Here is a 56,085-nt window from a genome sequence, read left to right as displayed (position 1 = left end):
CCGGTCAACGACTTCTCGGTGGCGCTGAGCCCGAGCACGGGCTCGGTGACCGCCGGCTCCTCGGCCACCGCCACGGTGAGCACCGCCACCACCTCCGGCAGCGCGCAGACCGTGGCGCTGACCAGCTCCGGCGCGCCCTCCGGCGTCACGGTGAGCTTCAGCCCGGCGTCGGTCACCTCCGGCGGATCGTCGACGGTGACGATCGCGACCACCGCGGCCGCGGCGGCCGGTTCGTACACCATCACGGTGACCGGAACCGGCTCGGCGACCCACACCGCGTCGTACACGCTGACGGTCAACGGGACCGGCGGCGGCTGCACCGGCGCCGGCCAGAAGCTCGCCGACCCCGGCTTCGAGAACGCCACCACCTCGTGGACCGGTTCGTCCGGGGTCGTCGGCGCGAACACCGGTGACGGCGCGCCGCGGACCGGCACCCGCAACGCGTGGCTCGACGGCTACGGCTCGACCCACACCGACACCCTGTCCCAGTCGGTGACCCTGCCGTCCGGGTGCACCTCGTACGCGCTGTCCTTCTACCTGAAGATCAGCACGTCGGAGACGACCACCACGAGCCAGTACGACAAGCTGACCGTGCAGGTCGGCACCACCACGCTGCAGGTGTTCTCCAACCTCAACGCGAGCGCGTACACCCTGCGCTCCTACAGCCTGGCCGCCTTCGCCGGGCAGACCGTCACCCTGAAGTTCACCGGGGTCGAGGACTCCTCGCTGAAGACGTCCTTCGTCATCGACGACACCGCGCTCACCGTCAGCTGACCGCAACCGGCCGATGCCGCAGGGTGAACCCCTGCGGCATTGCGCCGTTTCTGTCGCGTTACGGTTTGGCCTTTCCGCTGGTGAGGCCGCCCGAAGCGCCGATCCTGTGAGCCCGCTTCGGCGCACAGGATCGTCGGCATGAAGCACGCGTACGACCCTGCCCGTAAGCCGGCCCCGGCTGAGAGCGAGCGCCAGCCGGTCGTGAAGCTCGCGCTGGTCACCGTCTTCGGGCTCGTCGCCGCGATCCTCGGGCTCGGCTCCATCGTCTATTACTTCACCGCCGGCGGGGATGCCGCGGAGCAGGCGCCCGTCGCTGCGGCCGCCGAGGACGACCCGGCGGCGGCCGAGGAGGCCCAGGCCGAGGACGAGTCCGTGCCCGGGCTGCCGGCCGACACGACGACCGAGGCCGTGGCCGTGCCAGGCGCCACCACGAGCCCGGCCGCTGCCGCCACCACGAAGGCGAGCGTCACCGCCGGCGCCTTCTGCGCTCCGGCCGGCGCCAAGGGCACGACCTCGACCGGCCTGGCCATGGTGTGCACCCGCAAGAACGGCGAGAGCGTCCCGCGGTGGCGGGCCGTCGCGACGCCGACGACCGCCCCGGCCACCAAGGCGCCGACGACCAAGCCGACCACGAAGCCGACGACCAAACCCACCACCGCGCCGACCACCAAGCCCACGACCGCGCCGACGACGGCACCGACCACCGCGCCGACGACCGACCCCACGACGGCGCCGCCGGCCGCCTGAGGTCGCTGTGCGGGCTTCCTTCCTCCGCGTACTTAATCTTCGCCTTTGAGAAATTCGCGGGTCTTGTCATCATATCGACAAACGTGAATGATTCTCTGAGGTGCCGGTGACCCCAGCCCCGGCCCCTCACCCCCCCCGGAGGAAGCAATGCTCAACCGGAAACTGCGCCGGCCGATCGCCGGCCTGGCCGCCTGCGTGCTCGCGGGCACCGCGTTCGCCGTGTCGTCACCCGCCTCGGCGGCCGTGCCCACCGGCGCGGACCCCTCGTTCGCCACGTCCGCGCTGGCCACCCGGCTCGACACCCAGTTCGGCGCCAAGGACGCCGGGTCCTACATCGACGCCGCCGGCAAGGTCGTCGTCAACGTGACCGACGCCGCCACCGCCGCCTCGGTCACCGCCGCCGGCGCCACCCCGCGCTACGTGGCCCACAGCGGTGCCGAGCTCGCCGCCGCCGACAGTGCCCTGAAGGCCGGCCTCAAGACGCCGGGCACCGCGTTCGCCGTCGACCCGGTCAGCAACAAGGTCGTGGTCAGCGTCGACAGCACGGTCACCGGCGCCACGCTCGCCGCGGTCAAGGCCACCGTCGCCCAGCTCGGCGACAGGGCCAGTCTCGAGACCGTGCCCGGCACGCTGTCGCCCCGGATCTCCGGCGGCGACGCCATCTACGGCGGGGCCTACCGCTGCTCGCTCGGCTTCAACGTGAAGAACAGCGCCGGTGCGTACTACTTCCTGACCGCCGGGCACTGCACCCAGGTGGCCTCGACCTGGTACAGCAACTCCGCCAAGACCACCCTGCTGGGCAGCAACTACGTCTCCAGCTTCCCCGGCAACGACTACGGCATCGTCAAGTATTCGACCAGCACCACGGTCACCATCAGCGGCGCGGTCGGCTCCCAGGACATCACCTCGGCCGCCACCCCGGCCGTCGGTGCGTCCGTCTCCCGCCGCGGCTCCACCACCGGCATCCACACCGGGTCGGTCACCCAGCTGAACGCCACGGTCAACTACTCCGAGGGCACCGTCTCCGGCCTGATCCGGACCACCGTCTGTGCCGAGTCGGGCGACAGTGGCGGCTCGCTCTACTCCGGCACGACGGCCCTCGGCCTGACCTCCGGCGGAAGTGGCAACTGCACCTCCGGCGGCGTCACGTACTTCCAGCCGGTCACCGAGCCGCTGAACGCGTACGGCCTGTCGGTCTTCTGATCCTCTTCAACCCGGCGCGCCGACCCCTTGAAGGGGCCGGCGCGCCTTTTCTTATCCTTGATCGCCGAGCACCCGAACTACGAAAGGTCTTCACCATGCGTTCCCTGCGCACCACGGTGGCATTCGTGGTGCTCATGGCGTGTGTCGCGGTCATCTCGAGCGCTGCCACCCCGTCGTCGGACGCCGCGGCCGGGCCGGCCCTCACGCTGAGCCGGTCACCGGGCGCCCACGCGCTGTATCCCCGCGACCCCGCCACCAACAGGGCAACGGTGGCCGTCGCCGGAACCGCCGCCGGTGCGGCCGACTCGTTCCGGGCCGACCTCACCAGGGACTCCGACGGTGCACTCATCTCGTCGGTTGCCGCGGGCGGCCCGTCGTTCTCGCTCAGCCTGCAGTTGCCAGCCGGTCTGGAGAGCTACACCGTCTCCCTCTACGTGATCGCGGGCCGCACCGCCACGCTCCACGCGAGCTGGCCCGACCTCGTCGCCGGGGACGCCTTCGTCGTCAGCGGGCAGTCCAACGCCGCGGCGGCCAAGCGGTTCGACCGCGATCCCCGAAACCCGGCGGACACCTCGAACTCGAGTGCGCCGGACCGGTCCCGCTGGATCCGCACGTTCGGCTCCAGCACCGACGACCCGGCCGGGTCGGCCGCGGACGGCGGTTGGCGGCAGGCCGACGGGGACGCCTATCAGGCCCCCGGCGCGGTCGGGCAGTACGCCCTGCGGCTGGGCCGGCGGATCGTCGATACCTACGGCATCCCGGTCGCCCTGCTGAACGGCGCCCACGACGCCCAGCCGATCGGGTTCTTCCAGCGCGACGACGCCGACCCGCGCGATCCGGACACCAACTACGGCCGGCTGCTCGACCGTGCCGCCCGGGCCGGCTTGCAGGACCGGATCCGCGGAATCCTTTGGTATCAGGGGGAATCCGACAACGAGGACGCCGTTGCGCAGAGCACGGGTTTCGCCCGGCTCCTGGCGGGCTGGCGGACGGACTACACCGGCGCCGAGCACATCTATGTCCACCAGATCCGCAACGGATGCCTGTCCTGGTTCCGCAAATTGCTGCCCGCCTACGCGGAACGAGAGGCGCAGCGACGGTATGCGGACACCCTGGGCGTGACCGTGCTGTCCACCAACGGCATCGACGGGCAGGGGCCGGACCGCTGCCATTACTACTACGCCGGTGGCTACGCGACGCTGGCCGATCACGACTTCCTCGCGATCGCCCGGGACTACTACGGCGGCAGCCCGGTCGCCACCGAGGCCCCGAACCCGCGCGCGGCGTGGTTCGCCAACCCGGCCCGCACCGAGATCACCATCGCGTTGCGCAACGCCACCGACGCGATCCGCGCCGACCCCGGTGTGGCGAAGAACTTCCTGGTCAACGACCGCCGGGTCGGGATGACGGTGACCGCCCGGCCCGGATTCCTCACCCTGCACCTGAAGAAACCGGTCGCCGCGCTGGTGGTGAACGTCAGCTACGTCGGCCACCCCGGCGCCGGCCCGTGGGTCGCCAACGCCAACCGGATCGGCCTGCTCAGCTTCTACCGGCTGCCGGTCGGCGTCGTCTGACGCCGGGACCGGTCCGGGCCGAGGCGCTCGTCGAGATAACGCTGGAAGCGCCGGCCGAGCGCCTGCCCCGGCTGCTCGACGAACCGGTAGGTCAGCCAGGCCGCGCCGAAGGTGAGCACGGCGAACACGATCCCGACCTTGGCCTGGACCAGGGGAGTCGGGTGGGGTTCGCCGACCAGGCGGCCGGCGACCATCAGCGCGGCATAGTGCATGAGGTACACCGAGTAGCTGATCGCGCCGAGCCAGGTGAGCAGGGCCGGGACCCTCCGGTGCCGCAGCGCGAAACCGAGCGCGAAGGTGCCGGCGACCAGCCCGGTGATCAGCGTCCACCGGACCAGGTCGAATCGGTCGCCGGAGTCGACCCAGGGGCTGACGGCCGAGGCGACGAACACGGCGCCGAGCGCGGCGAAGCCACCGGCGCGGTTGATCTGCCCGTGCTGGAGCCGGTAGATGACCGTGCCGGCGAACATGATGCTGAGCATCACCACCGCCTGCCAGGAGGCGACCGAGGTGCTCCATCGGGTGGTGTGCGCGTTGAACAGCGGCAGCATGACGAAGCCGAGACCGAGGACGCCCGCGACCGCGACCAGCGCCCGCCGGCCGTTGAGGTAGGCGATCAGGCTGAAACCCATCACCAGGACCAGGACGGCGGCGGTCAGGCGGCGGTCGGCGGCGGTGGCGCCGAAGAGCGCGTCGGGCAGCGCCGGGCCGCCGAGCAGGGCGATCAGCGCGAGCCCGGCCGCCCACCAGGCGCTGAGCCGGTGCAGCCCCCAGACGAACAGACCGGCCACGACCAGGTAGAACACCATCTCGAAGGACAGGGTCCAGAACGGCCAGAGCAGTCCGCGTACGCCCACGAACTCCTGCAGCATCGTGACGTGGCCGAGCGTCCCGGCGACGGTCTGCTCCCGCAGGGCCGGCGGCAGGTCCATCAGGCCGGCCTGGACGAGCACCAGGGCCACCACGACGGTGGCCAGGAAGGCCGGGTAGATCCGGAACAGCCGGCCCACCCAGAATTTGCGCGGCGAGCCGTGCCGCTCCAGCGACATCGGAATGACGTAGCCGCTGACCAGGAAGAACAGCATCACGCCGTACCGGCCGAGGTCGACGTAGTGGTGGATGCTGAAGTGCAGGTGGCCGATCACCGACGGGGATATGTGGTACCACGCCACCACCAGTGCGGCGAACCCGCGCAGGGCATCCAGCCAGGCCATCCGTGGTGCCGGGGCGGTGCCGGGGGCGGCCGGTGCAACGGCTTCGGCGCTACGCAGCGGGGGATTCGTAATGGTCATCGCGGCGCCGACCATACCGTTGCTATGAAACGGCTGTCCATCCGCTGTCGATCTCCCATGAGAGATCTTTGTAGAAGTCGAGCAGCGCCGGGTTGTCGACGGCGTCGCGGGCCAGGGCCTGCTCGATCGTCGCGCCCTGGAGCAGCCGTTTGATCGGCACCTCCAGCTTCTTGCCGGTGCGGGTGTGCGGGATGGCGGGCACCGCGATGATCGTGTCCGGCACGTGCCGGGGCGAGGCCTGGGTGCGGATGGCCGTGTTGATCCGGTCCTTGAGCGCCTCGTCGAGGACCGCGCCCTCCGCGAGCACCACGAACAGCGGCATCCAATAGCCGCCGCCGCTCAACTCCGCCCCGATCACCAGGGCCTCGGCGACCTCGGGCAGTCTCTCCACGACCGCGTACAGGTCGGCGCTGCCGAGCCGTACGCCGTTGCGGTTGAGCGTGGAGTCGGAGCGCCCCGACACCACGACGCTGCCGCGTTCGGTCATCGTCATCCAGTCGCCGTGCCGCCATACCCCGGGATAACGATCGAAGTAGGCCGCCCGGTACCGGCTGCCGTCCGGGTCGTTCCACAGCCCGACTGGCATCGACGGCATCGGCCGGGTGACGACCAGCTCGCCGACCTCACCCACGACCGGTTTCCCGTCCTCGTCCCAGGCGGCCAGGGCCACGCCGAGCAGCGGGGCGGAGATCTCGCCGGGCCAGATCGGCGTGGTCGGTGCGCTGCCGGCGAAGCCGCTGACCACATCGGTGCCGCCGGTGGTGGAGACCAGTCGCACGTCCGGCCCGACGTGCGCCGCCGACCAGGCGTAGCAGGCGGCCGGCAGCGGGGCGCCGGTGCTGCCGATCAGCCGCAGCGCGTCCAGCCCGAGGGCGGCCGGTTCGACGCCGGCCTTGGCGCAGGCGAGCAGGTGGCCGGGGCTGGTGCCGAGCACCGCGACGCCGAGGCCGGCGGCCAGCCGCCACAGCCGGGTGGCGTCGGGGACCATCGGGCTGCCGTCGTAGAGCACCACGGTCGCGCCGACGAGCAGGCCGGAGACGGCGAGGTTCCACATCATCCAGTTCGTCGTGGTGTACCAGAGGAACCGGTCGCCGGCCCGCAGGTCGGTGTGCAGGCCGAGCAGCTTGAGATGCTCCAGCAGGACGCCGCCGTGGCCGTGCACGATGCCCTTCGGCACGCCGGTGGTGCCCGAGGAGAACAGCACCCACAGCGGGGTGGAGAACTCGACCCGGGTGAAGCTCAGCGGCGCGGGCGTCGCGATCGCCTCGGCCCACGGCACCGTGCCCGGGTCGCCGGTCGTGCCGATGTGGTCGGCCAGCACCACCGCCCGCAGGGTCGGCAGCAGGTCGCGCAGGCCGGCGACCTCGGCCCGGCGGTCGTGCACCCGGCCGTTGAAGTGGTAGCCGTCCGCCGTGACCAGAACAACCGGTTCCAGCTGGGCGAACTTCGCCGCCGCACCCTCGGCGCCGTAGTCCTGCCCGCAGGCCGACCAGATCGCGCCCAGGCTCGCCGTGGCGAGGAAGGCGACCACCGCCGGTGCGGCGTTCGGCAGGTATCCGACGACGCGGTCGCCCTCGCCGACGCCCTGCCGGCGCAGCCAGCCGGCGAACGCGGCCACCTGGGACCGCAACTCGTCCCAGGTCATCGGGGTGACGTGGCCGTCCTCGGTGACCGCGAGCAGCGCGATCCCGTCCCGGTCGCGCAGCGCGTGCTCGGCGTAGTTGAGGCGCGCGCCGGGGAACCAGCGGGCGCCCGGCATCGGCTGGTCGTCGAGCACCCGCTCGTACCCGGCGTCGGATCTGATCTTAAAAAACTCCCAGACCGTGGCCCAGAAGCCGGCGAGGTCATCGACCGACCATTCGTGCAGCTCGCGGTAGCCGGGCATCGATTTCCCGGTCCGCGCCTCGGCGAGCTGGGCGAACGACGTGATCATGCGGTGCGTCCGAACGTGGCGAGGGCCGGGGCGAGCGCGGCGGTCGAGCGGCCGACGGCGTGCACGGTGCGGTCGGGGCGGATCAGCGCCCAGGACGCATCAAGATCTTCAAGCCAAACCCCCAGCTGGTGTACGGGGTCAACGAGCACCCGGTGCACGCGATCCGGAAGGTCGGTGCCGGTGATGGCCACGACGGCGAATCCGGGCCCCAGAAGGCGGTCGACGAGGTCGGGGCCGACGCGCACCAAGGGCAGCAGCGTGCCGCGGGCCTTTCCGGCCAGTCGCTTGTCGACCAGCGGGCCTTCGAGCCGGGGTGAGGTGGCGTCGAGGACCTTGGCGGCGACGCCCGGTACGTGCCGGACCACGGCCAGGATCGCGCGCCGGGCCACGGCAGCCGCCGCCCCGCCGCCGGTCATCGCCCGCCCGAGAATGACGGCGAGCCGGATGAGCGTCTCGGCGTGCGGCCGGCGTTCGGCCTGGTAGCTGTCCAGCAGGGTGGCGGAGGCGTGGCCGTCGATGACGGCGGCGAGCTTCCACGCCAGGTTCATGGCGTCGCGCAGGCCCGCACACATGCCCTGGCCGATGAACGGCGGTGTCAGGTGCGCGGCGTCGCCGGCGATGAGGATGCGCCGGTCCCGCCAGGTGTCGGCGATGCCGGCGCGGAAGGTGTACTCGGTGGCGCGCAGGATCTCCAGCTGGTCGTCGGGGACGGCGCCGGCCCAGGGGTCGATGAGCACGCGCAGCTCCGCCAGGCCGGCGAAGTCGTCGGGGCTCTCGTCGTCGTGGAGGCGGATCTCGAAGCGGTACCGGTCGGGTCCGATCCGCATGTAGGTCGACGCGCGTCGCGGGTCGCAGACCTGGTGGACGCCGTCCCAGGCGCCGAACTCGGCCGGCGAGCGCACGTCGACGACGAGCCACCGCTGTTCGAAGCCGAGCGGCCGCTGGGTGGCGCCGATGACCCGGCGGACCAGGCTGTTGGCGCCGTCGCAGCCCACCGCGTACTTCGCGGTGACCTGGTCGGTGGACGATCCGCGGATGGTGGCCGTGACCTGGCCGGCGTCCTGGGTCAACTCGGTGACCTCGGCGCCGCTGAGCAGGGTTACCGCGGGCCACTCGGCCAGGTTCTTCCGGAGCAGCTTCTCCAGCTCGGGCTGGTCGAAGAGGTTGGCCTCGGGCAGTCCGGCCGGGGTCTCCGCGTCCCGTTCGAAGCGGGCCAGCACCCGGTGGCGGGCGTCGACCAGCTGAAGCCCGCGGGTCGCGCGGCTGACCTCGGCGAACGCGTCGCCGACCCCGACCTCGTGCAGGATCCGGAACACCTCGCCGTCCAGGTGCACCGCCCGGGGCAGCGGATAGAGGTCGGCGTGGCGTTCGACGACGCAGACGCTGCGGCCCTGCCGGGCGAGCAGGGTCGCCAGCGTCAGGCCGGTCGGGCCGGCGCCGACGACGAGGACGTCGAACGGGTCCATCACTTCGCCCGGACGACGGTGGTCTGCGTACCGAGGTCCAGCCCGCGCCGCGGCAGGGTGATCGACGCCGAGACGACGTCGCCGTCCTGCAGGTAGCGGAGGTTGGTGGCCTGCCGCTTGAAGAAGATCTCCAGGCGCCGGGCCGGGGAGAGCAGGCCGGCGAGCCGGTTCACCAGCGGCGGCGGGGCCTTGAGCGCGGTGCCGCCGGGCGTGCCGGTCAGCAGCAGGTCGCCGGCGTCCATGGTCTGGAACCGGGCCAGCGCGGTGAGCGCCGCGGCCGGCTTGACGATCATGTCGGCCACGGTGCTGTCCTGGCGTTTCTCCCCGTTGACCGACAGCGTCAGGCGAACCTCGTCGAGCGCGGCGAGGTCGTCGGCGTCGACCAGCGTCAGGTAGGGACCGACCGGGGTGAACGTCGGATACGACTTCGCCTCGTAGAACTGCGTCTTGGTCAGCTGCACGTCGCGGGCGCTGACGTCGTTGGTGACGACCAGCCCGGCGACGTAGCGGGCGAGGTCGCCGGGGTTGACGACGGTGCCGATGGTGAGTGGCCCCGCGAACACGAGGCCGAGTTCGACCTCGTAGTCGAGGAACTTCACGTGCGAAGGCCGGACGATGTCGTCGCCCGGCCCGCTGACCGATCCCGACGCCTTGCGGAAGAACGCGGCCGGCACCCGATCCGGGTCGAACCCGGAGTCCACGGCGTGCGTGCGGTAGTTGACCATCTGCGCCACCACTCGCGCCGGGGTGGTGACCGGCGAGAGCAGCACCTCGGCATCCGCGAACGGGCCGTCCGGGTCGGGGGAGGCGGCGGCCGCCTCGACGGCGGCGCGGTCGGCCAGCAACTCGCGGGTCGTGGCGGCCGATGTAGCGATCCGGGTCAGGCGGCCCTTCGCCTCGACCCACCACCCACTGGCCGTACGAGCAATGTTGACGCTCATGCACTCATCGCTTTCATCAAGGCGCGGGCGACGTCGAGGTCGAACTCGTTGCCGCCGTCGGCCAGTGCCGTTATCAGGGCCCTGGCCAGGGCGGGGCTCGGTTTGCTGCCGAGGAAGTCGCGGCTCACCGGCGGTCCCCACTGGGACAGGCCGCTGGCGTTCATGGTGGCCCAGCCCGGCTCGACGGTGCAGTCGAAGACGTCGCCGTCGGCGTAGTGCTCGAACATCATCCGGTCCGGATCGTGCCAGTAGTCGAAGATCTGGCTGCCCTGGATGTGCCGGCCGATACCCCAGACGCGCCGGTAGCCCCGATCGCGCAGGAACTCCCCGCCGATCGCCACCTCGTCCAGGTCGGTGAGCTGGTAGGCGGAGTGGACGTAGCCGTTGCGCATGCCCAGATGCATGGCGAGGGTGTGGTGGTCGGACGGCACCGAGCCCAGATCGCAGCGGATGAAGGCCATCGTCGGCCCGCGGTCGCGCAGGCCGTCCAGGTAGAGGAAGTCCGAGACGATCATGCCGAGGTTCTCCAGGTACCAGTCGAGCGTGGCGCGGAACCGGGTGGTTTCCAGGACGACGTGGCCGAGCTTCTGCACCTGCGCCGGCCCCGCCGGCGTCCGCTGGGTCGCGTTGACCCGCACCGGCTCGGCGCCGAAGTTGAACTCATGGTGGGCCCGTTCCGGCACCGCCGCCAGCGGGGCGAGCCCGGCCACCACCTGGACCGGGAGCCCGCTGGGATCACGCAGCCGCACGGCGGTGCCGCCGGCCGTCGCCGTGGCGGTGCCGCCGGTCCTGCGGGCGAGCCGCTCGACGTCGGCAACCGACTCGGCGAGGAAGACGGGGCCGACGAACCCCGGCCGGGGGCCGCGGCGGATCACCAGGCACGGCGCGGCCGACCAGGTGCCACGAAGCTTGAGTACGTCGGGGGAGCGCTCGGCCACCTGAAAGCCGAAGTCGGTCGCGAACTTCTCCGCCCGGTCGAGGTCGGGTTTGACGAACTCCAGCCAGGCGAGCGCCACCACCTTGATCACTGGTTCCTTGGCGCGCCCCGGGTGTTCGTGGCGCCGGCCGCCGAGCTCGCTGTGCAGGCCGCGATGGGTGTCTACCGTCCGGTCCGCGGTCATCGGAAGAAACCCTCCAGGGCCGTGACGAACTGCTGCGGCTGGGCCAGGTTGACCACGCCGACGTTCGCCTCGATGAAGTCCTTGTTGACCTGGATCCAGAAGGGCAGGAAGTCGCGCACGTTCTGGTCCACCGCGGTGGCGCAGCTCGCGAAGTCGCGGTAGGCGATCGTCTTCTTGATCCGCGGGTATTCCGAGGCGAACAGCGGCGGGTCCTCCAGCAGCACCGACCGGACCTGCTGGGGCCGGTTGGCGGCGAGCCACGCGGTCAGCAGTCCGCCCGAGGAGTTGCCGGTCACGAAGGCCGGCTGCCCGATCTTCGCCTGCAGGAAGGCGGCGAGGTCGGTGCCGATCCGGTTCGCGGTCATCGCGTACCCGGCCGGGGTGATGGTGTTGCCGTGGCCCTGGTAGTCGACGACGAAGACATGGAACTTCTTCGCCAGCTCCGGCAGCACCCGGCTGTAGCCGAACCAGTCGAGCTGCTGGGCGTGCAGAAGAACCAGCGGCGGCCCGTTGTCGGGACCCTCGACATAGCTGACGTTGACCTGGTTGACGGTCGCCGACCTGGTGACGTAGCCGGCCGCGCGGACCCTGGCCTGCCAGGGATCGGCGATGATCCCCATCGTCGCGATCAGCTGGCTGCCACCGGCGGTGGGACGGGGGATCAGCCCCAGGTCCGGGGCCGTTGCGAATCCGCCGACGGTCCCGATGGCGGCCAGGCCCGCGCCGAGGGTCAGCAGCTGTCGCCGACTCAGTGGAGTTGGTGTGTTCACGTCGCAACCTCCTCGGGGGGTGAACCGAACCCGAGGCTGACACAGGGCTCGCCGGCGAAGCAACAGATTTTCGAAATTATTTAGAAACATCGAGAAGAGCAAGAATTTCGAGTTTCGGGTACGGTGCACCGGTGACCATCGACGCCAGCACCCGCAGCAACGCGGTGTTCGACCAGCTCCGGGCCGACCTGCTCGCCGGCCTGTTCGAGCCCGGTTCCAAGCTCAAGCTCGCCGTGCTCGGCACGCGCTACACGGCCAGCCTGTCGGTCGTGCGCGAGGCGCTGAGCCGGCTCGCCGAGCAGGGCCTGGTCGTCGCGCACCCGCAGCGCGGCTTCAGCGTGGTCGCGCTCAGCGTCGCGGACCTGACCGATCTGACCAGCACCCGCATCGATGTCGAGACGCTCGCCGCCCGGCGCTCGGTCGAGCGCGGCGACCTCGCGTGGGAGGCCGCGCTGGTGGCCGCCCACCACACCCTGGCCCGCACCCCGCTGGGCGAGGACTGGATCCGCGCCCACCAGGCCTTCCACCAGGCGCTCGTGGCGGGCTGCGGCAGTCCCCGGCTCGAGGCCATCGCCAACGGGCTGCGCGACGCCGGCGAGCTCTACCGGATCTGGTCCCGCTCGATCGCCCACGACGACGACCGCGACATCGCCGGCGAGCACGCCCGCTTGCTGGCGCTGGCCGTGGCCCGCGACGCCGACGGGGTGGCCGTCGCGCTGGCCGCGCACATCCAGCACACCACCGACGCGCTGCTCCGCTACGCCGCCCTGGCGGCGATCGACAACTGACTTCCGGAGGACAGATGGACCGCAGAAGCATGCTGCGCGCCACGGCGGCCGGGCTCCCGGCCGCCGCGGCCGCGCCGGGTGGCCGGCGATGAGCCGCATCGACATGCACGCGCACGTCATCCCGGACTTCTACCGGGCCGCCGCCGCGGCCGCCGGGCACGGCCACCCCGACGGCATGCCGGCGATCCCGCCCTGGAGCGCCGGCGCGGCACTGGCGACGATGGACGGACTGGACATCACGACCGCGCTGCTCTCGATCTCCTCGCCGGGCGTGCACTTCGGCGACGATGCGGCCGCGCGCGAGCTCGCCCGCGCGGTCAACCGGTTCGGGGCCGGCCTGGTCGCCGACCACCCGGGCCGGTTCGCGGTGCTTGCCGCGCTCCCGCTGCCCGACGTCGCCGGCACGATCGACGAGATCACCTTCGCGTACGACGAGCTCGGCCTCGACGGCGTGGTCCTGGAGACGAATTCCGGCGGCGTGTACCCGGGCGATCCGGCGTTCGAGCCGGTCTGGGACGCCCTCGACGAACGCTCCGCGCTGGTGGTCCTGCACCCGACGTCGCCACCCGGCTGGGAGCTGGTGGCCCGCGGCCGCCCCCGCCCGATGCTGGAGTTCCCGGTCGACACCGCCCGTGCCGTCACCGACCTGCTCCTGACCGGAACCCTGCAACGGCACCCCCGGGTCACGATCGTCGTCCCGCACGGCGGCGGCGTCCTGGCGTCGGCCGCCGATCGGATCGCCACGTTCGCGGCGGCCCTGCCCGAGGCCCAGGGCATCGACGTCCGGTCCCAGCTGCGGCGGCTCTACTTCGACCTGGCCGGAATGCCGCTGCCGCACCAGCTCCCGTCGCTGCTGGCCCTGGCCGGCCCCGACCGCCTGCTCTACGGCAGCGACTGGCCGTTCACCCCCGAGCCGCTGGCGAAGCACCTGGCCGCCGCCCTCGACCGCACCCCGCTGCTCAACACCGAGGCCCAGCACGCGATGCGCTCCGGCAACGCCGCCGGCCTGCTGCCCCGGCCGGCTCAGGACGCTTGACCCAGATCTGCCAGCGTCTCCTCCAGCCAGGCCCGTTCCGCCAGTTGGGTCGCCCGTGCCATGACCAGCATTCCCCGGCGGTAACGGTCCTGTTCGTCCCTGATCCGTACCGGCGCGCCGGACCGCTGGAAGAAGCTCGCCGGGCGGGTGAGGAAGTCCAGCCGGCGCTGCAGCACGGCGGCCTGCTGTCCCGGGTCGGGGACGAGGCTGAGGAAGGCGAGCAGCGTGAAGAACGAGCCGCCGTCGGTTATCTCGGCCTCCTTCGGAGTGGTGAGCCGGCGCAGCAATTCGGCGTTGCCCTCGTCGGTGATCGTGAGGATCTGCCGGGGTGGGGCGCTGTCGCCCGGTTCGGAGCGGCGTTCGACCAGGCCGGACCGGTGCATCCGCTGCAGTGCGGGGTAGAGCGCACCGTCGCTCACCGGGCGGTTGTGTCCGATCAGGTCGGAGACATGGCGGCGCAACTCGTAGGCGTGCAGCGGCCGCTCCGCGAGGAAGCCGAGGATCGCGAGGGTCAGCACGGTGCGCCTCCGAACGATGGCAATGGTGTTGTCGAAGTCTGACTACCTCGAATAGAGTCACTCTAATCGAGGTAGCCGGAGGAGTCGTGTCCAGCATCGTGGAAAGCCGCCGGGCGTTGCTCGGCCTCACCGTCCCGGTCTACTGCGAACTGCTCTCCGGTGTCGTGGCCGGCATCATCGACACCGCCTGGGTGGCGCGACTCGGCGAGGCCGCGGTCGGCGCCGTTGCGGTGGCGAGCACGCTGGAGAACGTTCTGCTCGGCGTCATCCTGATGGTCAACATCGGGACGACGGTGCTCATCGCGGACGCGCTGGGCGGCGGCCGGCGGGGCGAACTCGCGGTCGCGGTCCGCGCCGCCGCGAGTCTCTGGCTGGTCATCACCCCGATCGTCGCGGCCGGTGGATTCCTGCTCCGTGACGAGGTGGCCGGGCTGTTGGTGGGCGGCGACGGCGAAGTGCACCGGCTCGCGGTCGCGTTCTTCGCGATCTCGCTCCCGGGGGTGGCGGTCTTCTACGCGCAGAACGTCATCGACGGCATCTTCAAAGGTACGGGCGACACGCGTACGCCGATGCGGATGGCCATCCTGGCGAACGGCTGCATCCTGGTGCTCGACCCACTCCTGATCTACGGGATCGGGCCGCTGCCCGAGTTGGGCGTGCGCGGCGCGGCCCTCGGGATGCTTCTCGGCCGTGCGGTCGCCCTCGGTGTGGCCCTGACGCTGCTGCGGCGCCGGCTGATGACCGGAGCTCCGGCCGGCCCGGGCCTCGCCGCGGCCATGGCCCGAATCCTGGGCGTCGGCCTGCCCGCTTCCGGCGAATTCGTCCTGCGGATGGGAATCGGTGCCACCCTGATCGGCATCGTCGCCCGATTCGGTGCGGAGCCACTTGCCGCGTACGGCATCGGCACCAAGGTCATCCTCTTCGTCACGATGGCCTTCTATGCGTTTCGCCAGGCCGGCGGCATCATGGTGGCCCGTGCCCGCGGCTCCGGTGGGAACGAGGACCGGCTCATCGGGCAGCAGAGTCGGCTGCTGGCCACCGTCACCGGGGCCGTCGCCGGGCTGCTGCTCGCGGTCAGCGGCCGGGCCGTCCTGGGCGTCTTCTCCAGCGACCCGGCAGTCCTGGATTCGGGTGCGACGCTGTTCTGGTATTTGTGGCCGTACCTGATCCTGCTCGCGGGTGTCATCGCGCTGGGCGGCGTCTTCATGGGTGGCGGGCAGACGCGCTCGCTGCTCGCCGTCACCGTGTTCGGTGCATGTGTGCAGATCCCGTCCGCGTACGCCCTGAGCTCGGTGCCCGTCCTCGGCGTGCAGGGTGTGTGGCTGTCGATGGTGATCGGCACGGGTGCGCAGTACGCCGTCACACACATCCTGTTCCGCCGGACGCACGACGAATCACGACAGGCGGGCCGATGACCACATCTGCCACCCGACCCGCCGGCGTTGAACGCGATCGTCGCGGCGTCCAGCACCGCCTCGATCACCGCGACCTGGGCGGCCGAGGTGTCCTGGTAGGCCAGGGTGAAGTCGGCCTCGGCGCCGCTGTCCTGGGCGACCTCGAGCCGGACGGCCGCGTGCCGCAGCAGGGCGTCCGCGGTCAGCCGGCGTGCGTGCAGGAGGCCGACGACCGCCAGCACCTCCGGGTCCTGGGCGGCGACCGGCGTCCGCGCGTGCAGGCTGGTCCGGGTGCGGCTCCGGACGATCGCCACGGTCTCCGCCTCGATGCTGCGGGCGATCCCGGCCAGGTTGGCCAGATGCACGATCTGACGAACGAGTCGAGCCCGCGCAGCGACTCCCGCTGCCGGCCGACGTGGTCGAGCCGGCCCTGCCTGCACCCTTCGGCGATGTCAGCTTGCGGAGGACTGCTCAAGGACGCCGGTGAGGACCTGGCCCACGTCGTGCGGCATCGGCCAGTTCGAGCGCGGACGGCTCGGGTGGCAGCTCGGCGAGGCCCGTCAGGGCGTCGAGGAAAGCGTCCCAAAGTCGTCGCACGGCCGCGCCCAGCATCCGGTCACCGCTCATGCCGCGATCGTAAACCTCCAGATCCCATAGGGGAAGTATGAATAGCGCCGAGCGTCCCCCTTCTTGGCATTTGTGCTGGCCAACCGGCTGTTCAGCGCTGCAAAACGGCTGACGCGCGGAATCGGCGGGCACCTTACGTTGGGTTGATCTTGTTGACCAGCGCATGGAGGTGTCATGCCGGAGGACCTGCCTCCCGCCGAACTCAGGTCCGCGACCGAGGGCGTGCGCCGTGTCGTCGCGCCCAAGGAGGTACTGCGGGCCGCGGCCATGCACTTCCTTCAGCACGCCGGGCTGGACATGGATCTGCTCGCCGCCGAGCTGAGCATCAGCCGGGCCACCCTCTACCGGGTGGCCGGCAGTCGCGATGAGCTGCTCGCCGAGGCGTTCTGGGCGATCGACCGGAAATTGTTCGCCGACGCCGCCGCGGAAAATCCGCCGAACGACGTGGAAAGCGTCCTCGAGTTGACCCGCACCTTCGCGGAATGGCTGGCCGGGCCCAGCCCTCTGCGGCTGTTCTTCCAGACCGAACCGGAGACCGCCACCCGGCTTTTCATCTCACCGGTGCACGGCGTGTACCGGCGGTCGGTGTATGCGCAGCGGGACATCTTCGTGGCCGCCGGGGTGCTGCCCGGCCTGTCGCCGGACGAGCTGCTGGCCAGGTCGGCGGTGTACGTGCGGATCGTCGAGTCGGTTCTTTTCGGTGACCTGATCGGGCCGATCGCGGTCAGCTTCGCGGTGGTCGAACCGGCATTGCGGAGCCTGCTGAACGACTGAGTCAATGGGCCGAAAGGACGCTGAGACCGCAATCTCACGATCGCGCCTATTCGTTGTTCCTGTGCAATTCCTGGGTGAGTATCGAAATCTCGATTTCACACCTGAGGGGCGAAACAATGAAACTCTTCCGTGCCCGAAATATGGTCGCCGCGCTCGCCGCGGTCGCGCTGACCGCGGCCGGCGTGACCCTGGTGCCGGACGCGAACGCGGCCACGACGTCCTACCAGCGTGGCCCGGCGCCGACCACCGCGAGCATCCAGGCCACCAGCGGCCCGTTCGCCACCTCGCAGACCAATGTCTCCCGGCTCGCGGTCTCCGGCTTCGGCGGCGGCGACATCTACTACCCGACCAGCACCGCCAGTGGTACCTTCGGGGCGGTCGCGATCGCCCCCGGCTACACCGCGATGCGCAGCAGCATGGCCTGGCTGGCCCCGCGGATCGCCTCGCAGGGCTTCGTGGTGTTCAACATCGACACGCTGACCACCTCGGACCAGCCGGCCACCCGCGGCACCGAGCTGCTCGCCGCGCTCGACTACCTGACCACCCGGAGCACCGTCCGGACCCGGATCGACATCACCCGGCTGGCCGTGATGGGGCACTCGATGGGCGGTGGCGGCACCCTCGAGGCGGCCAAGTCCCGGCCGTCGCTGCAGGCCGCGATCCCGCTGACGCCGTGGGACACGACCAAGAGCTTCGCCGGGCTGGCCGTCCCGACGCTGATCATCGGGGCGCAGGCGGACACCATCGCGCCGGTCGCCCAGCACGCCAAGCCGTTCTTCACCAGCCTGCCGGCCGGGCTCGACAAGGCGTACCTGGAGCTGGCCGGGGCCAGCCACTTCGCGCCGAACTCGTCGAACACCACGATCGCCGCGAACAGCATCGCCTGGCTGAAGCGCTTCGTCGACGACGACACCCGTTACGAGCAGTTCCTCTGCCCGGGCCCGGCGGTCAGCACCACGGTTTCGCAGTTCACCACCAACTGCCCGCACATCTCCTGACCGTCATGAAGGGGCGGCCGGGTCGTTGATCCGCTCGTGGATCTTCATCTCGGAATAGGGCGGCGCGCCGCGCCACCGGCATCGACGGCTCGGCTGTGGGGGTGCGCCCTCACGGTGCTGGCCGGCACGGCGGCTGCTCTGCTCGCCCTGCCGGCCAGCTGGACCGACTACGCCGCCGGCCATGACGGATCCGGGCCGGGGCCGGGCGAGCTGACGCCGTACCCGCCGATGTTGCCGGTCCTGATCGCCGTTCTTGCCGTTGCCGGGGTGGTCTGCGCTGTGCACGCGGCGGCGGCGCGCGTCGCGGCCGTGGTGGCCGGGCTCGCCGCGCTGCAGGTCGGCGGGATCGCCCTGGTCGCCCACCGCGACTGGTGGAACTTCGCCGGGGCGGACGGCGCCAGCTTCGAACGCGCCGCCGCCGGATCCCTGGTGGCGGCGGTGATGGGCGCGGTGGCGGCCACCGCGGTGGTGGTCAGTGTGCTGCTCTACCGCACCGGCCGTGGCGTGCAGTTGCCGCGGAAGGCCCAGGTCGCCGGCGGCATCATCGCCGGCGCGGCGATCGCCGTCGTGGTGCCGGTCCTGCTGTGCGCCCACTGGAACTACACGAGCGGCACGGCCGCCGGCCAGTTCGCGCTCTGGTGGTCGCTGCCGTGGGGAGCCGGCATGCTCGCGGCCGGAACGCTGCGGGACGGCGCCGCCCGGCACGCGGCGTTCATGACCGTGCTGGTCTCCGCGTTCCTGGCGCTGCTGAGCGTCATCGCTCCGGCCGTGCACGGCTTCGGCATCCGCCTGCCCGGCTGAGAGCACCGTTCCAGCAGGCGGAGTCCGCGCCTCACGACGGTTGTTCGGTGCCCGGGGAACCGGCCAGGATCGCCGCGGCGCCGACGACGGCGGCGATCGCGAGCGCCGCCGGCATCCGCCAGCCGGGCCGGATCTCGTCGCCGAGCAGGGGGATCGCCACCACCGCCGGGACGATCACCTCGACCCCCCACAGCAGCGCGGTGGTCGGGGCGACCGCCCCGCGCTTCAGGGCCACCGCGTAGGCCGCGGTGCCGGCCACCCCGGCGCTGATCACCACCCACAGCAGCGGTTCGGCCAGGGTGGCGATCAGCGGTGTGCGCTGCTGGACCATCCGCCCGGCCAGCGCGGTGGCCGAGTAGGCGAGTCCGGCCAGCCCCGCGAGCAGCAGGCCGCGCCGGTCGGTCCGCCCCGGCATCAGCACGGCCAGGCCGGCGAGCGCGGCGACGGCGAATCCGGCGACCGACAGCAGCGTCACCGCACCTCCGCCCGCGGGTGGGGCGGGCTGTTCCCGGCTGGACATGCCGACCACGGCCAGCGCGCTCACCATGACCACGATCGCCAGGTAGTCGCGCGGCCGGATCACGGCGTGCAGGACCAAGGGGGCCAGCAGCACGGTCAGCGCCAGGGAGCCGGCCAGCACCGCCTGCACGACGTACACCGCAAGCCCCTGCAGCGCCCACAGCGACAGCACCCAGGCGCCGGCGTCGGCGGCGAGACCGGCCAGATAGAGCGGGGACACCGCCAGCGCCAGCACCGTGCCCGGCCGGGTCGCGGCCATGGCTTGCAGGATCGATCCGCCGGCGTACGCGATGGCGGCCAGCACCGCGATCGCCAGGCTCATCCGGCGTCGGCCGGGTCGAACAGCCGGGACAGCATCATGGCGTAGCCCCGCTCCGGCTCTCCCGGGAGATCGGCGGCAGGACGGCGACCGCGCCGGACGCCGTCCGGCGCGTGCGATCCGGGCGCATCCGGCCGGTAAGTTCGCGTGACACCACCGCTCACCCTATCGGCGCAGCCGGTCGGGGCCGCCGCGGTATGCCGAGCTCAGCCCGTGGTCAGGACGAGCTTTCCGTGCAGGCCGCCGGTCAGCGCTCGCCGGTGTGCGTCGGCTGCCTCGGTCAGCGGCATCGTTGCCGCCACTCGGGTGCGCAGCCGGCCCGCGGCCACCTGGGCCACCAGGTCGGCCAGCAGGTCGCGGTCGAGGTGGATGAGTTGCAGCTCCTGGCGTATGCCGCGTGCCGGGTCGATCGGGGGCGTGGGCCGGGTGGTGACCACGACTCCGCCGTCCTCGACGGCGGCGGCCGGGCCGAGGGGGACCGCGTCGAACACCGCGGCCACCGGGCCGGCCGTCGCCGGATCGGTGGAGCGGGGGATGAACTCGTGGGCGCCGAGGTTGCGCACCCACTGTTCGTCCTCGGCGCCGGCCTGGGCCAGCACGTGGAGGCCGCGCTGGGCGGCCAGCTGGGTGACGAAGCCGCCGACGCCACCGCCGGCGCCGGTGACCAGGAGGCGGCCGGTCGTCGGCAGCAGGGCCAGGCCCTGGTGGGCGGTCTGGGCGTTGAGCGGCACGGTGGCCGCGGACGCGAAGTCGAGCTCGGCCGGCAGCGGCACCAGCCAGCCGGCGTCGGCCGCCACGAACTCGGCGTAGCCGCCGGGGGCGCCGCGCGTCCGGTACCACGGGATCATCCCGGCGACGCGGTCGCCGACCTGGAATTCCGCCGTGCCGGGGCCGGTCGCGGCCACCTCGCCGGCGATGTCCCAACCCGGCAGGAACGGCGGCGGCACCGGGCCGCCGGGGATCTGGCCGGTGGTGGCGGCCAGGTCGGCCGGGTGCACACACACCGCGCGGATCCGGACCAGCACCTGCCCGGGGCCCGCCTCGGGCTCGGGCAACTCCGTCACCCGCAGCACCTCAGGCCCACCGAGCGCGTTCGCGACGACAGCCAGCATCCGTCCACTATAGAGCGGGGCAGAAGTTGATCGATGGTTGTGGCTACCCTCGGGCCTCCGGAGACCCCTTCACCATCCACGCGCCGGGAGCTTAGTGACGTGAGCCTGGACATGGGCGTCGTCCCGTCCGGGGCCGAGCTGGGCAGGGCGGCCACGGTCGCCCTGCTCGGCCGGCTGTTCGGGGACGACGACGAGGACCTGACCGAGGGTGTCGCCAAGGGCGAGTTCGCCGAGCTCGTCTGGGAGGGCGAGCGGGCCAGCACGCAGTGGTCGGTCGCGGCTGGCCGGACCGGGGTGAGCGAGATCGTCGTCTCGGTCGCCGACGTGTACCCGAAACGACCGCCGGGCGTCTACCGGGCCGAGCTGGCCCGGGTGGTGGATCTGCTGCAGGAGCTGGCCAAGCGGCACGGCGCCGCGTTCGTGGTCGAGGAGCGGGACCTGACCGGGGCCTCGCTCAACGCGGTGCTCGACCTGATCGCGCCGGGCTCGATCGGGCCGCACGGCCCGGAGATCTACGAGGGGCCGCCGGGGGAGTCCGACGAGGACTATCTGCGGCGCTACCTGGCCGCCGGCGATCAGCGGACGGCCCGGCTGGCCGGCGCCCCGGTCGCGCTGGACTTCTCCCGGGCGAGCCTCGGCCCGCTCTGGGAGTGGGCGGTCGGCTTCCTTCAGCTGCGGGCCGGCGACGCGCCCGAGGACCGGATCGGCCTGGCGGACGGCTCGACGTTCCGGCGGCCGCGCGACGCTGACCTTCCGATGTGGTTCGGCCGCACCGCCATGCTGTCGCCGCATACCTGGTCGGACGAGTCGCTGCGGGTGCTCGACGCGGTCACGTGGTATCTGGCCGAGACCGTGCGGCGAGCGGCGCCGGGGGTCGACTGGCAGGTCGGCCGGAGCCGGCCGCGGAACGAGAACGAGGGCCAGCCGGTGCTGGTCGGGAGCACCGGGCGGCAGTACGAGCCGATCGGCGACGTGCTCTCCTGGCCTCTCGGGAGGGTCTACTACCTGCGCAAGCCGAATCCGGATCGGCCGAGCCCGCCGCCGGCCGGCACCGACCTGGCCGAGCGGTTCGACTTCGCGGTGCTGCGGACGACCGGGGCCGCGCCCTAGGCGCGGACCCCGGCCGTGGTGGTCAGCCGCCGACTTTTCCGGCGGCGAACTGGGCGCCCTGCCCGACCGTGCCGTTGCGCGGGTAGGCGAGGTGCGCCGCGAAGTTGTTGCCGTTGCCGCAGACCGGGTCGCCGGTGTTGCAGAACTCCTTCGCCCGTGCCCCGAACGTCGCGCTGGCCTGGGCGATGGTCTTGCGCTGCAGGCCGAGCGGGTTGCCGTAGACCACGACGGCGGCGACCCGCCCGGTGAGATCGGCCGGGATGGCCTGGCCGGCGGTGCCGACGCCCTTGATGCCCATGGCGATGTCGGTCACCGTGGCGCCCTGGGAGTAGCCGCCGATCACGAACTGCGTGTTGGGGCAGGCCTGCGCGACCTGCGTGATGTGCTGACTCATGTTGGTCGCGCCCGGTCCGGCGCTGGCCTGGTTGGACGCCGCCGCGTAGACGACGGCGAACGAGCCGACGGTCCGGCCCGGCAGTTCGGTGGCGAGCGCTCGTGCCAGCGGCTGTCCCACGATTCCCAGCCCCTGCGGCTCGCCGGTTCCCCGGGCGAACACAAGCTCCACGTCCGAACAGCCCGCGGCGTTCTGCCCGGCCCCGTTCCCGCCGGCCCCGTTCCCGCTCGCTCCGGCCGCCGCGCGCGCGTTCCGCAGCCGGTCGAGGAAAGATCCGCGGGTGTTTGTCGCCGCGAAGGCCTGAGGCGTCACGATCGCCCCGGCCACCACGACGGCGGCGCTGATTCCGATCATGGCGAGCCGCCGTGATCGACTTACCTTTGTCCTGCTCCTCGCGCGTCTTTTCGACATCCGAGTCGCCCCCTTCTCCGGCCGGATGGGTCCCGGCCTTCAGGGAGAGGTACGGCTGGGCGACTGAGACAGCCGTCTCACGATTGCCGGGAGGGCTGGAAGATGACGACACGAGGCTCACGATGGGGTTCGGCGTCGATGACCTCGCTCGGCGCCGAGCGGCCGACAAGAGCGGTATCTCCGGTCCTCAGACCTCGGTGGTGGCTTGGACGGCGAACGGGTTGAAGGCCCAGATCGGTGCGCCGGAACGTGGGACGGCGAAGGCATACCAGTTGTCGCCGAGCGGCTCGAAGGTGGCGTCGCGGGCGGTGTCTCCCATGCGGGGCGACGGCTTGACGCCGGGCGAGCATCGGCGGCCACCGCCCACAGCACCATGGCCACCCGCAACCAGGTCAGGTAACCGCCCGGCAGGACCACGGCGTACAGCAGGGCGGCCGCCGCCAGGAGGGACAGGGCGATCGGCCACCAGGTGCGTGATCGGCTCACCGCTCAGTAGCCGAGCGACTGGCGGGTCTGCTTGGCCACCTTCTGGACCAGGGTGATGCCTGCCTGCATGGACTTGTTGTCGTGGGACAGGACGGCGATCGAGACGTTGACGTCGTCGTCGGTGAGGCGGCCGATCGTGTTGACCGCCCACAGGCCGCCGTCGGCCGACCGGGTGTCCCAGCCGTTCTTGACGGTTGCCGTCTCGCCGGACTTCGCCACCGACGGGACACCCCAGTCCTGTGCACTGGAGACCGTGCTCATCAGCTCGAAGATCGTCTTGCGGGAGGCGGAGTTCAGCGGGCCGGCCGTGTCCACGAACTCGCTCAGCAGGCGGGTCTGGTCGTTGGCGGTGGTCTTGGTCAGGCCCCACGCGCTGTTGACCGTGGTGTGCGTCAGGCCGAGCTTACGGTTGCAGGCCCCGACGCCGGACCGCCCGCCGACGTGCTGGAACAGGCTGGACGCCGCGTTGTTGTCGCTGAGCCGGATCATCGGCTTGGCCAGCGCCATCTCGCTCGCGGTCGGCGCGTGCCCGGCGGTCTGGTCGTGCAGCAGCATGCAGGCGAGGATCTGGGCCTTCACGATGCTCGCGGTGTCGAAGCTGACGGTGCCGCGGTAGGCGTACTTCTTGCCGGTCTTCTTGTCGAGCACGGCCACCGAGAACGAGCCCGGCACCTTGGCCAGCGCCGCGTTCAGCTTCTTGGACTGCGCGGCCCAGTCGGTCGTCGCGGCGGCGCTCGGCGACGAGGAGGCGGGCGGGCTGGGAGATGGCGAGGCCGAGACCGAGGCCGAGGGTGCGGCGGACTGGGCGCTCACCCACGAGGGGTTCGCGGTCGACGACGCCTGGTCGTCTCCGGAGCCGCAGCCGCCGAGAAGGGTGGCCAGGACAGTGGCGAGGATGACGTAGCGGGATCGCTGCACCCGTGCATAGTGCCCGGCGAAGACCGATCGATCAAACCGGCGCCCGGCTCGCGGTCATCGCGAATTAACGCCGCGGAACCGGCCCGTAACGCCGCGGAACTTCATCCGGAACACCCGGACCCCAACCTCAGGACCATTACCTGTCGGACGACAGATAACACCCGCCGGAGGTGGAGTCGTGACTGCAACGGACGTCGACCCTGGTCATATCGGCTACAAACAAGAACTGCATCGGGGCGTCGGGACGTTCGCGTCCTTCGCCGCGGGTTTCTCCTTCGTCTCGATCCTGACCACGGTCTTCCAGCTGTTCGGGCTGGGCTTCCTGCTGGGCGGGGCATCGTTCTTCTGGTCCTGGCCGGTGGTGTTCGCCGGGCAGCTGTGCGTCGCGCTGTGCTTCTCCGAGCTGGCCGGGCGCTGGCCGGTGTCCGGGGCGATCTTCCAGTGGTCGAGCCGGCTGGCCGGGGTCAGCTGGGGTTTCTTCACCGGCTGGATCATGGTGATCGGGCAGATCCTCACCGTCGCCGTCGCGGCGATCGCCATGCAGGCCGTGCTCCCGGCGATCTGGTCGGGCTTCCAGCTGGTCGGCGGCTCGGCCGCCGACTCGTCGATCCTCTCCGCGACCGGGGCGCAGAACGCGATCATCCTCGGTGTCATCCTCCTCGCGATCACGACGCTGGTGAACGTGCTCGGCATCCGGCAGATGGCCGCGGCCACCAGCGCGGGGGTCGCGATCGAGATCGTCGGCGTGGTCGTCCTCGTCGGCGTGCTGTTCGCGCTGTCCGAGCGGGGCCCCGGGGTGGTGCTGCACCACACCGGCTGGACCGGCGAGGGCCACTACTTCTTCGCCTGGCTGGCATCGGGGCTGATGGCCGCGTACGTCATGGTGGGTTTCGATTCGGCGGGCGAACTCGCGGAAGAGACGCACGCGCCGCGCAAGACCACGCCGAAGACGATCATCCGGGCGCTGACCACCTCGGGCCTCGGCGGCGGCCTGCTGATCCTGGCCGCGCTGATGTCCGCGCCCAGCCTCACCGACGGCAACCTCTCCTCGGCCGGGCTGTCCTGGGTGCTCACCGAGCGGCTCGGCAACGTCCCCGGCCGGCTGCTGCTCTGCTGCGTCGCCGTCGCGGTCTTCGCCTGCACGCTGGCCTGCCAGACCTCCGGCGCGCGGATGATGTACTCGATGTCGCGCGAGGGCGCGTTCCCGTTCGGGAAGGCCCTCGGTAAGGTCTCGCCGCGCACCGGCACGCCGATCCTCACCTCGATCGTGGTGGGCGTGGGCGCGGCGATCGCGCTGCTCGTGAACATCAACTCCACGACGATCTTCACGGCGCTGTCCAGCATCTGCATCGCGATGCTCTACATCGGCTACCTCGGGGTCACCCTCCCGCTGCTGGTGGTGCGGATCCGGCACCGCAACACCGACCACTTCCCGGCCGGGGTGGACGAGGACGGCAAGCCGCTGTTCTCGATGGGCCGGTTCGGGCTCGCCGTCAACATCGTGGCGGTGATCTACCAGGTGATCATGGTGGTCAACCTGATGTGGCCGCGGACCGAGATCTACGACCTGTCGCCGGACGGGAACTGGGCCCTGCAGTACAGCGCCCTGCTGCTGGTCGCGGCCGTCGTGGCGATCGGCGCCGGCTACTTCGGCTACAAGCGGCTGCACCGCACCATCGACCTGGTGCATGTGCCGCACACCCACGTGCCGGCCGAAGCATGAGCGTACGCGCCGAGCACCGCACCGACAGTGTCCTCAACGCGCGCGACGACGCCCGCGCGCAGACCGGGCTGAGCAGCGAGTGGATGCCGTACCTGCCCGCGTCGACCAGCCCGTTCGTGCCCGACGGGGTCGATCCGGCCGGGCTCACCTGGGCCGAGACGGTCGCGCCGGGCGGGTACACGCACAAGGTGCTCGCCCGGGGCTCCCGGCTGCGCCTGGACGACCCGACCGGCGAGGCGTGCGCGCACCTGCTCGTCTACAACGCGCTCGAACCGGTGGAACGGCTGAACGTGGCCGACACCCTGAAGATCCCCTGGCAGGCCTATCTGAAGGCGGGCACGCCGCTGCTCTCCGGCGACGGGCGGGTGCTGGCCGGTGTGGCCGAGGACTCCTCGGGGCGGCACGACGCGTTCTGCGGCACCACCACCGAGGCCTGGAACGCGCAGAAGTACGGCGACGCCCGGCCGGAGGGGCCGTCGCCGGCCGGGCGCAGCCTGTTCGTCAAGGCCGCCGCCAAGCACGGCCTCACCCGGCGCGACCTGCCGCCGAGCGTCAGCTTCTTCCAGGGCGTCCGGGTCGCGGCCGACGGCGCCCTGGACTGGCTCGGCTCGGCCGGGCCGGGTACGCACGTGACGCTGGTGGCCGAGCTGCCGCTGCTGGTCCTGCTGGCCAACGTCGCCCACCCCCGCGACCCCCGGCCGGATTACACGGTCGGGCCGCTGCGGGTGCACGCCTGGCGCGGCGAGCCCACCGATCCGCGGGCCGGTGCGACCCCGGAGATGCATCGCGCCTACCTGAACACCATCGACTATGCGGAGGCGCGCGGGTTATGACGGAGTCTCTTGTCGCCGGTGACGTTGTCCGCGACGAACGGGTGGTGCCGAACGCGTCCTGGTCGGGTGTCGTCGCGGCCGGGGAGGTGCTCACCATCGTCGACGTCGGCGGCAACCAGTCGGCGGACTGCCTGATCTACAACGCGCACGATCCGGACGAGCGGTACAGCGTGCCCGACACCCTCGCGTGGCAGGGCAACGCGTACGTGCGTACCGGAACCGTGCTTCGCAGTAATGAGGGTCGTGCGCTGATGACGGTCGTCGCCAACGAGATCGACCGGCAGGACACCATCGGCGGGGCGTGCGGCAAGGAATCGAACACCCTGCGCTACGGCCACCACGTGATGTTCCATCACGGCTGCCGGGAGAACTTCCTCTCCGAGGGGGCCAAGCACGGTTTAGGCGTACGCGACCTGGTGTCGAACTTGAATTGGTTCATGAATGTCCCTGTCGAGCCCGATGGAGCGCTCGGCATCGTGGACGGGATGTCCGGGCCGGGCAAACGGGTGGCGGTGCGGGCCGAGATGGACGTGCTGGTGGTCGTCTCGAACTGCCCGCAGATGAACAACCCGTGCAACGACTTCAACCCGACGCCGCTGCAGATGATCGTGGTACGCCGTGAGCGCGAGGAGTGAGCCGGTTTTGCGAGCCCCGCAGTCGCGAACGAAAGGCGGCTCAGCCTTGAGTGCCGTGCTGATCGCCAATCGGGGCGAGATCGCCCGGCGGATCATCCGGACCGCGCGCTTGTTGTCCCTGCGCACGGTTGCGGTGTTCTCCGACGCGGACCGGGCCGCGCCGCACGTGCGCGAGGCCGACGTCGCGGTCCGGCTCGGTCCGGCTCCGGCCCGGGACTCCTACCTGCGCCGCGACCTGATCCTGGCGGCCGCCCTGGACAGCGGCGCCGAGATCATCCATCCCGGCTACGGGTTTCTCTCGGAGAGCGCCGAGTTCGCCCGCGAGGTTGAAGCGGCCGGGCTGAGGTTCGCCGGGCCGACACCCGAGCAGATCGTCGCGTTCGGCGCCAAGCACACTGCCCGAGCCCTGGCCGAGCAGGCGGGGGTTCCGCTGCTGGCCGGCACCGGGCTGCTCGGCTCGGCCGACGAAGCCGTTGCCGCGGCGGTGGCGATCGGCCTGCCGGTGATGCTGAAGGCGACCGGCGGCGGGGGCGGCATCGGCATGCAGGCCTGCGCCACGGCCGACGAGGTGCGCGCCGCCTTCGACCGGGTCGAGGCCCTGGCCCGGGCCAACTTCGACTCGGCCGGGGTCTTCCTCGAACGTCTCGTCCGGCCGGCCCGGCACGTCGAGGTGCAGGTCTTCGGCGACGGCGCCGGCCGGATCGCGGTGCTCGGCGACCGGGACTGCTCGCTGCAGCGCCGCAACCAGAAGGTGATCGAGGAGGCGCCCGCCCCGGGCCTGCCTTCCCACATCCGGGAGCGGCTGCATGACAGCGCCCGGGCGCTGCTGGCCACGGTCGACTACCGGGGCGCCGGCACGGTCGAGTTCGTCTACGACCCGGTCCGGCAGGAGGCCGCGTTCCTGGAGGTCAACACCCGGCTGCAGGTCGAGCACCCGGTCACCGAGGAGGTGTTCGGGGTCGACCTGGTCGCGCTGCAACTGCAACTGGCCGGCACCGGATCGGTGGACCCGGCGGTGTTCGAGCGGGACTGGCAGCCGACCGGGTTCGCGGTCGAGGCGCGGGTCTACGCCGAGGACCCGGCGAAGGACTCGCTGCCGTCGTCCGGACTGGTCACCCGGGCGGAGTTCCCGGCGGGCGTACGGGTGGACAGCTACGTCGAGACCGGCCTGGACGTGTCGCCCTACTACGACCCGATGCTCGCCAAGATCATCGCGACCGGCGGCACTCGCGACGAGGCCCTCGACCGGCTCGGCGCGGCGCTGGACGCGACCCGGATCGACGGCATCGTCACCAACGTGGGCCTGCTGCGCTCGCTCACCGACGAGGCCGCCCTGCGCGCCGCCACCCACTCCACCACGACGCTCGGATCGGGCAAAGACCCCCGGCCACGGATCGACGTGCTCACCCCCGGGCCGATGACCACCGTCCAGGAGCTGCCCGGCCGGCTCGGCTACTGGCACGTCGGGGTGCCGCCGAGCGGGCCGTTCGACGCCGTCTCGTTCGCCGAGGCGAACCTCGCCGTCGGCAACCCGGCCACCGTACCGGCCCTCGAAGTCACCGCCGGTGGCCTGTCGGTCCGGTTCTCCACGCCGACGACCGTGGCGGTTACCGGCGCGCCGGTGCCCCTGACCGTCGACGGCGAGCCGGTGGAGCTGTGGACCGCTCTGTCCGTGCCGGCGGGTGGGGTCCTGACCCTCGGCGAGTGCAAAGGTCCCGGACTACGCTCCTACGTCGCGGTCGGCGGTGGCCTGGACGTGCCGTCCTATTTGGGCAGCGCGGCCACGTTCACGCTCGGCGGGTTCGGCGGCCACGGCGGCCGGGCGCTGCTCGCCGGCGACGTGCTGCGCCCCGGTGTTGGTGAGAAGAGCGCGTCGCTACCCGGGCCCCGCCCGCACCTCACCGACACCTGGCAGATCGGGGTCACCGAAGGACCGCACGCCGCGCCGGAGTTCTTCACCCGCGCCGACATCGACGCCCTCTACGCCACCGACTACCAGGTGCACCACAACTCGGCGCGGACCGGCATCCGCCTGATCGGCCCGAAACCCACCTGGGCCCGCCCCGACGGCGGTGAGGCCGGCCTGCACCCGTCCAACATCCACGACACCCCGTACGCGGTCGGCGCCCTCGACTTCACCGGCGACACCCCGATCATTCTCGGCCCCGACGGCCCGTCCCTGGGCGGCTTCGTCTGCCCGGCCGTGGTCGCCAGCGGCGAGCTGTGGAAACTCGGCCAGCTCCGGCCGGGCGACACCGTCCGGTTCGTGCCGGTCCGCGAGGCCGACGCGGCCGCTCTCGCCGACCGGCGCAGCGCCCCGGCGGTCATCACCCGGGGCGGCGACGGCGACGACGGCATCCTCGGCCGGGTTTCCGGTGAGGTGGAGGTCACCTACCGGCGCGACGGCGACGACAACGTGCTGGTCGAGTACGGCCCGATGGAGCTCGACCTGGCCCTGCGCATGCGGGTGCACGCGTTGCAGGAGACCCTCGAACGGCACCGGCCGGCCGGGATCCTCGACATCACCCCCGGCATCCGATCGTTGCAGGTGCACACCGACGCGAGCGTGCTCAAGGCGCGCGACGTCGCCGCCCTGCTGCGCGAGCTGGAGGCCGAGGTGCCGCCCACGCACGAGCTGGTCGTCCCGTCGCGTACCGTGCGGCTGCCGCTGAGCTGGGACGACCCGGCGACCCGGCTGGCCATCGAGCGGTACATGGCCGGCGTCCGCGACGACGCGCCCTGGTGCCCGTGGAACATCGAGTTCATCCGCCGGATCAACGGCCTGGACACCCCCGACGACGTCTACCGCACCGTGTTCGACGCCAGCTATCTCGTGCTCGGGCTCGGCGACGTCTACCTGGGCGCGCCGGTCGCCACCCCGCTCGACCCGCGGCACCGCCTGGTCACCACGAAGTACAACCCGGCCCGCACGTGGACGGCGGAGAACTCGGTCGGCATCGGCGGGGCGTACCTGTGCATCTACGGCATGGAGGGCCCTGGCGGCTACCAGTTCGTCGGCCGTACGGTGCAGATCTGGAACCGTTTCCGCTACCGCGACCAGCCCTGGGCGCTGCGGTTCTTCGACCGCATCGAGTGGTATCCGGTGACCGCCGACGAGTTGCTCGAGCTGCGCGCCGAGAGCGACGCCGGCCGGCTCGCTCTCGACACCACCGAGGGGTCGTTCTCGCTGGCTTCCTACAACGCTTTTCTGGCCGAGAACGCCTCGTCGATCGACGCGTTCCGGGCGCGGCAGTCGGCGGCGTTCGAGGCGGAGAAGCAGCGCTGGCGGGCGTCCGGCGAGTTCGACCGGCGCGACCCGGAACCGGCCGCCGCGGCCGAAGAGGTGGCCCTGCCGGCCGGGTCCACCGCGGTGACCGCCCCGTTCACCGCCACGGTCTGGCAGTTGAACGCGGTGCCCGGCGACGTGCTGGCCGCCGATGATCCCGTGCTGTCCCTGGAGGCGATGAAGATGGAGGCGAAGGTGACCACACCGGTACGCGGCACCCTGGTGGAGCTGTACGTGAAGGCCGGCGAGCAGGTGGCGCCCGGCCAGATCCTCGCGGCGGTCCGGCCGTGAACCGCGTCGCCGCCGCCCTTGACCGCATCGAGGCGGCCGACCGCCCCGAGATCTGGACCTCGCTCCGCGACCGGGCCTCGGTTCTCGCCGAGGCGGCCGCGGTGGATCCGGCGTTGCCGCTGGCCGGCCTGGTTTTCGCGGTCAAGGACAACATCGATGTGTACGGGCTGCCGACCACCGCCGGTGCCGCCTCCTACGCCTACCAGCCTGATGCGGACGCCACCGCGGTGGCCCGGCTGCGCGCGGCGGGCGCGATCGTGCTCGGCAAGACCAACCTCGACCAGTTCGCCACCGGCCTGGTCGGCACCCGCAGCCCCTATGGCGCCGTCCGCAACGCCTGGGACCCGGCGCGCATCTCCGGCGGCTCGTCGTCCGGGTCGGCGGTGGCGGTCGCGCTCGGCCTCGTCGACTTCGCACTCGGCACCGACACGGCCGGCTCCGGCCGGGTGCCGGCCGCCCTGAACGGGATCGTCGGCGTGAAACCGACAAAGGGCCTGGTCCCGGTCACCGGCGTGGTGCCCGCCTGCTACTCGCTCGACTGCGTGACCGTCTTCGCCCGCGACCTGACCCTGGGCCGGACCGTCGCCGAGCTGATGGAGGGCGTCGACCCGGCCGATCCGCTCTCGCGTTCTGGTGAAACGGCGCCGGCCGCGCCGGCCCGCCCCCGGATTGCCGTTCCGGCCGCTTCTTATTTGGCGGATCTTGCGCCCGGGTGGCGGGAGGCGTTCGCGGCCGCCGTGAGCCGGTTCGCCGCAACCGGCGCCGAGATCGTCGAGGTCGACGTGGCACCCCTGCTGGAGGCGGCGTCGCTGCTCTACGACGGTGCGTTCGTGGCCGAGCGGTACGCCGCCGTCGGCGCCCACCTGGAGAAGCACGCCGACCTGATCGGCACCGACCTGGACCCGGTTGTCGCCGGCATCGTCCTCGGCGGCAAGGAGAAGACCGCCGCCGACTGGGCCACCGACACGGCCCGCCTCGCCGCGCTGAGCGCCGCCGGCCGGGCCGCGCTGGCCGGCTGCGACGCCCTGCTCACCCCCACCACGACATGGCACCCGACCCTGGCCGAGGTGGCCGCCGACCCGGTCGGCGCCAACGCCCGGATGGGCCGCTTCACCAACTTCGCGAACCTGCTCGACTACGCCGCCCTCGCGGTGCCGGCCGGGTTCGCCGGCGGGCTGCCGTTCGGGGTGATGCTGACCGGGGCCGCCTTCACCGATCGCGCGCTGGCCGACCTGGCCCGCCGCTTCGCCAACCCGGGCATCGACCTGTTCGTGGTCGGCGCCCACCTGACCGGCCAGCCGCTGAACGTCCAGCTCACCGCAGCCGGCGGCACCCTGGTCGCGGCCACCGCCACCGCGCCGAACTACGCCCTGCACGTGCTCGACACCGTCCCGCCCAAACCGGGCCTGGTCCGGGTCGGCGACGGCGGGTGCAGCATCAAGGGCGAGCTGTGGCGGCTCCCGGCCGACGGCTTCGGGGCCTTCGTCGGCGCCCTGCCGTCACCGATGGCGATCGGCCGGGTGACGCTGATCGACGCCACCTCGGTCAGCGGCTTCCTGGTCGAACCGGCGGCGCTGGAGAACGCGCCCGATATCAGCCACCTCGGCGGGTGGCGCGCCTACCTGGCCGCACCCGCGGGGAGCGCCGTGACAGGCTGAGGTCATGAAGGCTCGACCGGGGCGCCCGCGCCATGCCCCCGAAGCGGCGCCCGCGGGCACCACCGCGCGCGAGCAGATCCTGGACGCGGCGGCCGCGCTGTTCGCCGAGCGCGGCTTCGCGGCCACCACCACCCGGCTGATCGCCGAGCGGGTGGGCATCCGGCAGGCGTCGCTCTACTACCACTTCGCCGGCAAGGACGACCTGCTCATCGAGCTGCTGACCACCTCGGTCCGGCCCAGCCTGGACGCCGTCCGCCGGGTCGAAGCACTCGCGCCGGCCGCCACCGCGCTCTATCTGCTCGCGCTGATCGACGTGGAGACCCTCAGCCGGACGCCGCACAACATCGGCACGCTCTACCTGCTCCCCGAGGTGCAGCACGAGCGGTACGACTCGTTCCGGGCCGAGCGCCAGGAGCTGCAGGACGCGTACGGCCGGTTGGGCGCCCGCGCGGCCAGTCCGGAGGTGCTGGCCGGCCTGAGCGCGCCGCGCCTCGGCGAGCTGCTCATCCAGGTCACCGAGGTGGTGATCCAGCTCCGCCGCACCCGCGAGCCGGACAGCGCCGACGCGCAGGCGATCGCCGCGTCGTGCCTGCGGTTGTGCGGCTGCCCACCGGCCACGATCGAGAAGGCCCGCACCGAGGCCGCCGAACTCCTGGTGCACGCCTGAGCTATGGCCTGGCCAGCACCAGGAACACCGAGGCGGTCCAGGTCATGCTCGGGTCGCGCAGGGCGGCGCCGGTGCGGGCGTCGAAGTTCTCGGCCATGCCGGCGGCGGCGCAGGTGGCCAGGAAGCGCCGGGTGATGTCGTCGGCCAGGTCGGGGCGGCCGCCGCGGCGCAGGCCGTCGACGAGCAGCATGGTGGTGGGCGCCCAGATCGGGCCGCGCCAATAGCCGTCGGCGACGTAAGAAGGGCTGTCCGGGGGTTCGGTCGCCGGGCCGTGCTCGGTCAGGTAGCCGCCGTCGAGCAGCCGCTGCACGGTGGCGTCGAACTGCGTCTTCGGCAGCAGGTCGCCGAGGACCAGCGGCATCAGGGTGAGCAGGCTGTCCGACTCGATGACCCGCTGCGAGACGGTGTGCCGGGCGACGAAGCGGCCGCCGGCCCAGAAGTGGTCCGACATCGTGCGCCGCGCCGTCGCGGCCCGTGCGGACCAGCGCCGGGCGTCGTCCGGCCGGTCGAGGCGGCGGGCGATGCGGGCGAGGGCGGTCATCTGCAGGCTCAGTAGGGCGAGCAGGTCGGGACTCTGCACCGGCACACCCTCGGCGAACACGGTGGAGTTGTCCCAGCCGGAGTCGTTGCCGTGGTAATACGACGGAACGGCGCCCCGGTGCTCGAACCACCAGTCGGTCCAGCGGCCGAGCGGTTCGTAGAGGGCTTCGATCGCGTCGTCCGGCAGGCCGTTCCGGTCCATCAGCCACGCGATGGCCCAGCCGTGCACGGGCGGCTTCACGAAGTTGCGTTCCACCCCGGCGTCGTTGACGTAGTCGGGCAGACAACCGTGCTCGTCCTGATGGTCGAACAGGGTGCGGATCTGGTCGGCGGCTGCGGCCGGGTCGCGCCACAGGGCCATCGCGTTGAAGCAGTGGTCCCAGCTCCAGATGTTGGTCATCCGGTTCTTCGACATCAGCATCGACTCGCGGCGCAGCATCCCGCCGGCCGGCACCATCGCCGCCCAGGTGACGAAGGCCGCGAGCCGATGGGGACCGCCGTGCCGCGCCTGCCAGGCCGCGAAGTCGGCGTCGGCGTCCGCGGCCACGGCGTCGAGATCCTCCACCGGGCCGGCCGGGGCGGCGCTGCCGTACTCGTCGACAACCAGCAAAGCCGGCCCGGTGACCAGCAGCCGGGCCCCGGTGGTGCGTTCCCCGTCCCAGGTCGCGTCGAGCCGGGCGGCGCCGTGGACGACCCGGATCCGGTAGTTGCGGTTGGCGCCGGCGTCGACGAACCGCCACGCGACCGGGCTCTCCTCGAGCACCACGTCGTACTGGTCGCGGACCTGGATGCCGAGGGTCTGCGGGCCGGCGGTCCGGATCAGGGCGCGCCCGCTGCCGGCCAGGACCACCTCGGCGCCGTTGGTCAGCGTGAGCCGGCCCGGGTTGACCTCGGCGACGCCGGTGCCGAGGTGCAGGAGTTCCCGATTCCGGGCGTCGCCGCGGACGGTGCGCAGGTAGACGCCGTCCGGGAGCGCCGACACCGCGTAATAGGAGCCGCGCCGGGAGAAGGGCATCATGTGCGGAGCCGGACGTGTGCACCGGCGGCGACCCGGACCACCTGGGGCGCGCCACCGAGGTCGAGCCGGAAGGTGCGCGAAGTGGCCGCCAAGTTGTGCAGGGCGAACAGGAAGACCGGCCCGGCCGGGAAGTGCAGGGTCATCTCGGGGTGACCCCGATCTCGGCGAGGTGACCTTCCAGGGCGAACGTCGCCGCGCCGAGGCTGACCGGATTGCCGTTGATCCGGCACAGGCTGATCTCGGTGTGATTCAGCGGCCGCTTCAGGGCATGCCGCCCCAGCAGGGCCCGCGCCCGGGTCAGCAGCGGCTCGCCGAGCTTGGCCGCCACCCAGCTGGAGAGCACGACGACCTCGGGGTTCACGATGTTGATCAGATCGGCGATCGCGACCGCCAGGTAGCGGGCCGTCTCGTCGACCACCGCCACCGCCACCGGGTCGCCGGCGCGATGCGCCTCGGCCAGGGCGTCGATGGTGGCGGTCTGATCGTCGGGGTGCAGCAGCGGGCTGTCCGGCGCGATCTCCCGCAGCTGCGCCATGATGCCGGGCGCACCGACGTACGCCTCCACGCAGCCCCGGCTGCCGCAGCGACACTGACGCCCGTCCATCACGAGGTTGGTGTGCCCCCACTCGCCGGCGCTGTTGGTGGCCCCCCGGTGCAGCTGCCCGTGGAAGGCCAGCCCCGCGCCGACCCCGGTGCCGAGGGTGAGGACGGCGACGTCGTCGTGGCCGCGGCCGGCCCCGAACCAGAGCTCGGCCAGCACCCCGGCGCGCAGCGGATTGTCCAGGTAGAGCGGCACGTTGAGAGTCGCCGCGAGTTGGTCGCGCAGGGGGACGTCGTGCCAGTCCCAGTTCGGCGCGAAGATCGACACGCCGCCGTCCCGGTCGACCTGCCCGGGAACGCTCACCCCGACCCCGAGGAGCTGGTCGAGGCCGACCTCGGCCCGCTCGGCCACCGACCGCAGGCTGGACACGATGTGCGCGACCACCTGCGCCGGGCTGCTCTCCTGCCGCGGGTCGAGCGGCTCCTCCACGCTGGCCAGCACCTGCAGGCCGGTGTCGAAGAGCTCGACGTGCACGTACGTCTCGGCGACGTCGACGCCGGCCAGGAAGCCCCCGGACCGGCGCGCGGCGACCAGCGCGCGCGGCCGGCCGCCGCCGGAGTCCTGGAAGCCGACCTCTTCGAGCAGCCCGGCCTGGAGGAGCTCGCCGACGAGGTTCGACACGGTGGCCAGGCTCAGGCCGGTGTCGGCGGCCACCTCCTGCCGCGACACCGGGCCGTCGGCGAGGATGCGCCGGAGCACCTCGAAACGGTTGGCGACCCGGATATCGCGAGAGGTGCGTTTCATGATCCTGATCCTAGGGAGTCTGACCGCGGGCCCAGGTCTGCGTGGCCGCACCGGAGCAGGGTGCCAGCACGACGGTGCCGCCGTCCGGAGCGTCCAGGCATCCCGCCGTGTTGGCGACGGTCTGCTGAGCGGTGAACGTCCACTGCTGGTCGGCGGCGCCGGTGCAGGCGCCGATGGTCACCCGGTCGCCGGCCGTCAGGCATTTGCTGCCGTAGACGGTCACCGTCCCATCCGCTTCCCAGTTGTACGACTGGTTGCCGCCGCCGTTGCAGTCCCACAGGTCGAGCCCGGTGCCGTCGGTGGTGCTGAAGCCGGGCACGTCCAGGCAGCGGCCGGACGCGGTGTTGACCAGGGCCTCGCCCGGGGGCGCGGCCGGGTCGTCGTTGGTCGGCTCGGTGGTGCCGAACCCCCAGCCCCAGCGCAGCTGGGCGACGCCGGATGCGCTGTTGTTGACCAGGTGGCCGTCGGCGCCGACCGAGGTGATCGAGTACGAGTCGCCGAAGCGCAGGCCGGGCCAGTAGACGATGCCCATGTGCTGAGCGCGCGCGGTCTCGGTGAGCGCGGCGAAGTACGCCGTCGAGGTGTTCCCGTCGTGGGCGCCGTAATTCAAACCGATCGTCATCGGTGCGCCGGCCTCGTCGATGATCGTGCGATACCCGTACGAGCCGATCCGCGGTGTCAGGTTGGCCAGCCACGCCGACTTCGCGGTGTCGCTCGCCCAGAACCCGTAGAAGTGCAGGGAGAGCAGGGTGCCGCGGAGTTCCGGTGCCGCGCCGACCCCGGTCACGTTGTCGTTGTAGCCGGTGCCGCTGACCACGATCCGGCCGCGGGGCACCGGCCGGTGCCGGGCGATGAAGCCGGTGTTGACCGCCACCCACGCCTCGAGGGTGTAACCGTGCGGCTCGTTCATCGCCTCGAAGTAGACCCGCGAATTGCGGCCGTACTCCCGCACCACCGTGTCCCACATCCGGTTCCAGGCGCCGACGTCGTCGATCAGCCCGTCCTTGCTGGTGTCGGCCTCCCAGTAGCTGAGGATGACCTTGTCGCCGGCCGCGGTGGCGGCGTCGATCGCCGCCCGGTAGGAGCGCCACCAGGCGGTGCCCACGCTGGCCGGATTGATCGGCAGGCGCAGCGTGTTGGCGCCGAGGTTCCTGCGGAAGTCGCCGACCATGCGGGTGGCGGTGCGGTAGACGGTGCGGTAGTCGTCGGCGGTGGACAGGCCGCTCGGCACCACCGCGTCGCTCGCGTAGTTGTCGCGCGGGTCGGCCCAGTTGACGCCGCGGAAGTCGCTGGTCCCCACGGGCGACGGGGGTTTCGCTTGGGCCGCACCGGCCAGCATGACGGAGGCGAGCGCGCCGAGCGCCACCGCGCGGATCAGAGAACGCATGGTCATCTCCATTCGGAATGGTCGAGTCGGACGTCGGCGACGCCGGGTGCACTCAGCGTCACGACCGTCGACGGGCCGCCGCGCACGTAGACGATCACCCGGCCGTCGTGCGTGCACCGCGACGGCTGCGGGTAGGGCGTCGGATCGCCGAGGTCACCGTTGTCCAGGCCGAGCAGGTCCCCGCCGGACACCTCGGCGGTGACGAGCCGGTCGTCGGCGGCGACGTTCCCGTCGGCGTCGCGCAGGGTGACCTCGATCTGGATCACGTCGCCGGCCACCACGACCCCGGCCGGGACGTTCCACACCCGGGCGTCGATCGACGCGGCTTTGCCGCGAGACCCCAGAGCATCAAGAACCGACACTTCTTGCGTACGCCCCACCAGGGTCAACGGCTCTTCCCGGTACGGCACGGTCGCGCGCCACCATCCCGCGGTGTCGTCGAAGGCCAGCGGGAACGTCTCGTCGCCGCAGGTCAGCACGACCTCGTCGGTGTTGGCGAAGCAGAACACCTCGACGTCCTGCCCGGGCTCGTGGTCCCACCTCCGGGCGAGGTCCGGGCCGGTGACCAGGTAGACCATCGGCTCGTCGGACCACCACGACCGGCGCAGGTGATAGGCCGGTTTGTCGAAGCCGGCGGTGGTGAGCAGGCCGGCCGGCGAGCCGTGCACGGGCCAGCCGTGCGCCTCGCCGAGGTAGTCGATCCCGGTCCAGAGGAACTGCCCGGCGACGTAGTCCTTGTCGGCGACGTGCCGCCACGCCTCGTAGGAGTGCCCGTTCTCGGAGCCGACCAGCGGCTGCGCCGGGAAACGGGCGTGGTCCGCGTCGTACAGCTGCTCCTTGTAGTTGTAACCGATCAGGTCGAGACCCTCGAGGAGCCCGGTCCGGCTGGACAGCTCGGGGAACGCCGCGGCGAGCGTGACCGCCCGGGTCGGATCGGCCGCCCGGACCAGCTCGATCAGCCGGGCCGCGATCGTGGTCAGGCGGCGCATGTCCGGCCGGGCCGGGTCGTACACCCGCTCGGCGGCCGGTTTGGACGCGTCGTTGTTGCCGGTCATCTCGGCGAACAGCGGGCTCGCGTAGGGGTCGTTCGGGTAGTCGACCTCGTTGCCGATGCTCCACGCGATCACCGACGGGTGGTGCCGGTGCGCCTCGACCATCGCGGTGAGGTCGGCAGCGTGCCAGGCCGGGAAGCTCGTCGCCGGTCCCTCGTGCCGGGGCGGGTAGACGTTGTGCCCCTGCCACCACTTGTTCTTCGCGTTCTCCCACTCGTCGAACGCCTCGTCGATCACGTAGAAGCCGAGGGCGTCGCAGAGCGTGTAGAGCTCGGGGGAGTGCGGGTTGTGCGCCATCCGGACCGCGTTGGCGCCCATCGCCTTCAGCGCGAGCAGCCGCCGCGCCCAGACCGCCGCGGGCACCGCCGTGCCGAGCACGCCGGCGTCCTCGTGCAGGCACACACCCTTGAGCGTCTGCGGCTCGTCGTTGACGAAGAAGCCGTGATCCGGGTCGAAGCGGACGGTCCGAAGACCGACGATCAGCTCGTACGCGTCCCCGCCCGGCCCGAGCGTGGAGGTCAGCCGATACCGGTGCGGGTGGTCGGCCGACCAGAGTTCCGGGTCGGCGATGCGTTCGACCGTCTCGACCGTGCGGGTGGCGCCGGCCGGCACCGCCACCTCGGCCGCGAACCGGTGGACCGCATCGGTGGTCAGCGACCGCAGCTCGTGGTCGATCGTGACGGTCGTGTCCCGGTCGCCGTCGTTGACCACGGTCTGACGCAGGCGTACGCAAGCATCGGTGTTGATCGTTTCGATGGTGGTGCCGTGCTCGGCCAGGTGCACGGCTTCGCGGATCTCCAGGTCGACCTGGCGGGTGAGGCCGGCGCCGTTGTACCAGCGCGAGTCGGACACCTCCGTGCGGTCGACGCGGACCGCGACCACCAGGTCGTCGCCCGGCGCGTAGCCGAGGATCTCGGTGAGGTCGAACGAGAAGCGCGCCCAGCCGGAGGGCCGCGCGCCGAGGTGGTAGCCGTTGACCCAGACGTCGGCGTTCTTGTAGACGCCGTGGAAGACCAGCCGGAGCCGCTGCCCCGGCGTCAGGTCGAGGGCCGCGAGGGAGACGTGGCCGCGGTACCAGCCCACGCCGCCCGGGAGGTAGCCGGTGCCGCTCGACATCGATGGGTCGAAGGGGTGCTCGACGCTCCAGTCGTGCGGCACGACGACGGTGCGCCACCTTTCGTCGTCAAAACCTTTTGCCCAGGCTTCGGGCTCGTCGGCCAGCAGGAACTTCCACCGGCGAATGGGGGAGGTGCGCACAGGCAGGAGACCTTCGGGTCGAGAGGTCAGGACAGGGCTAGCTTGGGCGCGTAGGTGGCGAAGACCCCGGTCAGGACGATCCCGGCCAGGTAGGCGACGCCGGCGAAACCGAAGAGGAACCAGAGCAGTCCGAACACCACGACCTTCGGGTAGAAGACCGTGACGATGACCGGCAGGCCGATCACCATCAGCAGCGCCAGCGTCCCGAACGCGTGCCGCACCGACATCAGCCGTGCGTTGCGGAGCACGGTGCGCACGCCGTCGTCGAACGTGGCGAGGTAGGGGAACGCCCAGAGCGCGACGACGGTCAGGCGGAAGGCGATCAAGCCGCAGACGGCGTACAGGAGAAACTGCACGATGCCCGGAACGGCGAGGCCGCCGATGACCACCCACCAGGCGGTGAGCACCAGGCCGAGCCCGGCGACCACCAGCCCGAGGAGCGTGCCCGGCCGCAGGTCGCGGCGCAGGGCGCGGAGGTAGTCGCCGGTCACCGATTCGCTCTCGCCCCGCGCGATCCGCATCGCCGTCCCGCTCAGCGCCGTGAGGGTGGCGCCGAGCGTGACGAGCGGCAGCGAGGTGACGATGAACAACAGGTTCAGGATCATCAGATCGGCGAACCGGTTGAGGAAGCGGACGAGCGGGGAATCGAGAGCGAACATCACTTGGCCTTGTGGGTCTTGCTCCACTCGTCGACGTCGGCCTGAATGGACTTCAGGGCGTCCTCGAAGCCGGCGTCCTTGAGCTTCTTGCGCATCTCGGCGATGGTGGCGGCCGGGTCCTTGACCTTGCCGTACTGAAGCTGCGGGATGTATTCGGAGAAGACCCCGCCGATCGCCGTGAGGGTCGGGTCGATCTGGTCCTTCTTCACCCGCAGCGTCGAGAACGGATAGACCTTCGCGACCGCGTCGAGGCCCTTGTAGATGTCGGCCTTGTTCGGCGCGTCGGTCACCTTGGTCGGTTCGAACTCGTCCATCCGGCCGCCCCAGAAGTTGGAGTCGAGGGCGTCCTTGGAGATGTCCCAGCCCTTCGGGTGGTCGAGCTTGCCGTCCGCGGTCAGCACGTAGTCGGTGCCCTCGATACCGAAGTTCAGCAGGTCGTAGTCCGTCTTGTCGTTACGGATCAGGTCGTACACCTGGAGTGCTTTTTCGGGGTGTTTCGAGTTGGCCGAGACCGCCATCGCGCCGTGCGTCTTGATGTCGCGGTAGACGTTGCCGTTCTCCTGGCCCCAATAGAACATCTTCGGGTCGGAGCCGGGCTGCTTCTTCGTCATGGTGTCGACGACCTGCGTCACGAACGTCTGGGTGTGGTGCTGCTCGGTGCCGGACAGACCCGCGTACATCTCCTCGCGGGTGTTGCCGTCGTAGTTCAGCGCGTCCTCGCGCCAGACGCCGAGGTCGTTCCACTGCTTCGTCTGGGTGACCGCGGGCAGCAGTTGGTCGCTGCTGTAATACCAGGAGGTGACCTTCGGGGTGGCGCCGGAATTGTCGATCTGGAACGGGTAGTAGCTGCTCGTCGAGACCTCCTGCAGGGTGACCCAGTCGGTGTGCCCCTGCAGGTAGCCGGTGAGGGCGCCCTCGTTCTGCTTCGCGACGTCCCACGGGTACGCCTTGGGCTTGTTCTTCTTGACCCACTGGAAGTACTGGGTGAACTGCTCGAACTTGGTGATCGTCCCGTCCGGGATGCCGGCCGATTTCGCCCAGTCACCGCGGTAGAAGAAACCGTGGTTCGTCCACTGGGTGTAGTTGTCCTCGGGGATGAAGTAGATCTGCCCGTCGTCCAGCTTCGTGAGGTCCCAGTCGCCCTTCGCGTCGACCTGCGCCCACGTCTTCGGCGCTTCCTTCTTCAGCATGTCGGCGGAGAGCGGCAGGAACGCGCCCTTCTGGGCGTTCTCCCAGGCGAACAGCCAGTCGGTGGCGGTCGTGATGAGGTCCAAGCTGGTGTCGCCGGACAGCAGCGCGACGTTGTACTGCGTCTGCCAGTCGGCCCACTCGATGTAATGCGGTTCGAGCGTGGCGTTGGCCTGCTCGGTCAGGCGCGCGTTGAGCACCTTGAGCATCGCCTCGAGCCGGCCGTTGCTGGGCTTGTCGCCGAGCACCATCATACTGATCTTGGTGGGCTTGCCCGAGTCCTCCGAATCGGAACAGGCCGCGCTTCCCAAGCTCAGGGTCAATGCGGCGAACGCCGCGCCTATCCTGACTATCTTTTTATTCATCGGGCTCTCCTTAGCCTTTTACCGCGCCGACCGTGATGCCGCTGACGAAATAGCGCTGGACGAACGGGTAGAGCAGGACGATCGGGCCGGTCGCGACCACGGCGCTGGCCATCTTCAGCGTGTTGGTGGGGAGCTGGGTGACCGTGACGTTGTTGCCCGCCATCGAGCTCTTCAGCGCGTTCGCCGTGTTGATGACGTTGTAGAGGTAGTACTGGAGCGGTTTGAACTCGACGGTGCTGCCCAGATAGAGCGAGGACAGATACCACTCGTTCCAGTAGCCGAGCGCCAGGAACAGCCCGGTGGTGGCGAGCGCCGGCTTCATCATCGGGAGGATGAGCCGCAGGAAGATCCGGAAATCCCCGGCGCCGTCCACCTTTCCCGACTCGGTGATCTCGTTCGGCACCGACCGGACGAAGTTCTTCATGAGGATGATCAGCCACGGCGTCATGAGCAGTTGCAGGAACACCGCGAGGTAGTTGCCGCGCAGGCCGAGCTCGCGGGCGACCCACAGATAGGTGGGGGCCAGACCGGCCGAGAACAGCGTCGTGAAGTAGATGAAGAAGGAGATGCCGTTGCGGAGCGGGAAGTCCTTGCGCTGCAACGCGTAGCCGGTCATCGCGATGATGAGCAGGCCGATCGCGGTGCCGAAAACCGTCATCGTGATGGTGACGACGTAGGAGCCGATGAGCTGCCGCGGCGACTTGAAGATGAATTCGTAGGCGGTCAGCGAGAAACCTCGCGGCAGCAGGCCGAAGCCGTGCTCCATGATCTGCGATTCCTCGGAGACCGAGGCCGACACGATCAGCACGAAGGGCAGCAGGCAGAAGATCGTGAAGACGGTGACCACGAGGTAGGAGACGCCGCGCAGCGCGTAGTCGCTTTTGTCAGAAGAGCGCATAGTCCTCGTTCACCCTTCGAACGAGCCAGTTGCACAGCATGACCAGGGCGAAGCCGAACAGGGACTGGTAGAGCCCGACCGCCGTCGACGTCGTGAAGTTGTTCTGACTGATGATCATTCGATAGACGGAGGTCTCGATGATGTCGGTGGTGTCGTAGAGCGTGGCGTTGTTGCCGACCAGGTTCCAGAACAGCCCGAAGTTGCCCCGCATGATCCCGCCGAGCGAGAACAGCAGCAGGATGATGAAGGTGGGCTTGAGGCTCGGCAGGATGACGTACCGGGTCCGCTGCCAGGCCGAGGCCCCGTCGATCGCGGCCGCCTCGAACAGGGTGCTGTCGATGCTCAGGATGGCGGCGAAGTAGACGATCGAGCCGTAGCCGGTGCTCTGCCACAGGTGGAACAGGACGATGATGAACGGCCACAACCCGGCCTGCGAATAGATCTTGATCGGGTCGCCGCCGGTCCGCTCGATCAGCGCGTTGAGCGCCCCGGTGTCGTAGTTGAGCAGGTTGAACGCGATGACGCCGACCAGCACCACGGAGATGAAGTACGGCAGGAACATCACCGCCTGGCTGACCTTCTTGAAGTACTTCGAGCGGATCTCGTTGAGCATGATGGCCACCGCGATCTGGACGATGTTGCCCAGCACGATGAAGGCCACGTTGTAGAGGAGCGTGTTGCGGGTCAGCTTCCAGAGCTGCCCCGACTTGGCCAGGAACTCGAAGTTCCGCAGCCCGACGAACGGACTGCCGAAGATGCCGTCGTGGTAGTTGAAGTTGGTGAATGCGATCCACGAGCCCGGCAGCGGAGCGTAGGCGAATACCAAGAAGAACAAGATCGCCGGCAGGCACATGATGATCAACGTCTTGCTGTGCCCGATCCGCCGTAACCGGTCCCGCCCATCACCGGCCGGCCGGCTTTCGCCCGAGCGCACCCGCCTTGCATCCAGCTGTATTGCCAAGGCAGTCACCCTCCCGCCGCGTGTTTCATCGACCGTCGCGATTGTTAACGCGAGGTAAATTTCGCACAGCGTAGGGTTCGCCTACCCCTTCGTCAAGGGGTCTTAGGAAGTCTTCGCGGCTTCCGGAAACGCTATTCACAAGGTCAAGAAGAGGTCGTACCGTATTGCCGCTCCTCGATCACGACCGCCTTGTTGATCTTCAACCGCGCTGCTCTCGTGGGGCGAAATTCAGATCTTCGGCCGACCCTGCCGACTGGAGTGGTGTGAGACGACTGGCGGCGAAGCTGCGCGCCCGGCAAGCGCTGCTGCTCGCCGGGATGGTCGCGGTCATCGCGGTGACCGCTGCGTTCGGGGCCGCCGCGGCCCTGGCGGACGGTCAGCGTGACAACGCCGAGCTGCAACTGGCCCGGCGTAACGCGCTGGTGGTCGCGGCCGCGTCGGCCGAGATCGGCCGGTACGTCGACGCGGTCGGAGCCCTCGCGTCCGCGACCGGGGCGTTCGAAAATCTGACGGCGGCGAAGTTCGCCCAGGTCACGGCGCCGCTGGCGAGCCGGAGCCTGGCCGGCGCGACCTCGGTGGTCTTCCTGGTCCCGGCCGACGACGGCCAGGTCGCGGCAACCCAGGCTCATTGGCGCACCCGCGGCCTGCCCGGCCTGCGGCTTCAGCCCGCCGCCGCGGTCCCCGAGCACCTGTTCACCGTGTTCGGCCGCGCGCTGGACAACTCGACCGACGGGCGGCTGCTCGGGATCGACGTCGCGCAGGCCCCGGTACCCGTTCATGCGCTGCGGGAGGCTCGCCGCACCGGGCAGGTGACCATCTCCGACGCCTACCAGCTGCTCATCGACCGGAATCTGCCGGAAGCGCAGCGGCAGATGTCGTTCGTCCTCGCCGCTCCGGTCTACGCGACGTCCGCCGTCACCGGGGCGCGGACCCACAGCGGCTGGATCCTGATGGGGTTGCGGGGGCAGAAGTTCCTCGACGCCGCCCTGGCGCAGGTCTCCCAGGGGTTGCTCGACGTCACGCTGACCGCCGAGGACGCGGCGGGCCGCCCGGTCACCGTCGCCGCCGTGCGCTCCACCGACACCCGCCGCCGCGATCTGACCAGCGACGGCTCCATCACGGTCGCCGACCACCGGTGGCAACTGCACGTCGCGGCGCACGGCGCGGCGCTGCCCGGCGGCATCACCGGGCTGCCCGCGGTCGTCGCGGTCAGCGGCAGCCTGCTCGGGCTGCTGCTGGCGGGCCTGGTCTGGGTGCTGGCGACCGGCCGGGCCCGGGCCGAGGCGAAGGTGCGGACGGCGACCAGCGACCTGCGCGAGCGGGAGGCCGACCTGCGGGCCTTCGCCGCGGTCGCCGCGCACGACCTGCGCGCTCCGCTGTCGGTCGTCGCCGGGTACGCCGACCTGCTGGACGAGGGTCTCGCCGAGGGCGACGACGCGGCCACGCTGCGGCCCACCGCGGCCCGGATCATCAGCGGGGTCGACCGGATGTGCCGGCTGATCGACGACCTGCTCGCCTACGCCACCGCCCGCGACGGCAGCCTCAACCTCGAACCGGTGCCGTTGCGCAGGCTGGTCGACGAGGTCGTCACCGACCGCATCGCACACCTGCCGCCACCGCTGCCGGACATCACCACCGCGAGCTTGCCGACGGTACTGGTCGACCGGGCCATGGTGCGGCAACTGCTGGACAACCTGATCGGCAACGCCCTCAAATACACCCACCCGGGCCGGCCGGCCTGCATCATCATCTCCGGCCATCCGCAACCGGACGGCCGGGTCCGGATCGACGTCGCCGACCGCGGCATCGGCATCCCCCCGGACGACCGGCCCCGCGTGTTCACGTCCTTCCACCGGGTGGCGCAGCATGCCGACGGATACCCCGGCACCGGCCTGGGGCTGGCGATCTGCCATCGCGTCGTCGAACGGCACGGCGGCGACATCGCGGCCACCGACAACCCCGGCGGCGGCACCGTCATCTCGTTCACCCTGCCGCTGATGGGCGCCGCACCGGTGGCCACCCGCCGCATCCGCCCCGCGCCGCTGACCACCGAGCTCCACTGACCCTCAGCGGCAGGTCAATGCTGGAAACGGAACCAGTCGATGTTGCCGAATTCCTCGGTCTGCCTGCTCGAGAACGTCAGGTAGACGGTGTGCACGCCGGTCGTCGGCCGAATCTTCATGGAGTACGTGGTGAACGTGAACCAGTCGGCATTGTTGGGAATCGTCATCCGGCCGATCGGTGCACCGGAACGGTTGTCCAGATGCACCTCGACCTCACCGGTCCCATTGTTCGCGGCCCAGTTGGAGGCGCTGATCAACAGGGTGTTCGCAGGGACATCGGTGAACCCGACGCTGTCGTAGCGCACCCAATCGCCGGTGGTGATGAATCCGATATGCGATCCCGGGCCGCTCTCGTCGGCCTCCACCTTGATGCCGTTCTGCTCGTCGAAATCCTCGGCCTGAACGATGCGGTAGGCGGTCGCGTTCGGCGGGGGCGGAGCCGGCGGCGGGGCCGGCGACGTCCGGCGCGGGCTCGACGAGCGCGCCGCCGGAACTGCTGCCTGTCCGGTCACCGGCAGAAAAGACGACGGGGCCACGCTCGGCGGGGACGAGGGTTGCTCGCGGAGGGGACCGCTGGGCCAGCTGGGCAGGATCTCGGTTGCCGGCCGCGCCGCCGGCTCGAGCCCGGTGGCCGGCTCCCGCATCAGGGCCAGGACCACGACCATCGTGGCCACGGAGAACACCGCAATCAGAACGCCGATCCAGTTGCGCCGAAGCGTTACGGCTTGGTGGGAGCTCCGACCGGCCGGCGGAGGTGGCCGGTCATCCGGCAACTCCCGCGGCATCGACGGCGGGTCCGGCACTTCCGCATTAGTCCTGAACACATAGGGCCGGACCCGCGAAGGGCGCTGGCTCTCGTCCACCGCTGTCTATCCCTCTCGATGGAACGCATATTCAAGTTGGCGGCATCCCTGCGATGACGCGCTGCTGATCCTAAAGGGAGCCTGCGCCCATGGCGACATCCGGTTGGTAAAAATTTTCACGAACAGCGTTTGACGGCCATCGATGGCGGTCGGACCACTCGGGTGCTCAATGCGGCCTGGGCGCCGGCGGCGTCGAGGGGCGGTGGAAGTGGTAGCCCTGGCCGAAATTGCAGCCCAGGTCGAGCAGCACCTCGGCGTCCTCGGCGGTCTCGATGCCCTTGGCCACCACCGCCATCCGGAACGCCATGCCCAGCCGGATGATCGCCTCGACCACCGTGCGGGCCTGGGCGTCCTGGGCGATCCCGGTGACGAACGACCGGCCGATCTTCAGCATGTCGACCGGGAGCTGCCGTAGGTAGCTCAGCGCCGGCAACCCGCGGGCCGGATGGTTCCAGCGGATCGAAGGACACCGCGGTGACCGGCGACGAGCTCGCCAAGGTGACCGCGGTGATGACCGCGAAGGACTCGTCGGTCACGGTGTCGAGCGTGCGCAAGGACCCGGACGGTTCCTACGACGTGCTCGGCACCAAGGCCGGCGCGAACGTCATGTACGACGTGAGTGCCGACCTCACCACCTTCACCCAGAACACCCGGACCGGGGGCAAATGAAAAACGCCGGACGCCGGCGGCATCGCGGACGGAGCGATCAGACGCCGTCGTACCGGTTGAGGGTCGTCATGAGGGCGGTCAGGCCGGCCGCGCAGTCGGCCTTGGTCGGGTTGCTCGCGCGCAGCGCGGTGAGCACGGTGTCGATCTCGCCGTCGAGCTGGTGCCACTTGGCCGAGTCGCGCGGTTTCAGGCCGGCCTCGGCGTCGTCCCAGCTGACCTCGAGATCCTTCGCCCGGGTCTTGCCGGCGGCCAGGTCGTTGTGGGCGACCATCGCCTGCAGGTCGCCGGTGATGACGGCGAACCTGCTCAGGTTGCCGAGCCGGGTGGTGGGGTTGATCTGTTCGGTGGCCGTGGTGCCGCCCCCGGCGGCCGCCCCGGTGGTCGTGATCGTGACCTGGTCCATGGCCTGGGTGCTCGCGGTGTTCGTGTGCGTCGCGCCGATGAGCCCGCCGGTGATCGCGATGACCGCGGCGCCGGCCGCGGCCCAGGTGAAGTCGGCCCGGCGGCCGCCGTGCGGTCCGTCGCCTTTGCTCGCCACCCCGTGCCGATCGGCCAGGATCTGTTCCCGGGCGACCAGGGCCAGGATGACGCCGAAGAACAGCAGGCTGGTCGTGCTGGCGCCGAGGTCGAGGCCGCCGAAGTCCTTCGACTGGGTGAGCAGGTCGCCCAGCGAGGCGCCGAGCGGCCGGGTCAGGACGTACGCGATCCAGAAGGGCCGAGGCCCACGTTCACGGTCAGATAGTCGGCGAACGTCTCGCCGACCGTCGTCGACAGCACCTTGATGACCCAGAAGGTGGCGGTGATCGCCGGCACCTTGGTCAGCCATCCGCGGGTCCGCGGAACGGTATCGCCGTAGTACTGCATCGTTTCTCCTGTCGGGCAGGGAGCCAGGTTCGCCGACCACGATCGCGAGTTGTTCCTGAAAGCCCGCTGAAAAGCCGGCCGCTAACCGATCGGCCGTTCCGGCGTTCTACCTCATGAGCATCACCTACATTGTGTAGGAGATATGAGGGAATCGATGATGAAGAAACTTCCGGAAATCACACTTGCCTTCTGGGTCATGAAGATCGCGGCGACCACCCTGGGCGAAACGGCCGGCGACCTGTTCGCGCAGACCCTGAAGCTCGGCTATTTTCTGACGACCATCGCGCTGTTCGCGCTATTCGTCGGCACCCTTGTCGTCCAATTGCGCTCGGAGCGCTATCACCCGTTCCACTACTGGACGGTGATCCTGTCGACGAGCATGGCGGGCACCACCATCGCCGACTTCATGAACCGCGATGCCAGCGAGAAATACCTGGCCGCGGGCGCGACGTCGCTCGGCTGGGGACCGCAGGGGCTCGGGCTCGGCTACCCGGCCGGAGCGGCGATCCTGATCAGCCTCCTGCTCGTGATCTTCGCGGTGTGGAAGGCGAGCGGACTTCCGTTCGCGATCGGGGAAATCAATACGTTCCGCGGTGAGGCCCTGTTCTGGTCCGCGATCCTGGTGTCCAACACCCTGGGTACGTCGATGGGCGATTTCCTGTCCGACAGTTCCGGTCTCGGCTACGCCGGCGGCGCCCTTCTGGTGACCGCGCTCCTCGGTGTTCTGCTGGCCCTGAAATACGTTCCGGCGGTATCGAACGTGTTGTTGTTCTGGTTCGCATTCGTGCTGACCCGGCCGCTCGGCGCGACCGCCGGCGACTTTCTCACGAAGCCGTCGGCAAAGGGTGGACTCGCGCTCGGCACGCTCGGATCGTCAATCGTCCTGCTCGGAGTGTTGTTCGCCCTGATGGCCTACGCCCACGCCAAGGAACGGCGAAACCGCGTCGCCATGCTGGAGCCGGTAGCTCTCGGCGGGCGTCATCGGTAGGTCCGCGGCAGCCGGATCGTGACGACGGTTCCGCCGGGGCGGTGGGGTTCGGCGGTGACGCTGCCGCCGTGCTGGCGTGCGGTCTGCGCCACGATGGCCAGGCCGAGTCCGGAGCCGGGCATCGAGCGCGCGGCGGTCGCGCGGTAGAAGCGTTCGAAGACGTGCGGCCGGTCGGCCTCGTCGATGCCCGGGCCGTCGTCGGCGACGCTGAGCGTGCAGCTTCCGCTTTCGTCGTCGGCGAGAAGCTTGATGTGTACGGTCGTGCCCGGCGGACTGAACTTGGCCGCGTTGTCCAGCACGTTGACGATCATGCGTTCCAGTTCGCCGGGCCGCCCGTGCACGGCACCGGGCGCGAGGTCGGCGTCGAAGGTCAGGCCGGGCGCCCGCATCCGGACCCGGGCGACGGCCGCCCGGGTCACCTCGGCCAGGTCGACCTCCTCCGGTGCTTCCCGGGTCGCCTCGGTGCGGGCCAGCTCGACCAGCTCGGTGGTGAGGCCGGCCAGTTCGCGGATCTGCGCGTCCAGGTCGGCGAGGAGCTTCTCGCGCTCCTCGGGCGCTGCGCCTGCCGGGCCGCACCGATGGCTTCGAGGAGCGTGTTGACCGAGGTGCCCAGCCGGGCGATCTCGTCGGTGCCCTCGACCTTCAGCGGCCGGTCGAGGTCCATCGTGACGGCCACGTTCTCCACCGCGCCGGTGAGGTCCTGCACCGGGGCCAGCCCGGACCGCGCCACCAGCCGGCCGAGCAGGGCCGCGCCGCCGGTGCCGAGCACGCAGCCGGCCGCGGACAGCCACTGGTCGGGCTGGGCGGCGATCGCCGCGGCATCCGCGGTCAGCTGGGACTGGGTCTGGTGCTGCTGGATCTCGCCGACCGCCAGCCAGGCCGCGACCGACAGCGTCACCAGCGCGGCCGACACCGCCGCCGTGACCAGCAGCGCCAGGCGGCCGTGCAGGGTCCGGCGGCGCCACCAGCGGGCGATCCGGGTCACCAGGGTTCCTCGCGCAGCACGAAGCCGACACCGCGGACGGTGTGCAGCAGCCGCGTCTCGCCCTCGGCCTCTAGTTTGCGGCGCAGGTAGCCGAGGTACACCGCGATGCTGTTGGAGTCCTCGCCGAAGTCGTAGCCCCAGACCTGCTCGAACAGCACGGTCCGGGTGAGCACCTGCTTCGGGTGGCGCAGGAACGTCTCCAGGATGTCGAACTCGGTGCGGGTCAGCCGCAGCGGCCGGGTGCCGCGCCACACCTCGCGGGTGCTCGGATCCAGGCGCAGGTCGGCGTAGGTGAGGTGCTCCGGCGCGGGCGGCGGGGTGGTGATGAGCGAGCGGCGCAGCAGGGCTCGCAGCCGGGCCAGGAGCTCCTGCAGGGCGAACGGTTTGGCCAGGTAGTCGTCGGCCCCGGCGTCGAGGCCGGCGACCCGGTCGCCGACGTCGTCGCGGGCGGTGAGCATCAGCACCGGCACGAGAACCCCGTCGGCGCGCAGCCGGCGGCAGGTCTCCAGGCCGTCGAGCACCGGCATGCTGACGTCGAGGATCACCGCGTCGGGCTCGCTGCCGCGGACGGCGTCGAGTGCCGCCTACCCGTCGGCCGCGGTGTCGACCTCGTGCCCCTCGAAGCGCAGCGTGCGCGCGAGGGAGTCACGAACGGCCGAGTCGTCGTCGACCACCAGAACTCGCATGAACCCAGCCTCTCCTACGTCCCTGAGGCGGTGGCCCCGAGTGGGTAAGAGATGGATAAGGAACCTCGGTGGCGGCCGGCACCTCGGACTTCTCGATCAGCAACAAGGGCTCCAAAATCACCGAGTTCTATGTGTCGGTGGCGCGCTAGGTCACGCCCCGGCGGATTGACGTGCGCGGAGACGGGCACGGAGGAGTTCCGCGGCGATCGGGAGCACCGAGACCACCACGATGCCGAGGAGGATGACCTCGATGTGGTTGCGGACGAAGGCGACCTGGCCCAGGAAGTAGCCGAGCGTGGTGACGCCGCCGACCCACAGCGCCCCGCCGATCGCGTTGTAGAGGACGAAGGTGCGGTAGTGCATGCCGGCGGCGCCGGCCACGATCGGGGTGAACGTGCGCACGATCGGGACGAACCGGGCGAGCACGATCGACCGGGGGCCGTACCGGTCGAAGAAGGCCTGTGCCCGGGTGAGGTTCTCCTGCTTGAACAGGCGGGAGTCGGGCCGGCGGAACAGGGCCGGCCCGAACCGGCGCCCGAACGCGTAGCCGACCTGGTCGCCGGCGATCGCGGCGGCCGCACCCAGCAGGCACAGCAGCCACAGCGGCAGGTGCAGCAGGGTCCCGCCGGCGACCAGCAGGCCGGCCGTGAACAGCAGCGAGTCGCCGGGCAGGAAGAAACCGATCAGCAGGCCGGACTCGACGAAGATGATGGCGAGGATGCCGATCACCCCGAACGTCGAGATCAGGTGCTGCGGGTCAAGAACGCTCATGAACGGAAAGGTAGATTTCCGGCCCTGAAGATTCGTTGAAAGGTCACAGCGTGCGCAGCGCCTCGACCGGGGCGAGCCGGGCGGCCCGGACCGCCGGGTAGAGCCCGGCCAGCGCGCCGACGACCAGGGCGGCGCCGAGACCGGCGGCGAGCGCCGCGGGCGGGATCGCGACCGGATTGCCGCCGAGCCGGGCGGCGACCACCGTGGCGAGGACGCCGAGCACGACGCCGAGCAGGCCGCCGGCCGCGGCCAGCAGGGTGGACTCCAGCATGAACTGGCCGGCGATGTGCCGGCGGCGGGCGCCGAGCGCGCGGCGCAGACCGATCTCGCCGCGCCGTTCCAGCACCGAGATCACCATGATGTTGGCGATGCCGACACCCGCGATGAGCAGCGCGATGCCGCCGAGGCCGAGGAACAGCCCGACGAACGCACCCTTGGCCGCGATCCGGGCGACCAGCAGGTCGGACGGCCGGCGCACCTGGACCTCGCCCTGCCCGCCGGGGACGGTCGTGGCGGTGAGCACCGACGCCACGGCCGCCACCTGGTCCGGGTCGGCCCGCAGGTAGATGCGGCTCGGGCCGGCGGTGCGCCCGAACACGTCGGCCGCCTGCCCGAAGCTGATCAGCGCGGCCAGGTCGACCTCGGGGGCGACCGCGACCGGCGCGAGCACCCCGGCGACGGTGAACCAGTGGCTGCCGAGGAGGATCTGGGTCGGCGTCCGCAGCGAGCCGATGCCGAGGATCTTCGCGGCCTCGAACCCGAGCACGGTGACCGGATAGTGCTCGGCGGTGGCGTCGAGATAGTGGCCGAGCAGCACGGTCGCCGACAGGGTGGCCGGCAGCGACGGCTCGGCGGCCAGGATGTTCATGCCGCCGGTCTGCACCTCGGGGATGGCCCGGCTGCGGCGCACGGCGACGTTCTCCAGGGTGCCGACCGCGGTGACGGTCCGCACCGGCGGGATCCGGGCGATCATCGGCTCGGCGGACAGCGGCAGCGGCACGCCGCGGCCGTTGACCGACTCCCCGGACGCGACGGTCAGCAGGTTGCCCTGCTCACCGAGCTGGGCGATCAGGTCGGCCTTGGCGGATTGCGCGATGCCCAGCACCGCGACGACGGCGGCGACGGCGATCGCGATGCCGAGGGCGGTCAGCGCCGACCGGGCCCGGCGGGTCCGCAGACCGACGGTGGCCAGGGCGATCGCGTCGGCCGGGCGCAGCCCGGCGCTCACCGGGACACCTCGCCGGTGTCGACGCTGGTGTCGCTGACGATCCGGCCGTCGCGCAGGTGCACCTGCCGCCGCATCGCCGCCGCCACCTCGGTGTTGTGCGTGATCAGCACGACCGTGGTGGCGTCGCCGGCGAGGCCGGACAGCAGCGTGGTGATCTCCGCGCCGGTGGCCGAGTCGAGGTTGCCGGTCGGCTCGTCGGCGAGCAGGACCGCGGGCCGGCCGGCGATCGCCCGGGCGATCGCGACCCGCTGCCGCTCCCCGCCGGACAGCTGGCCGGCCCGGTGCCCGATCCGGCCGGCCAGCCCCACCTCGTACAGGGCCTCGACGGCCCGCTCCCGCCGGACCCGCGGCGGCACACCCCGGTAGATCAGGCCGGTGGCCACGTTGTCCAGCACGCTCAACCGGTCGAGCAGGAAGAACTGCTGGAAGACGAAGCCGAGCCGGGTCGCGCGGACCTCGGACAGCGCGGCGTCGGACAGCGCCGACACCTCGGCGCCGGCGACCCGGACCGTGCCGCTGGTCGGCCGTTCGAGGGTGCCGAGGATGCTCAGCAGGGTGGACTTGCCGGCGCCGGACGCGCCGGTGATGGCCACCGTCTCGCCGGCGCCGACGACGAGGTCGATGCCGTCCAGCGCGGTGACCGCGGTCGGCGGCGGGTAGACCTTGCGGACCGCGGACAGTTCCAGGACACCGTTCATGCGGCCGGCACCTCCACGGTCGCGCCCTCCCGGAGGTCGCCCCGGACCTCGACCAGCGTGTCGGCGAACAGGCCCGGCTCGACGCCGACCAGCCGCCGGCCGCCGTCGAGCAGATAGAGGCCGTAGCCGCCGCCGGCCAGCGCGACCAGGGCGGTGATCGGCACGGCCAGCACATTCGCGGCCGAGGCGGTCGCCACCTGCACCTCGACCGGTGCCTGGTCGAGACCGGCGGCGGCGATCTGCCGGCCGAGCGTGACGGTGGCCGGCACCGACGGCAGCTGGTTGCCGCGGCCGAGGTCGGTCTCGGTGGGTGCGGTGGCCACGGTGGACAGTTCGGTCACCCGTCCCGGCACGGTCTCGCCGCCGGGCATCGTGACGGTGACGGCGTCGTGCAGGTGGACGAGGTGGGTGTCGGTGACCGGGATGGCCAGCAAGACCACGACCGTCGTCGACGTCCCGGACACCACCGCGTCGCCCGGGGTCCGGCCGCCGGCCTTCACCGCGAGGTCGGCGACCCGCAGCCGGCCCGGCTGGAACACCACCGACCCGAGCTCCAGCCGCCCCGTGACCGGCTGGTGGGTGGCGCGCTGCCAGCGGCGCACGGCCGCGTAGGTGGCGCCGGTGAACCGCCCGTCGACGGTGAGGTTCGCGGTGGTCGCGTGGCCGAGCGCGACGAGGTTGGTCTCCAGCAGGCGCACGTCCGGCCCGGCGGTGATGCCGGGGGAGAGGGTGCGCCAGGCCGGCCGGTTGCCGTAGAGCAGCCGGACCGGCTGGTCGTCGACGGCGAACAGCGCCTGTCCGCGACTGATCACCTGGCCCGGGCGGGGCAGCCAGGTCACGATGCCGGGCGTGCCCAGCCAGTACACGTCGTACGCGCCGGTGTAGCCGAGGGTCCCGGGGATCTTCGCGGTGGCCGACAGGTCGGTGCGGGTGACGGTGGTCGTGCCGGTCGGCACGACGGCCGCCGCCGGCGGCACCGGATCGCCCCGCAGCCACCAGCCGGTGCCGGCGGTCGCGGCCACCGCGACCGCCGCCCCGCTGAGCACGGCCCGCCTACGCATTGCCCAGATTCCCGAGGCTGGACGCCGCCGCTTCCTCGTCCAGCACCGCCTGGCAGGCCTCCGCGGCGCGCCGCAGGGTCGGGTTCTGCTTCCCGCCCGGCGGTATCGAGGTGGGGTCCATGCCGAAGCCCTTGCCGGGCGCGAACCGGCTGTCGGCGGTCGGATCCTTGAAGTTCGGCAGGCCGTGCGCGCGCATGCACTGGGCCGATTTCACCCCGGCCTGAATCAGCTTCGGCGGTGGCGGCCCCTGGTCGCGGATGGCGAAGCCGGCCGCCTGGATGAGGTCGTGACAGGTGGTCTGGATCGCCTCCATCTGCGGCCCCTCGATCGGCCGGAAGGCCACCTCGTCGGTGTAGACGTAGCCGTCCGCGGTCAGCACCGGGTCCTGATAGTTGGGCACCCCGTGCTCGCGGATGCACTGCGCGGCGGCGTGCAGCTTGGCCCGGCGCCCCGCACCGCTGTCGCCGGCGACAGCGTTGGGATTGTCGTCGCCCCCGGTCGTTGCGGTGGTGCTGGCGCCGCTTCCCGGCAAGCGCGGCACCGACGAGGTGGGCGGATCGCCGCTGCATGCGGCGAGAGCGAACAGGACGATGGCGGCCGTCGCGGCCGCCGGGAGATGTTTCACCGTGAGCCCCCGTTCCGAATGGGATGGACGCCACAGGTCTAGCGGCTGGGCGATGACATCAGCGCTACGCGCCGTGTTCGACGGATGTCACGCCGGCGGGGGCACAATGTCGGCATGCGCGTGCTGGTGGTCGAGGACCACGTCACGTTGGCCGCCCGGATCGGCGAAGGGCTGCGCGACGCCGGGATGGCGGTCGACGTCGTGCACGACGGGGCGGCCGCGCTGACCGCCGCGGCCGGGACCGCCTACGACGTGATCGTGCTCGACCGGGATCTGCCGGTGGTGCACGGCGACCACGTGTGCCGGAGCCTGTCGGCCGGGGCACCCGCCCGGATCCTGCTGCTGACCGCGGCGACGTCGGTCGACGACCGGGTCGGCGGCCTGGAGCTGGGCGCCGACGACTATCTCGGCAAGCCGTTCGCGTTTGTCGAGCTCGTCGCCCGGATCCGCGCGCTGTCCCGGCGTACCCCCTCAACTCCGCCGGTGATCCGCCACCGTGACCTGACCGTGGACCGCGCCCGGCACCGGGCCGATCGCGCCGGGCAGGCGCTGTCGCTGACCCGCAAGGAATTCGGCGTGCTGGAGATGCTGATCGCGGCCGAAGGCGGCGTGGTCAGCGCCGAGGACCTGCTCGAGCACGTGTGGGACGCCAACGCCGATCCGTTCAGCAACGTCGTCTCGGTGACCCTGACCCGGCTGCGGCGCAAGCTCGGGCCGCCGCCGCTGATCGAGACGGTCATCGGACGGGGGTACCGGATGTGACCGTGCGGATCCGGCTCACCCTGCTCTACTGCG

Annotated in this window: 54 protein-coding genes and 1 pseudogene (2 of these 55 running past the window's edge); 22 read left to right on the top strand and 33 right to left on the bottom strand. The window is 71.1% G+C overall.

Features of this window, described 5'->3' with window-relative positions; all coding sequences use genetic code 11:
* The 4 genes from Adu01nite_RS07505 to Adu01nite_RS07490 form a co-directional block, all read left to right on the top strand.
* Positions 1-774, top strand: partial view of a M28 family peptidase gene (locus Adu01nite_RS07505; RefSeq protein ID WP_203725791.1) — the final stretch only. 975 nt of this gene lie to the left of the window's left edge; 774 of the gene's 1,749 nt are visible here — the last part of the coding sequence; its start codon lies off the left edge, out of view; its stop codon occupies positions 772-774.
* Between the two features lie 138 nt (positions 775-912).
* The gene (locus tag Adu01nite_RS07500) at positions 913-1,521 is read left to right on the top strand and encodes a hypothetical protein (RefSeq protein WP_203725790.1); all 609 of its coding nucleotides are present in this window, start codon (positions 913-915) and stop codon (positions 1,519-1,521) included.
* Positions 1,522-1,668: 147 nt separating this feature from the next.
* Complete coding sequence (locus tag Adu01nite_RS07495; RefSeq protein WP_203725789.1) at positions 1,669-2,724, top strand: S1 family peptidase; 1,056 nt, start codon at positions 1,669-1,671, stop codon at positions 2,722-2,724.
* 95 nt (positions 2,725-2,819) lie between these two features.
* Positions 2,820-4,298, top strand: coding sequence for a sialate O-acetylesterase (locus Adu01nite_RS07490; protein WP_203725788.1), 1,479 nt, complete (start codon positions 2,820-2,822; stop codon positions 4,296-4,298).
* On the opposite strand, the gene Adu01nite_RS07485 is transcribed toward Adu01nite_RS07490, so the two are convergent.
* From Adu01nite_RS07485 to Adu01nite_RS07460, 6 genes are read right to left on the bottom strand one after another with little or no spacing between them, the layout of a single operon-like run.
* The gene (locus tag Adu01nite_RS07485) at positions 4,271-5,590 is read right to left on the bottom strand and encodes an acyltransferase family protein (protein WP_203725787.1); all 1,320 of its coding nucleotides are present in this window, start codon (positions 5,588-5,590) and stop codon (positions 4,271-4,273) included. The two genes, Adu01nite_RS07490 and Adu01nite_RS07485, sit on opposite strands and share 28 nt — an antisense overlap.
* 22 nt (positions 5,591-5,612) lie before the next feature.
* The gene (locus Adu01nite_RS07480; RefSeq protein ID WP_203725786.1) at positions 5,613-7,523 is read right to left on the bottom strand and encodes an acetoacetate--CoA ligase; all 1,911 of its coding nucleotides are present in this window, start codon (positions 7,521-7,523) and stop codon (positions 5,613-5,615) included.
* Complete coding sequence (locus tag Adu01nite_RS07475; protein ID WP_203725785.1) at positions 7,520-8,989, bottom strand: bifunctional 3-(3-hydroxy-phenyl)propionate/3-hydroxycinnamic acid hydroxylase; 1,470 nt, start codon at positions 8,987-8,989, stop codon at positions 7,520-7,522. Before Adu01nite_RS07475 ends, Adu01nite_RS07480 begins: the two co-directional genes overlap by 4 nt.
* Entirely contained in the window at positions 8,989-9,930 is a 942-nt protein-coding gene (locus Adu01nite_RS07470) for a fumarylacetoacetate hydrolase family protein (RefSeq protein WP_203725784.1), read from the bottom strand. The genes Adu01nite_RS07475 and Adu01nite_RS07470 overlap by 1 nt, the downstream gene beginning before the upstream one ends.
* Positions 9,927-11,051: a VOC family protein gene (locus Adu01nite_RS07465; protein WP_203725783.1), complete on the bottom strand. Its 1,125-nt coding sequence runs from the start codon at positions 11,049-11,051 to the stop codon at positions 9,927-9,929. Before Adu01nite_RS07465 ends, Adu01nite_RS07470 begins: the two co-directional genes overlap by 4 nt.
* Entirely contained in the window at positions 11,048-11,821 is a 774-nt protein-coding gene (locus tag Adu01nite_RS07460) for an alpha/beta fold hydrolase (RefSeq protein ID WP_239132212.1), read from the bottom strand. Before Adu01nite_RS07460 ends, Adu01nite_RS07465 begins: the two co-directional genes overlap by 4 nt.
* Before the next feature lie 131 nt (positions 11,822-11,952).
* On the opposite strand from Adu01nite_RS07460, the gene Adu01nite_RS07455 reads away from it, so the two are divergent.
* Both Adu01nite_RS07455 and Adu01nite_RS07450 read left to right on the top strand, forming a co-directional pair.
* Entirely contained in the window at positions 11,953-12,609 is a 657-nt protein-coding gene (locus Adu01nite_RS07455) for a GntR family transcriptional regulator (RefSeq protein WP_203725782.1), read from the top strand.
* Between the two features lie 88 nt (positions 12,610-12,697).
* Positions 12,698-13,645 (top strand): amidohydrolase family protein, encoded by a 948-nt coding sequence (locus tag Adu01nite_RS07450; RefSeq protein WP_203725781.1) that lies wholly within the window; start codon positions 12,698-12,700, stop codon positions 13,643-13,645.
* Here the strand turns inward: Adu01nite_RS07450 and Adu01nite_RS07445 are convergent.
* Positions 13,633-14,163 carry a PadR family transcriptional regulator gene (locus Adu01nite_RS07445; protein ID WP_203725780.1) on the bottom strand — a complete coding sequence of 177 codons (531 nt, stop codon included), beginning with the start codon at positions 14,161-14,163 and terminating at the stop codon, positions 13,633-13,635. The two genes, Adu01nite_RS07450 and Adu01nite_RS07445, sit on opposite strands and share 13 nt — an antisense overlap.
* An 86-nt stretch (positions 14,164-14,249) precedes the next feature.
* Here Adu01nite_RS07445 and Adu01nite_RS07440 point away from each other — a divergent pair, with 86 nt between their 5' ends.
* The 4 genes from Adu01nite_RS07440 (at position 14,250) to Adu01nite_RS07425 (ending at position 18,757) form a co-directional block, all read left to right on the top strand.
* Complete coding sequence (locus Adu01nite_RS07440) at positions 14,250-15,578, top strand: MATE family efflux transporter (RefSeq protein WP_203725779.1); 1,329 nt, start codon at positions 14,250-14,252, stop codon at positions 15,576-15,578.
* A gap of 780 nt (positions 15,579-16,358) precedes the next feature.
* Positions 16,359-16,958, top strand: coding sequence for a QsdR family transcriptional regulator (locus Adu01nite_RS07435; protein ID WP_203725778.1), 600 nt, complete (start codon positions 16,359-16,361; stop codon positions 16,956-16,958).
* Positions 16,959-17,074: 116 nt separating this feature from the next.
* Complete coding sequence (locus Adu01nite_RS07430; protein WP_203725777.1) at positions 17,075-17,956, top strand: alpha/beta hydrolase family protein; 882 nt, start codon at positions 17,075-17,077, stop codon at positions 17,954-17,956.
* Positions 17,957-17,992: 36 nt separating this feature from the next.
* Positions 17,993-18,757, top strand: a complete 765-nt coding sequence (locus tag Adu01nite_RS07425; protein ID WP_203725776.1) for a hypothetical protein — start codon at positions 17,993-17,995, stop codon at positions 18,755-18,757.
* A 31-nt stretch (positions 18,758-18,788) separates the two neighbouring features.
* Here Adu01nite_RS07425 and Adu01nite_RS07420 read toward each other — a convergent pair whose 3' ends face one another.
* Complete coding sequence (locus Adu01nite_RS07420; protein WP_203725775.1) at positions 18,789-19,598, bottom strand: hypothetical protein; 810 nt, start codon at positions 19,596-19,598, stop codon at positions 18,789-18,791.
* Between the two features lie 203 nt (positions 19,599-19,801).
* On the bottom strand, positions 19,802-20,707 hold the full coding sequence (locus tag Adu01nite_RS07415) for an NADP-dependent oxidoreductase (protein WP_203725774.1): 906 nt from the start codon (positions 20,705-20,707) through the stop codon (positions 19,802-19,804).
* A 99-nt stretch (positions 20,708-20,806) separates the two neighbouring features.
* On the opposite strand from Adu01nite_RS07415, the gene Adu01nite_RS07410 reads away from it, so the two are divergent.
* Complete coding sequence (locus Adu01nite_RS07410) at positions 20,807-21,817, top strand: hypothetical protein (protein ID WP_203725773.1); 1,011 nt, start codon at positions 20,807-20,809, stop codon at positions 21,815-21,817.
* A 22-nt stretch (positions 21,818-21,839) separates the two neighbouring features.
* On the opposite strand, the gene Adu01nite_RS07405 is transcribed toward Adu01nite_RS07410, so the two are convergent.
* From Adu01nite_RS07405 to Adu01nite_RS07400, 3 genes are all read right to left on the bottom strand, one after another.
* Positions 21,840-22,565: a cutinase family protein gene (locus tag Adu01nite_RS07405; RefSeq protein ID WP_239132211.1), complete on the bottom strand. Its 726-nt coding sequence runs from the start codon at positions 22,563-22,565 to the stop codon at positions 21,840-21,842.
* A 244-nt stretch (positions 22,566-22,809) separates the two neighbouring features.
* Positions 22,810-22,941 carry a hypothetical protein gene (locus Adu01nite_RS48400; protein ID WP_275414622.1) on the bottom strand — a complete coding sequence of 44 codons (132 nt, stop codon included), beginning with the start codon at positions 22,939-22,941 and terminating at the stop codon, positions 22,810-22,812.
* Between the two features lie 170 nt (positions 22,942-23,111).
* Positions 23,112-24,026, bottom strand: coding sequence for a serine hydrolase (locus tag Adu01nite_RS07400; RefSeq protein ID WP_239132210.1), 915 nt, complete (start codon positions 24,024-24,026; stop codon positions 23,112-23,114).
* Between the two features lie 178 nt (positions 24,027-24,204).
* Here Adu01nite_RS07400 and Adu01nite_RS07395 point away from each other — a divergent pair, with 178 nt between their 5' ends.
* The 6 genes from Adu01nite_RS07395 to Adu01nite_RS07370 are packed head-to-tail and all read left to right on the top strand — an operon-like array spanning position 24,205 to position 33,119.
* Complete coding sequence (locus tag Adu01nite_RS07395) at positions 24,205-25,749, top strand: APC family permease (protein ID WP_203725771.1); 1,545 nt, start codon at positions 24,205-24,207, stop codon at positions 25,747-25,749.
* Positions 25,746-26,582, top strand: a complete 837-nt coding sequence (locus Adu01nite_RS07390) for an urea amidolyase associated protein UAAP1 (RefSeq protein WP_203725770.1) — start codon at positions 25,746-25,748, stop codon at positions 26,580-26,582. The genes Adu01nite_RS07395 and Adu01nite_RS07390 overlap by 4 nt, the downstream gene beginning before the upstream one ends.
* Positions 26,579-27,217: an urea amidolyase associated protein UAAP2 gene (locus Adu01nite_RS07385; RefSeq protein ID WP_203725769.1), complete on the top strand. Its 639-nt coding sequence runs from the start codon at positions 26,579-26,581 to the stop codon at positions 27,215-27,217. Before Adu01nite_RS07390 ends, Adu01nite_RS07385 begins: the two co-directional genes overlap by 4 nt.
* A 55-nt stretch (positions 27,218-27,272) precedes the next feature.
* The gene (gene uca, locus Adu01nite_RS07380; protein WP_239132209.1) at positions 27,273-30,794 is read left to right on the top strand and encodes an urea carboxylase; all 3,522 of its coding nucleotides are present in this window, start codon (positions 27,273-27,275) and stop codon (positions 30,792-30,794) included.
* A complete protein-coding gene (gene atzF / locus Adu01nite_RS07375; RefSeq protein ID WP_203725767.1) occupies positions 30,791-32,452 on the top strand; it encodes an allophanate hydrolase in 1,662 nt (553 codons plus the stop codon). The genes uca and atzF overlap by 4 nt, the downstream gene beginning before the upstream one ends.
* Before the next feature lie 4 nt (positions 32,453-32,456).
* Positions 32,457-33,119, top strand: coding sequence for a TetR/AcrR family transcriptional regulator (locus Adu01nite_RS07370; RefSeq protein WP_203725766.1), 663 nt, complete (start codon positions 32,457-32,459; stop codon positions 33,117-33,119).
* 1 nt (position 33,120) lies between these two features.
* Here Adu01nite_RS07370 and Adu01nite_RS07365 read toward each other — a convergent pair whose 3' ends face one another.
* The 9 genes from Adu01nite_RS07365 to Adu01nite_RS07325 are packed head-to-tail and all read right to left on the bottom strand — an operon-like array spanning position 33,121 to position 43,762.
* Positions 33,121-34,677 (bottom strand): amylo-alpha-1,6-glucosidase, encoded by a 1,557-nt coding sequence (locus tag Adu01nite_RS07365; RefSeq protein WP_203725765.1) that lies wholly within the window; start codon positions 34,675-34,677, stop codon positions 33,121-33,123.
* A complete protein-coding gene (locus Adu01nite_RS07360; RefSeq protein ID WP_203725764.1) occupies positions 34,674-34,820 on the bottom strand; it encodes a hypothetical protein in 147 nt (48 codons plus the stop codon). The genes Adu01nite_RS07365 and Adu01nite_RS07360 overlap by 4 nt, the downstream gene beginning before the upstream one ends.
* Positions 34,817-36,022: an ROK family transcriptional regulator gene (locus Adu01nite_RS07355; RefSeq protein WP_203725763.1), complete on the bottom strand. Its 1,206-nt coding sequence runs from the start codon at positions 36,020-36,022 to the stop codon at positions 34,817-34,819. The genes Adu01nite_RS07360 and Adu01nite_RS07355 overlap by 4 nt, the downstream gene beginning before the upstream one ends.
* A 10-nt stretch (positions 36,023-36,032) precedes the next feature.
* A complete protein-coding gene (locus Adu01nite_RS07350; RefSeq protein WP_203725762.1) occupies positions 36,033-37,409 on the bottom strand; it encodes a ricin-type beta-trefoil lectin domain protein in 1,377 nt (458 codons plus the stop codon).
* A gap of 2 nt (positions 37,410-37,411) precedes the next feature.
* A complete protein-coding gene (locus tag Adu01nite_RS07345; protein WP_203725761.1) occupies positions 37,412-39,718 on the bottom strand; it encodes a glycoside hydrolase family 2 TIM barrel-domain containing protein in 2,307 nt (768 codons plus the stop codon).
* Positions 39,719-39,744: 26 nt separating this feature from the next.
* The gene (locus tag Adu01nite_RS07340) at positions 39,745-40,377 is read right to left on the bottom strand and encodes a YesL family protein (protein WP_203725760.1); all 633 of its coding nucleotides are present in this window, start codon (positions 40,375-40,377) and stop codon (positions 39,745-39,747) included.
* The gene (locus Adu01nite_RS07335; RefSeq protein ID WP_203725759.1) at positions 40,377-41,930 is read right to left on the bottom strand and encodes a DUF3502 domain-containing protein; all 1,554 of its coding nucleotides are present in this window, start codon (positions 41,928-41,930) and stop codon (positions 40,377-40,379) included. The genes Adu01nite_RS07340 and Adu01nite_RS07335 overlap by 1 nt, the downstream gene beginning before the upstream one ends.
* A 10-nt stretch (positions 41,931-41,940) precedes the next feature.
* The gene (locus tag Adu01nite_RS07330) at positions 41,941-42,828 is read right to left on the bottom strand and encodes a carbohydrate ABC transporter permease (protein WP_203725758.1); all 888 of its coding nucleotides are present in this window, start codon (positions 42,826-42,828) and stop codon (positions 41,941-41,943) included.
* Entirely contained in the window at positions 42,815-43,762 is a 948-nt protein-coding gene (locus Adu01nite_RS07325; RefSeq protein ID WP_203725757.1) for an ABC transporter permease, read from the bottom strand. Before Adu01nite_RS07325 ends, Adu01nite_RS07330 begins: the two co-directional genes overlap by 14 nt.
* A 290-nt stretch (positions 43,763-44,052) precedes the next feature.
* Here Adu01nite_RS07325 and Adu01nite_RS07320 point away from each other — a divergent pair, with 290 nt between their 5' ends.
* The gene (locus tag Adu01nite_RS07320) at positions 44,053-45,852 is read left to right on the top strand and encodes a sensor histidine kinase (protein WP_203725756.1); all 1,800 of its coding nucleotides are present in this window, start codon (positions 44,053-44,055) and stop codon (positions 45,850-45,852) included.
* A 14-nt stretch (positions 45,853-45,866) separates the two neighbouring features.
* Here the strand turns inward: Adu01nite_RS07320 and Adu01nite_RS07315 are convergent, their stop codons facing one another.
* Complete coding sequence (locus Adu01nite_RS07315) at positions 45,867-46,715, bottom strand: carbohydrate-binding protein (RefSeq protein WP_203725755.1); 849 nt, start codon at positions 46,713-46,715, stop codon at positions 45,867-45,869.
* Positions 46,716-46,881: 166 nt separating this feature from the next.
* A complete protein-coding gene (locus Adu01nite_RS07310) occupies positions 46,882-47,148 on the bottom strand; it encodes an EAL domain-containing protein (RefSeq protein ID WP_239132208.1) in 267 nt (88 codons plus the stop codon).
* A gap of 41 nt (positions 47,149-47,189) precedes the next feature.
* On the opposite strand from Adu01nite_RS07310, the gene Adu01nite_RS07305 reads away from it, so the two are divergent.
* The gene (locus tag Adu01nite_RS07305) at positions 47,190-47,384 is read left to right on the top strand and encodes a hypothetical protein (protein WP_203725754.1); all 195 of its coding nucleotides are present in this window, start codon (positions 47,190-47,192) and stop codon (positions 47,382-47,384) included.
* A 37-nt stretch (positions 47,385-47,421) separates the two neighbouring features.
* Here the strand turns inward: Adu01nite_RS07305 and Adu01nite_RS07300 are convergent, their stop codons facing one another.
* Both Adu01nite_RS07300 and Adu01nite_RS47625 read right to left on the bottom strand, forming a co-directional pair.
* A complete protein-coding gene (locus Adu01nite_RS07300; RefSeq protein WP_239132235.1) occupies positions 47,422-48,045 on the bottom strand; it encodes a hypothetical protein in 624 nt (207 codons plus the stop codon).
* A gap of 29 nt (positions 48,046-48,074) precedes the next feature.
* Entirely contained in the window at positions 48,075-48,248 is a 174-nt protein-coding gene (locus Adu01nite_RS47625; RefSeq protein WP_239132207.1) for a hypothetical protein, read from the bottom strand.
* Positions 48,249-48,402: 154 nt separating this feature from the next.
* Between Adu01nite_RS47625 and Adu01nite_RS07295 the strand changes: the two genes are divergently transcribed.
* Positions 48,403-49,236, top strand: coding sequence for a COG4705 family protein (locus tag Adu01nite_RS07295; protein WP_239132206.1), 834 nt, complete (start codon positions 48,403-48,405; stop codon positions 49,234-49,236).
* Here the strand turns inward: Adu01nite_RS07295 and Adu01nite_RS47620 are convergent.
* The 8 genes and pseudogenes from Adu01nite_RS47620 to Adu01nite_RS07260 all read right to left on the bottom strand — a co-directional run bounded on the left by Adu01nite_RS47620 (position 49,227) and on the right by Adu01nite_RS07260 (position 55,290).
* Positions 49,227-49,655 (bottom strand): sensor histidine kinase, encoded by a 429-nt coding sequence (locus Adu01nite_RS47620; protein WP_239132205.1) that lies wholly within the window; start codon positions 49,653-49,655, stop codon positions 49,227-49,229. The two genes, Adu01nite_RS07295 and Adu01nite_RS47620, sit on opposite strands and share 10 nt — an antisense overlap.
* Positions 49,652-50,221 carry a HAMP domain-containing protein gene (locus Adu01nite_RS47615; RefSeq protein ID WP_239132204.1) on the bottom strand — a complete coding sequence of 190 codons (570 nt, stop codon included), beginning with the start codon at positions 50,219-50,221 and terminating at the stop codon, positions 49,652-49,654. Before Adu01nite_RS47615 ends, Adu01nite_RS47620 begins: the two co-directional genes overlap by 4 nt.
* A pseudogene (locus Adu01nite_RS07285) lies at positions 50,218-50,907 on the bottom strand (response regulator transcription factor). Before Adu01nite_RS07285 ends, Adu01nite_RS47615 begins: the two are co-directional and overlap by 4 nt.
* Positions 50,908-51,057: 150 nt before the next feature.
* Positions 51,058-51,678, bottom strand: a complete 621-nt coding sequence (locus Adu01nite_RS07280) for a DedA family protein (RefSeq protein ID WP_203725752.1) — start codon at positions 51,676-51,678, stop codon at positions 51,058-51,060.
* Positions 51,679-51,721: 43 nt separating this feature from the next.
* Entirely contained in the window at positions 51,722-52,906 is a 1,185-nt protein-coding gene (locus Adu01nite_RS07275) for an ABC transporter permease (RefSeq protein WP_203725751.1), read from the bottom strand.
* Entirely contained in the window at positions 52,903-53,604 is a 702-nt protein-coding gene (locus Adu01nite_RS07270) for an ABC transporter ATP-binding protein (RefSeq protein WP_203725750.1), read from the bottom strand. Before Adu01nite_RS07270 ends, Adu01nite_RS07275 begins: the two co-directional genes overlap by 4 nt.
* Entirely contained in the window at positions 53,601-54,665 is a 1,065-nt protein-coding gene (locus Adu01nite_RS07265) for a peptidoglycan-binding domain-containing protein (protein WP_203725749.1), read from the bottom strand. Before Adu01nite_RS07265 ends, Adu01nite_RS07270 begins: the two co-directional genes overlap by 4 nt.
* A complete protein-coding gene (locus Adu01nite_RS07260; protein ID WP_203725748.1) occupies positions 54,658-55,290 on the bottom strand; it encodes a hypothetical protein in 633 nt (210 codons plus the stop codon). The genes Adu01nite_RS07265 and Adu01nite_RS07260 overlap by 8 nt, the downstream gene beginning before the upstream one ends.
* Before the next feature lie 114 nt (positions 55,291-55,404).
* Between Adu01nite_RS07260 and Adu01nite_RS07255 the strand changes: the two genes are divergently transcribed.
* Entirely contained in the window at positions 55,405-56,052 is a 648-nt protein-coding gene (locus tag Adu01nite_RS07255; RefSeq protein ID WP_203725747.1) for a response regulator transcription factor, read from the top strand.
* Positions 56,049-56,085, top strand: the 5' end (the start) of a protein-coding gene (locus Adu01nite_RS07250) for a sensor histidine kinase (protein WP_203725746.1). 1,118 nt of this gene lie beyond the right edge of the window; the window shows 37 of its 1,155 coding nt (coding positions 1-37); it begins with the start codon at positions 56,049-56,051; its stop codon lies off the right edge, out of view. The genes Adu01nite_RS07255 and Adu01nite_RS07250 overlap by 4 nt, the downstream gene beginning before the upstream one ends.

Source organism: Paractinoplanes durhamensis (assembly GCF_016862175.1).
Taxonomy (GTDB): Bacteria; Actinomycetota; Actinomycetes; order Mycobacteriales; family Micromonosporaceae; genus Actinoplanes; species Actinoplanes durhamensis.
The sequence above is the reverse complement of the archived record's forward strand: the minus strand, read 5'-3'. Positions and strand labels throughout refer to the sequence as shown.

Excerpts from the sequence above, each read along its gene's own strand:
- Adu01nite_RS07435 (WP_203725778.1), top strand. The coding sequence starts at position 16,359 with ATGCCGGAGGACCTGCCTCCCGCCGAACTCAGGTCCGCGACCGAGGGC.
- Adu01nite_RS07450 (WP_203725781.1), top strand. The coding sequence starts at position 12,698 with ATGAGCCGCATCGACATGCACGCGCACGTCATCCCGGACTTCTACCGG.
- Adu01nite_RS07485 (WP_203725787.1), bottom strand. The coding sequence starts at position 5,590 with ATGACCATTACGAATCCCCCGCTGCGTAGCGCCGAAGCCGTTGCACCG.
- Adu01nite_RS07350 (WP_203725762.1), bottom strand. The coding sequence starts at position 37,409 with ATGCGTTCTCTGATCCGCGCGGTGGCGCTCGGCGCGCTCGCCTCCGTC.
- Adu01nite_RS07500 (WP_203725790.1), top strand. The coding sequence starts at position 913 with ATGAAGCACGCGTACGACCCTGCCCGTAAGCCGGCCCCGGCTGAGAGC.
- Adu01nite_RS07495 (WP_203725789.1), top strand. The coding sequence starts at position 1,669 with ATGCTCAACCGGAAACTGCGCCGGCCGATCGCCGGCCTGGCCGCCTGC.
- Adu01nite_RS07430 (WP_203725777.1), top strand. The coding sequence starts at position 17,075 with ATGAAACTCTTCCGTGCCCGAAATATGGTCGCCGCGCTCGCCGCGGTC.
- Adu01nite_RS07255 (WP_203725747.1), top strand. The coding sequence starts at position 55,405 with ATGCGCGTGCTGGTGGTCGAGGACCACGTCACGTTGGCCGCCCGGATC.
- Adu01nite_RS07270 (WP_203725750.1), bottom strand. The coding sequence starts at position 53,604 with ATGAACGGTGTCCTGGAACTGTCCGCGGTCCGCAAGGTCTACCCGCCG.
- Adu01nite_RS07265 (WP_203725749.1), bottom strand. The coding sequence starts at position 54,665 with ATGCGTAGGCGGGCCGTGCTCAGCGGGGCGGCGGTCGCGGTGGCCGCG.
- Adu01nite_RS07295 (WP_239132206.1), top strand. The coding sequence starts at position 48,403 with ATGATGAAGAAACTTCCGGAAATCACACTTGCCTTCTGGGTCATGAAG.
- Adu01nite_RS07480 (WP_203725786.1), bottom strand. The coding sequence starts at position 7,523 with ATGATCACGTCGTTCGCCCAGCTCGCCGAGGCGCGGACCGGGAAATCG.
- Adu01nite_RS07490 (WP_203725788.1), top strand. The coding sequence starts at position 2,820 with ATGCGTTCCCTGCGCACCACGGTGGCATTCGTGGTGCTCATGGCGTGT.
- Adu01nite_RS07475 (WP_203725785.1), bottom strand. The coding sequence starts at position 8,989 with ATGGACCCGTTCGACGTCCTCGTCGTCGGCGCCGGCCCGACCGGCCTG.
- Adu01nite_RS07405 (WP_239132211.1), bottom strand. The coding sequence starts at position 22,565 with ATGATCGGAATCAGCGCCGCCGTCGTGGTGGCCGGGGCGATCGTGACG.
- Adu01nite_RS07340 (WP_203725760.1), bottom strand. The coding sequence starts at position 40,377 with ATGTTCGCTCTCGATTCCCCGCTCGTCCGCTTCCTCAACCGGTTCGCC.
- Adu01nite_RS07415 (WP_203725774.1), bottom strand. The coding sequence starts at position 20,707 with ATGCTGGCTGTCGTCGCGAACGCGCTCGGTGGGCCTGAGGTGCTGCGG.
- Adu01nite_RS07385 (WP_203725769.1), top strand. The coding sequence starts at position 26,579 with ATGACGGAGTCTCTTGTCGCCGGTGACGTTGTCCGCGACGAACGGGTG.
- Adu01nite_RS07470 (WP_203725784.1), bottom strand. The coding sequence starts at position 9,930 with ATGAGCGTCAACATTGCTCGTACGGCCAGTGGGTGGTGGGTCGAGGCG.
- Adu01nite_RS07465 (WP_203725783.1), bottom strand. The coding sequence starts at position 11,051 with ATGACCGCGGACCGGACGGTAGACACCCATCGCGGCCTGCACAGCGAG.
- Adu01nite_RS07420 (WP_203725775.1), bottom strand. The coding sequence starts at position 19,598 with ATGAGCCTGGCGATCGCGGTGCTGGCCGCCATCGCGTACGCCGGCGGA.
- Adu01nite_RS07355 (WP_203725763.1), bottom strand. The coding sequence starts at position 36,022 with ATGAAACGCACCTCTCGCGATATCCGGGTCGCCAACCGTTTCGAGGTG.
- Adu01nite_RS07370 (WP_203725766.1), top strand. The coding sequence starts at position 32,457 with ATGAAGGCTCGACCGGGGCGCCCGCGCCATGCCCCCGAAGCGGCGCCC.
- Adu01nite_RS07330 (WP_203725758.1), bottom strand. The coding sequence starts at position 42,828 with ATGCGCTCTTCTGACAAAAGCGACTACGCGCTGCGCGGCGTCTCCTAC.
- Adu01nite_RS07390 (WP_203725770.1), top strand. The coding sequence starts at position 25,746 with ATGAGCGTACGCGCCGAGCACCGCACCGACAGTGTCCTCAACGCGCGC.
- Adu01nite_RS07360 (WP_203725764.1), bottom strand. The coding sequence starts at position 34,820 with ATGACCCTGCACTTCCCGGCCGGGCCGGTCTTCCTGTTCGCCCTGCAC.
- Adu01nite_RS47625 (WP_239132207.1), bottom strand. The coding sequence starts at position 48,248 with ATGCAGTACTACGGCGATACCGTTCCGCGGACCCGCGGATGGCTGACC.
- Adu01nite_RS07365 (WP_203725765.1), bottom strand. The coding sequence starts at position 34,677 with ATGATGCCCTTCTCCCGGCGCGGCTCCTATTACGCGGTGTCGGCGCTC.
- Adu01nite_RS07280 (WP_203725752.1), bottom strand. The coding sequence starts at position 51,678 with ATGAGCGTTCTTGACCCGCAGCACCTGATCTCGACGTTCGGGGTGATC.
- Adu01nite_RS48400 (WP_275414622.1), bottom strand. The coding sequence starts at position 22,941 with ATGGGAGACACCGCCCGCGACGCCACCTTCGAGCCGCTCGGCGACAAC.
- Adu01nite_RS07335 (WP_203725759.1), bottom strand. The coding sequence starts at position 41,930 with ATGAATAAAAAGATAGTCAGGATAGGCGCGGCGTTCGCCGCATTGACC.